The organism is Paenibacillus solanacearum (genome assembly GCF_910593845.1).
Classification (GTDB): Bacteria; Bacillota; Bacilli; order Paenibacillales; family NBRC-103111; genus Paenibacillus_G; species Paenibacillus_G solanacearum.
Window position 1 is genome coordinate 1 of the sequence record NZ_CAJVAS010000051.1, and the last position, 43,167, is coordinate 43,167.

40 protein-coding genes and 1 tRNA gene are annotated in these 43,167 nt (G+C 54.3%); all 41 read right to left on the reverse strand.

All coding sequences use genetic code 11. The features are described from left to right. Positions 1–444: 444 nt before the first annotated feature. Positions 445–1,941, reverse strand: coding sequence for a lysine--tRNA ligase (gene lysS, locus KXG62_RS29735; RefSeq protein ID WP_218095645.1), 1,497 nt, complete (start codon positions 1,939–1,941; stop codon positions 445–447). Between the two features lie 150 nt (positions 1,942–2,091). Further along, positions 2,092–2,568 carry a transcription elongation factor GreA gene (gene greA, locus KXG62_RS29740; RefSeq protein WP_218095646.1) on the reverse strand — a complete coding sequence of 159 codons (477 nt, stop codon included), beginning with the start codon at positions 2,566–2,568 and terminating at the stop codon, positions 2,092–2,094. Between the two features lie 194 nt (positions 2,569–2,762). Next, entirely contained in the window at positions 2,763–3,773 is a 1,011-nt protein-coding gene (gene dusB / locus KXG62_RS29745; protein WP_218095647.1) for a tRNA dihydrouridine synthase DusB, read from the reverse strand. A 30-nt stretch (positions 3,774–3,803) separates the two neighbouring features. Further along, positions 3,804–4,016 carry a helix-turn-helix domain-containing protein gene (locus KXG62_RS29750; protein WP_218095648.1) on the reverse strand — a complete coding sequence of 71 codons (213 nt, stop codon included), beginning with the start codon at positions 4,014–4,016 and terminating at the stop codon, positions 3,804–3,806. Further along, a complete protein-coding gene (gene folK, locus KXG62_RS29755) occupies positions 4,004–4,522 on the reverse strand; it encodes a 2-amino-4-hydroxy-6-hydroxymethyldihydropteridine diphosphokinase (protein WP_218095684.1) in 519 nt (172 codons plus the stop codon). Before folK ends, KXG62_RS29750 begins: the two co-directional genes overlap by 13 nt. Positions 4,523–4,527: 5 nt before the next feature. Further along, complete coding sequence (gene folB, locus KXG62_RS29760; protein WP_218095649.1) at positions 4,528–4,890, reverse strand: dihydroneopterin aldolase; 363 nt, start codon at positions 4,888–4,890, stop codon at positions 4,528–4,530. Between the two features lie 39 nt (positions 4,891–4,929). Next, positions 4,930–5,760, reverse strand: a complete 831-nt coding sequence (gene folP, locus KXG62_RS29765; protein ID WP_218095650.1) for a dihydropteroate synthase — start codon at positions 5,758–5,760, stop codon at positions 4,930–4,932. Further along, on the reverse strand, positions 5,757–6,674 hold the full coding sequence (locus KXG62_RS29770) for an aminotransferase class IV (RefSeq protein WP_218095651.1): 918 nt from the start codon (positions 6,672–6,674) through the stop codon (positions 5,757–5,759). The genes folP and KXG62_RS29770 overlap by 4 nt, the downstream gene beginning before the upstream one ends. Beyond that, the gene (pabA, locus tag KXG62_RS29775; protein WP_218095652.1) at positions 6,671–7,252 is read right to left on the reverse strand and encodes an aminodeoxychorismate/anthranilate synthase component II; all 582 of its coding nucleotides are present in this window, start codon (positions 7,250–7,252) and stop codon (positions 6,671–6,673) included. Before pabA ends, KXG62_RS29770 begins: the two co-directional genes overlap by 4 nt. After that, entirely contained in the window at positions 7,249–8,805 is a 1,557-nt protein-coding gene (locus tag KXG62_RS29780; protein ID WP_218095653.1) for an anthranilate synthase component I family protein, read from the reverse strand. Before KXG62_RS29780 ends, pabA begins: the two co-directional genes overlap by 4 nt. A 139-nt stretch (positions 8,806–8,944) precedes the next feature. Continuing rightward, the gene (gene cysK / locus KXG62_RS29785) at positions 8,945–9,883 is read right to left on the reverse strand and encodes a cysteine synthase A (protein ID WP_218095654.1); all 939 of its coding nucleotides are present in this window, start codon (positions 9,881–9,883) and stop codon (positions 8,945–8,947) included. A 113-nt stretch (positions 9,884–9,996) separates the two neighbouring features. Continuing rightward, on the reverse strand, positions 9,997–10,935 hold the full coding sequence (locus KXG62_RS29790) for a peptidyl-prolyl cis-trans isomerase (protein ID WP_218095655.1): 939 nt from the start codon (positions 10,933–10,935) through the stop codon (positions 9,997–9,999). 32 nt (positions 10,936–10,967) lie between these two features. Next, positions 10,968–11,840: an Hsp33 family molecular chaperone HslO gene (hslO, locus tag KXG62_RS29795; RefSeq protein ID WP_218095656.1), complete on the reverse strand. Its 873-nt coding sequence runs from the start codon at positions 11,838–11,840 to the stop codon at positions 10,968–10,970. A gap of 55 nt (positions 11,841–11,895) precedes the next feature. Next, positions 11,896–12,660 (reverse strand): type III pantothenate kinase, encoded by a 765-nt coding sequence (locus tag KXG62_RS29800; RefSeq protein ID WP_218095657.1) that lies wholly within the window; start codon positions 12,658–12,660, stop codon positions 11,896–11,898. Further along, positions 12,660–13,535 carry a carboxylating nicotinate-nucleotide diphosphorylase gene (gene nadC / locus KXG62_RS29805; RefSeq protein ID WP_218095658.1) on the reverse strand — a complete coding sequence of 292 codons (876 nt, stop codon included), beginning with the start codon at positions 13,533–13,535 and terminating at the stop codon, positions 12,660–12,662. Before nadC ends, KXG62_RS29800 begins: the two co-directional genes overlap by 1 nt. Next, the gene (gene nadB, locus KXG62_RS29810; RefSeq protein ID WP_218095659.1) at positions 13,528–15,141 is read right to left on the reverse strand and encodes an L-aspartate oxidase; all 1,614 of its coding nucleotides are present in this window, start codon (positions 15,139–15,141) and stop codon (positions 13,528–13,530) included. The genes nadC and nadB overlap by 8 nt, the downstream gene beginning before the upstream one ends. Positions 15,142–15,180: 39 nt before the next feature. Beyond that, a complete protein-coding gene (nadA, locus tag KXG62_RS29815) occupies positions 15,181–16,119 on the reverse strand; it encodes a quinolinate synthase NadA (RefSeq protein ID WP_218095660.1) in 939 nt (312 codons plus the stop codon). A 315-nt stretch (positions 16,120–16,434) separates the two neighbouring features. Next, positions 16,435–18,393: an ATP-dependent zinc metalloprotease FtsH gene (gene ftsH / locus KXG62_RS29820; protein WP_218095661.1), complete on the reverse strand. Its 1,959-nt coding sequence runs from the start codon at positions 18,391–18,393 to the stop codon at positions 16,435–16,437. Positions 18,394–18,464: 71 nt separating this feature from the next. Further along, on the reverse strand, positions 18,465–19,004 hold the full coding sequence (gene hpt / locus KXG62_RS29825; protein ID WP_218095662.1) for a hypoxanthine phosphoribosyltransferase: 540 nt from the start codon (positions 19,002–19,004) through the stop codon (positions 18,465–18,467). Between the two features lie 43 nt (positions 19,005–19,047). Continuing rightward, entirely contained in the window at positions 19,048–20,493 is a 1,446-nt protein-coding gene (gene tilS / locus KXG62_RS29830) for a tRNA lysidine(34) synthetase TilS (RefSeq protein WP_218095663.1), read from the reverse strand. 33 nt (positions 20,494–20,526) lie between these two features. Beyond that, a complete protein-coding gene (locus KXG62_RS29835; RefSeq protein ID WP_246627709.1) occupies positions 20,527–21,438 on the reverse strand; it encodes a protein kinase domain-containing protein in 912 nt (303 codons plus the stop codon). Next, entirely contained in the window at positions 21,422–22,198 is a 777-nt protein-coding gene (locus KXG62_RS29840; protein ID WP_218095665.1) for a vWA domain-containing protein, read from the reverse strand. Before KXG62_RS29840 ends, KXG62_RS29835 begins: the two co-directional genes overlap by 17 nt. A 277-nt stretch (positions 22,199–22,475) precedes the next feature. Next, entirely contained in the window at positions 22,476–24,971 is a 2,496-nt protein-coding gene (gene spoIIE, locus KXG62_RS29845) for a stage II sporulation protein E (protein ID WP_218095666.1), read from the reverse strand. A gap of 386 nt (positions 24,972–25,357) precedes the next feature. Next, positions 25,358–26,149, reverse strand: coding sequence for a 2'-5' RNA ligase family protein (locus KXG62_RS29850; RefSeq protein ID WP_218095667.1), 792 nt, complete (start codon positions 26,147–26,149; stop codon positions 25,358–25,360). A 23-nt stretch (positions 26,150–26,172) separates the two neighbouring features. Further along, a complete protein-coding gene (locus KXG62_RS29855; RefSeq protein ID WP_218095668.1) occupies positions 26,173–27,075 on the reverse strand; it encodes an endonuclease/exonuclease/phosphatase family protein in 903 nt (300 codons plus the stop codon). A gap of 61 nt (positions 27,076–27,136) precedes the next feature. Next, positions 27,137–28,468 (reverse strand): ABC transporter substrate-binding protein, encoded by a 1,332-nt coding sequence (locus KXG62_RS29860; protein ID WP_218095669.1) that lies wholly within the window; start codon positions 28,466–28,468, stop codon positions 27,137–27,139. A gap of 142 nt (positions 28,469–28,610) precedes the next feature. Beyond that, positions 28,611–29,597 carry a LacI family DNA-binding transcriptional regulator gene (locus tag KXG62_RS29865; protein ID WP_218095670.1) on the reverse strand — a complete coding sequence of 329 codons (987 nt, stop codon included), beginning with the start codon at positions 29,595–29,597 and terminating at the stop codon, positions 28,611–28,613. 120 nt (positions 29,598–29,717) lie between these two features. Then, positions 29,718–29,791 (reverse strand) — tRNA-Met (locus KXG62_RS29870). Positions 29,792–29,922: 131 nt separating this feature from the next. Further along, entirely contained in the window at positions 29,923–30,396 is a 474-nt protein-coding gene (locus tag KXG62_RS29875; RefSeq protein ID WP_218095671.1) for a S1 domain-containing RNA-binding protein, read from the reverse strand. Between the two features lie 118 nt (positions 30,397–30,514). Continuing rightward, entirely contained in the window at positions 30,515–30,844 is a 330-nt protein-coding gene (locus KXG62_RS29880; protein WP_218095672.1) for an FtsB family cell division protein, read from the reverse strand. 206 nt (positions 30,845–31,050) lie between these two features. Continuing rightward, positions 31,051–31,626, reverse strand: coding sequence for a spore cortex biosynthesis protein YabQ (gene yabQ, locus KXG62_RS29885; RefSeq protein ID WP_218095673.1), 576 nt, complete (start codon positions 31,624–31,626; stop codon positions 31,051–31,053). Continuing rightward, the gene (gene yabP / locus KXG62_RS29890; protein ID WP_218095674.1) at positions 31,623–31,907 is read right to left on the reverse strand and encodes a sporulation protein YabP; all 285 of its coding nucleotides are present in this window, start codon (positions 31,905–31,907) and stop codon (positions 31,623–31,625) included. The genes yabQ and yabP overlap by 4 nt, the downstream gene beginning before the upstream one ends. Before the next feature lie 201 nt (positions 31,908–32,108). Beyond that, positions 32,109–32,384 (reverse strand): RNA-binding S4 domain-containing protein, encoded by a 276-nt coding sequence (locus tag KXG62_RS29895; RefSeq protein ID WP_218095675.1) that lies wholly within the window; start codon positions 32,382–32,384, stop codon positions 32,109–32,111. Beyond that, positions 32,384–32,656, reverse strand: a complete 273-nt coding sequence (locus tag KXG62_RS29900) for an HU family DNA-binding protein (RefSeq protein ID WP_218095676.1) — start codon at positions 32,654–32,656, stop codon at positions 32,384–32,386. Before KXG62_RS29900 ends, KXG62_RS29895 begins: the two co-directional genes overlap by 1 nt. 67 nt (positions 32,657–32,723) lie before the next feature. Next, complete coding sequence (gene yabN, locus KXG62_RS29905) at positions 32,724–34,238, reverse strand: bifunctional methyltransferase/pyrophosphohydrolase YabN (protein WP_218095677.1); 1,515 nt, start codon at positions 34,236–34,238, stop codon at positions 32,724–32,726. 35 nt (positions 34,239–34,273) lie between these two features. After that, on the reverse strand, positions 34,274–35,968 hold the full coding sequence (locus tag KXG62_RS29910; RefSeq protein WP_218095678.1) for a putative polysaccharide biosynthesis protein: 1,695 nt from the start codon (positions 35,966–35,968) through the stop codon (positions 34,274–34,276). A 173-nt stretch (positions 35,969–36,141) separates the two neighbouring features. Beyond that, the gene (gene spoVT, locus KXG62_RS29915) at positions 36,142–36,684 is read right to left on the reverse strand and encodes a stage V sporulation protein T (RefSeq protein ID WP_218095679.1); all 543 of its coding nucleotides are present in this window, start codon (positions 36,682–36,684) and stop codon (positions 36,142–36,144) included. A 237-nt stretch (positions 36,685–36,921) separates the two neighbouring features. Further along, on the reverse strand, positions 36,922–37,989 hold the full coding sequence (locus KXG62_RS29920) for a peptidylprolyl isomerase (RefSeq protein ID WP_218095680.1): 1,068 nt from the start codon (positions 37,987–37,989) through the stop codon (positions 36,922–36,924). Further along, entirely contained in the window at positions 37,976–41,500 is a 3,525-nt protein-coding gene (gene mfd / locus KXG62_RS29925) for a transcription-repair coupling factor (RefSeq protein WP_218095681.1), read from the reverse strand. The genes KXG62_RS29920 and mfd overlap by 14 nt, the downstream gene beginning before the upstream one ends. Positions 41,501–41,937: 437 nt before the next feature. Next, complete coding sequence (gene fin, locus KXG62_RS29930; protein ID WP_218095682.1) at positions 41,938–42,168, reverse strand: anti-sigma-F factor Fin; 231 nt, start codon at positions 42,166–42,168, stop codon at positions 41,938–41,940. A 141-nt stretch (positions 42,169–42,309) separates the two neighbouring features. Further along, the gene (pth, locus tag KXG62_RS29935; protein ID WP_218095683.1) at positions 42,310–42,870 is read right to left on the reverse strand and encodes an aminoacyl-tRNA hydrolase; all 561 of its coding nucleotides are present in this window, start codon (positions 42,868–42,870) and stop codon (positions 42,310–42,312) included. Positions 42,871–43,167: the final 297 nt, after the last annotated feature.

Sequence of the window (43,167 nt, forward strand, 5' to 3'; positions counted from 1 at the left end):
CCGCCAGCGTTCGTCCTGAGCCAGGATCAAACTCTCCATTAAGGTTGCTTGCATAACCCGAAGATTATGTTCGCTATAATGTAAGCTGATTGAGCTCAAAATTTACTGCTAGCGAGAATTTGCATTCTCTATTTCACTCACTCGTTGTTCAGTTTTCAAAGAGCAATTCGTTTCATTTCCCGACATCATTTGCTGTCGGTTGTTGTCGACCGTTTCAGCGGCGACTTAATTAATATATCACATTCGCCCAGTTCAATGCAAGTGTTTTTTTTGAACTTCATTTTCACTTGCTGTTCTGCCGCAAAAGCGACAAGGAGTAATATAGCACAAACGAAGCAGCGAATGCAACTTTAATTTTGGACATATGATCAAACCGTTTTCCATCAAAAGATCGGGCATATAAAAAAGCAAGCTACCCGTAGGCAGCTTGCTTTCGTTGTACACCTATTCGCCCTGGCGCTCCCGCATAAGCGGAAACAGCAGCACATCCCGAATCGAAGGGGCGTCTGTAAGCAGCATGACCAGCCGATCGATCCCGATGCCGAGCCCGCCCGTTGGCGGCATGCCGTATTCAAGCGCGCGGACGAAATCCTCGTCCATCTCATGCGCTTCGTCATTTCCTTGTTCACGCTCGACAAGCTGCGCTTCAAACCGCTCGCGCTGATCGATGGGATCGTTCAGCTCAGTGAACGCATTAGCATGCTCGCGCGCCACGATAAACAGCTCGAAACGATCCGTGAACCGCTCGTCCGCCGCGCTTTTCTTGGCAAGCGGAGAGATGGCTACCGGATGGCCCGTAATAAACGTAGGCTGAATTAACGTTTGTTCAACAAACGTCTCGAAGAACGCGTTCACAATATGACCGAATGTCATCATCGGCTCGACCGGAACTTTATGCTCCTTGGCCAGACGATGCGCTTCTTCGTCGCTCATCTGAACGCTGAAGTCCACGCCTACCACTTCCTTGATCGCATCAACCATGGAGACACGGCGCCACGCCGGGGCAAGATCAATCTGCTGCCCCTGGTACGTAATCGTGGTGGTTCCGAGCACTTCTTGGGCAATATGCGCCACCATTTCTTCGGTGAGCTTCATAATATCTTTGTAATCCGCGTACGCTTCATACAGTTCGATCATCGTGAATTCGGGATTATGGCGCGTGGAAATCCCCTCGTTCCGATAAACGCGGCCGATTTCGTACACCTTCTCCATCCCTCCCACAATCAAACGCTTCAAATGAAGCTCGATCGCGATCCGCATATACAGCTGCATATCCAGCGCGTTATGATGCGTAATGAACGGTCGTGCGGCCGCGCCTCCGGCAATGGCATGCAGGGTTGGCGTCTCCACTTCCAAGTAACCGCGCGCATCGAGATAACGCCGCATCGATTGAATGATTTTGGAACGGGCGATAAAAGTTTGCTGCACGTCCTGATTCATGATCAAATCGACATAACGCTGACGGTAGCGCAGCTCTACGTCTTTTAGCCCATGATATTTTTCCGGCAGCGGGAGCAGCGATTTGGACAGCACTTCAACAGACTTCGCCTTCACGGAAAGCTCGCCTGTCTTCGTCTTGAACACTGTGCCGCGAATGCCGATCAAATCGCCGATATCCAGCAGATCATATGCTTTATAGGGAGTTTCCCCTACAGCGTCCGCGCGAACATAAATTTGGATTTTCCCCGTAATGTCCTGCAGATGAGCGAAACCTGCTTTTCCCATTTCCCGTTTCTGCATGATGCGTCCGGCAATGCTGACTTCGGCTTCCAGCGCCTCCAGCTCTTCCTTGGACTTGTCCTCGTACGCCTTCGCAATTTCTGCCGCGCGATGCGTTCTTTCGAACTTTTGCCCGAAAGGATCGATGCCGAGGCTGCGCAGCTCGTCCAATTTTGCTCTGCGGATTTGCAGCAGTTCATTTAATTCCAGTTCGACTGACATGATTCCAACTCCTTGAATTGTTCGGAATAATCCGTTGCGCACCCTAAGAAAAGCCCCTATCGGAGCTGCTCTGCGTTACAACTATATATCGCGCCGGCAAAGCGGCTGCCTGCTTAGCAAAAAAGCTTCCCAAGGAAGCTTTTACGCGCACTACTTCTTGATATCGATGATCTCATATTGAATGACGCCCGCCGGTACGTTCACGTCAACGGTCGCGCCTTTACGTTTTCCCAAAATGGCTTTGCCGACCGGACTTTCGTTGGAAATTTTATTTTGGAACGGGTCGGATTCCGCCGTACCTACGATGGAATACTCCACGATGTCACCGAATTCCAGGTCCTTCAATGTCACGATCGAACCGACGCTCACCGTATCGGTATCCACTTCGTCATTGCTGATGATGCGGGCATTCCGAAGCATCTTCTCCAGCGTGATGATCCGGCCTTCGTTAAACGCTTGCTCGTTCTTAGCGTCCTCATATTCCGAGTTTTCGCTAATATCGCCGTAGCCGATAGCGACTTTGATCCGCTCCGCCACTTCGCGGCGTTTAACCGATTTCAAATGTTCAAGCTCTTCTTCGAGCTTCTTTAAGCCTTCCTGGGTGAGAATAACTTCTTTTTCGCTCATTGCGACCGATCTCCCATCATGTGAAGGATTTTCATAGTTCGAGCTGAATCGATTATGAATTCACTTGATTACCAATATATGAACGTACCAAGGCGAAATGACCATGCCCGGGACCTCAATTTATATTGACTGATTATATTTCAACCCAATAAAAATGTCAATGTAAGCCAAAGACGGCGCACCGGCCGTCAAGCTTAATGCACTGCAGCGGACGGCTCCGTGCCCGATTCCCGACCGACTGTCGTTGCGATAAAATCGTTCAGCAGCTGCACGAGCGCCTCCCGCTTCGTCTGCTCCATAATCGCATCTTTGATGCGAGCCGCTCCGTGGAGACCTTTCAAATACCACGCCAAATGCTTGCGCATTTCTTTCACGGCGACCGCTTCGCCCTTCAGCGCGGTCAACCGGTCCAGGTGCAGGATGGCGATACGGATTTTCTCCTGCGGCGTCGGATCGTCCGGAAGCTCCCCTTTGGTAAGATATTGAATCGTCCGGTACAGCATCCACGGATTGCCCAACGCGGCGCGGCCGATCATCACCCCGTCTACGCCGGCATGATCAAGCATGCGCTGGGCGTCCTCCGGGGTAAATACGTCGCCGTTGCCGATAACCGGTATCGATACAGACTGTTTGACTTCCTTAATGATGTCCCAATTGGCATGGCCCGTATACATTTGGACGCGAGTGCGGCCATGGACGGATACGGCAGCTCCGCCGCCATTTTCGACCGCTTTGGCGTTTTGTACGGCATAAATATGATCGTCATCCCAGCCGATGCGCATTTTGACTGTCAGCGGTTTGCTGACCGCCTTGCTCACCGTGGATACCATTTGTTCGATTTTCCCCGGGTCGAGCAGCCAGCGGGCGCCGGCGTCGCACTTCGTGATCTTCGGCACGGGACAGCCCATATTGATATCGATGATATCCGCGTTCGTATGCTGGTCGACATATTTGGCGGCTTCCAGCAGCGACTCGGTATCGCCTCCGAAAATTTGCAGGCTGAGCGGCTTCTCCCGCTCGTCCACGAACAACATCTCCATCGTGCGATGGTTACCATGCAGTATCGCTTTGTCGCTAACCATCTCGGCACATACAAGGCCGCAGCCAAACTCCTTGGCGATTAAGCGGAACGCCGGGTTGCAGACACCCGCCATCGGGGCCAATACGACTTTATTGGGGGCCGTTACATTTCCGATTTGCAGCATTATTCATTCCTCCTTTCATTGCAAGCCTGTTTATCTGGATGCGGAGATTAGTTCTTCCGGCGCGATGCCCAGCACTTCCGAAATTTTGCGGATAATTCTCGGATCCGGCTTTCGCGTCCCCCGTTCGATGGAACCAAGCACCGAAATCGAGATGTCGAGCTTCTCCGCCAATTCGTTCTGCGTGTATCCCTTCAGCTTGCGAAATGCCCGGATACGCTGAGCGACAGCACTCAATTTGTCCACAATTTAACGCCTTCCTTTCCTTCCGCCCGTTCAAGATGCCGGTTCAACTCCATTGCCCTCTCCGGCTCATGCGGCTTCATGACTTCAATTAAAGGCACAAGCACGAAGGCACGTTCCAGCATGCGAGGATGAGGTAAAATAAGGTCCGGGCGGTCTTGCACCATATCACCGTACAATAACAGATCGAGGTCGATCGTCCGCGGGCCCCAGCGGATCTCACGCTTGCGTCCCAGCATTTGCTCCGCTTGAAGCATTTGCTCGAAAAGGCGCTCTGCCGTCAACGTCGTTTCAACCCGAATAACCATATTCAAAAATGGATCCTGCTCCACATAGCCTACCGGTTCCGTCTCGTACCTACCTGACGTTCCCGTCACCTGTACTTCCGGGTGCTCCTGCAGCAGCCTAACCGCCTCCTGCAAATAACGCTCCCGGTCGCCGATATTCGAGCCCAGACCAATGTACGCCCGTTCCGTTCGCCGGTCCGGCTGCGATTCCCCAACGTCCATGTCCATCATGCCCGCTTTCTATGAATTTCAACCGTGACCCCGTCGAAGTGGATTGCCACCGGGGGGTGCGACTTCAGCACGCGCACGGTAATTTCATTTATACTAGTATAAGTTCGGAGCACCTCAGATGCAACCTGCTCCGCCAGCGCCTCTATCAGCTTGAACGTCCGCTGTTCGACAATTCGTTTGATGAGCTCATGCACTTCCGCATAATTGACGGTAAGCCCGAGATCATCCGACTTCCCCGCCCGATCGAGCGGCATATGCAGCTCGACATCGACGTAAAAACGCTGTCCGAGTACATTTTCCTCAGGAAATACGCCGTGATTGCCGTAAAAAGCCATGCCTTTCATTATGATTTTATCCAAGACTACCGAGACCTCCTTCACCGCGTATTCAAATAGGCGCTACCGGGCATTCTTCATCGCATCGGTCATGCGCGCCACCCGCTTCATTTCCTTTACATCGTGTACTCTAACGATCTGGCAGCCTTGCGCGATACCGAGCGCGACGGTCGCCGCCGTCCCTTCTACGATATCGCCCGCAGGGAGCCCCAGCGTCCGCTGGATCATGCTTTTTCTTGATGTGCCGAGCAGAACCGGGTAACCGAGCTCCACGATCCGGTCCAAATAATTCATCAGCTGCAAATTCTGTTCATACGATTTGGCAAAGCCGATGCCCGGATCGAGAATAATGTGCTCGTCCCGTATGCCCGCAGCGTGTGCACGCCGTACGGTTTCCCGCAAATCGTCCACGACGTCCTGGATAAAGCTAGCATACACCGCTTCGGTCCGATTATGCATAAGGACAATCGGGCTGCCATATGCAGCGGCCACTTCCGCCATGATCGGGTCCCGCTGCAATCCCCATATATCGTTGAGCCAATCCGCACCAGCCTCAAGTGCCTGCCTGGCCGTCTCGGCCTTATAAGTGTCCACGGAGATCGGGATCGTCAGCCCCGCAGCCCGGATCGCCCGAATCGCCGGGATAACCCGTCGCAATTCTTCCTCCAGCGGCACGGGGGCAAATCCCGGACGCGTCGATTCCCCTCCGATGTCGAGCACATCGGCGCCATCCTCAATCAATTGCTTCGCCCGACCGACCGCAAGCTGTGGATCGATGTACTGCCCTCCGTCCGAGAACGAATCCGGGGTAACGTTCAAGATGCCCATCACCAGCGTACGTCCGCTATAATCAAGCACCCCGTTCCGACTTTGGATCGTTGTCCGCTTGTTCATTTCACTAGCCCTCCTTCGTCGAGATGCCCGTCGCTCGCAGGCTGTGCTAACTTTCGATAATGCGCCAGCAGCAAACCGGTGAGCGGTCCGATCGAGCCGATTCCAACCGAGCGGCTCATCCCAGCTTCGTCGTACAGACATGTAACCGGGACAAGCTCCTGAATTGAGTTTGTCATGAACACTTCTTCCGCCGCAAGCAGCTCCTCCCAGGTGTACAGCCCTTCCATTACCGGCACTTCGAGCTGCAAGGCCAGCTCCATGACAAATTGGCGCGTGATGCCCGGCAGTAATCCCGTCTCAACGGCAGGCGTCATCAGCGAGCCTTCGCGCACAAAAAACAGATTGCTGACGATCCCTTCACATACATACCCGCGCGTGTCCAAAAATAAACCTTCCGCTCCGGCCGCAGCCGCCCAGGAGTAACGGTTCAATTCTTTTTTCGCCAAAATATTGTTCATGTAATGCAGCGATTTATGCCGCATGAGGCCTTCCGGCGTGTTGCGGCGAAGCTTCAACCGCTGCAGTGCTTTTCCTATCGGTTGTTGAACAACACCGTCGTGAGGCAGCGGCTTGACATACAATACCTCCGTCGGCCGCTCGTAGCTCGCGGTCGGCAGCCCCAGCACGTCCGTCCCCGCCGTTACGGTATACCGAAAGTAGCCGTCCGGCAGCCCGTTAGCCTTCAAAAGCATGGACACCTCTGCGGCCAGTTTGAGCGGGTCCGGTGTAAAATCGATGCCCAGCTCACGACAGCCTACCGCCAAGCGAGAGAGGTGTGTCTCCAGCAAAAAGGGCTTCCCGCCGTACGTGCGGAACGTTTCAAACAGTCCCATTCCATAAAGAAAGCCGTGGTCGTATACGGAGACCATGGCCTTTTTCTCGTCGATCATGCTTCCATTCAGCACAATGTTCACGCTTTGCCCACAACCGTTTCGCGCAAAAAATTGCGCAGCATTTGATGACCGTGGTCTGTAATGATCGATTCCGGATGAAACTGTACGCCTTCGATCGGATAATGCTTATGGCGAAGCCCCATAATCTCGCCTTCCGCCGTTTCGGCGCTAATCTCCAGGCAATCGGGCAGCGTCTCCCGTTTCACGATCAAGGAGTGATAGCGCGTGGCCGTAAACGGCGATGGCAGGTCTTTGAATACCGTTTTGCCATCATGGAATATTTGCGACGTCTTGCCATGCATCAACCGCTCGGCACGAATCACGTCGCCGCCGAACACTTGTCCGATCGATTGATGGCCCAGGCATACGCCGAGAATCGGGACTTTTCCTTTGAAGTGCTCGATCAGGGACAGGCTGATGCCAGCTTCGTTCGGTGTGCAAGGTCCCGGCGAAATGAGAATATGATCCGGCTTCAGCGCCTCAATTCCGGCGAGATCGATCTCGTCGTTGCGCCGTACTTCGATCTGTTCCCCAAGCTCCCCTAAATACTGTACGAGATTGTACGTAAACGAATCGTAATTGTCGATGACCAGAATCATACGCTTCTACCTCCTGCGGCCGCACCGCTCTGTTCGCTGTATTGGATTGCTTTCCACATCGCCTTCGCTTTGTTGATCGACTCCGTGTATTCTTTCTCCGGCACAGAATCGATCACGATCCCCGCGCCGGCCTGCACGTAGCCGACGCCATCCGTAACGACCAGCGTTCGGATAATAATATTGAATTCCGTATCACCGTTATAGTCGATCCAGCCGATCGAGCCAGTGTACGGACCGCGCCGGACCGGCTCCAGCTCTTCGATGATCTCCATCGTCCGGATCTTCGGAGCGCCGGTAATCGTGCCGCCCGGGAAGGTGGCCGCGATGACATCGAACGCATCCCGGCCCTCGGCAAGTTTCCCTTCAACTTGAGATACGATGTGCATCACATGGGAGTAATATTCGATCACCATGAAATCTTTGACTTTCACGGTACCGTAGGTCGAGATCCGCCCCAGGTCGTTGCGCTCCAGATCGACCAGCATAATATGCTCAGCCCGTTCCTTCTCGTTCGAGATCAGCTCGCTCGCCAGACGCTGATCTTCTTCCGCATTCGCCCCGCGCGGCCGCGTTCCGGCGATCGGCCGGGTCCGTACTTCGGCGTCCTCTACTTGAACGAGCAGCTCGGGCGAGCCGGATACAAGCTGAAAATCGGCGAACCGCAGCAGCCCCATGTAGGGAGAAGGATTCACCAGCCGCAGCCACTCGTAGATCGTTTCCGGCGTCTCCTTCAGCGATTTATGCTGACGCACGGAAAGATTAACCTGGAACACGTCGCCGGCTCCGATGTAGCTTTGAATTTTCCGGACAGCCTCGATATACTGTTCTCTTTCAAAGTCGGCGGTAATGCCTTCGATTGATTCGATATCGATCTGCAGCTTGTCTTCACGAATCGCTTCCTTCATGCGTTCCAGCCTGCGCTTCGTTAACTCGCCAGCCCCAGTGGAGACTATACGATCCCACACCGACTTCATACGGTTGGCCGCCGCTGCCGCATCCTCATACCGAATCTTCAGCATCGATGGCGGCGTATCCGGCGTTATGACCGAATGAACCGCACAATACAGCATTTTCTCGGCATGATCGATAATCCACAGCTCTTCCATCCGCATAAACGCGTAATCCGGAACGTTCAAGTCCGCTCGGGCTTGAACCGGGATGCGCTCAATGGAACGGATGACGTCGTAGCCCCAGAACCCGACGCAGCCGCCGATCCATTTGGGTGCCCCGTCGACCTTCGGCGAGCGGTATGGCGCCATCCAACGCTTCACGAGTTGGAGCGGCTTCCCGCTCCACTCCTCCCGCTCGGCTTCTCCCCCGGTGACGACCGCTTGTTCTCCCACGCCGCGAATTGTCGATACCGGAGCCAGTCCGATAAACGTATACCGACCGCCTTTGCCGCTTTCCAGCACGAACGATTCCGGTGCCGCCTCGCGCCAAGCTTGTTCCCACATGAGCGGCCGATCTTCTTGAAGTGGCCAGCTTACGACATAAGGGAGTGCGGTGAATTCACCCGCCCAATGCAACCACTGCTCTAATGAGGTGAGAATCACGCTACTACCCCTCCCGTTCTTCCATAGATGGAATTAGTATACTTGAAAATGCATTCGATGAAAAGCAGATCGCTGCATATAACGACATTGATAAAAAAAAGAAATCCCCTTCACATTGCGAAGGGGACGATGACCCGGATTAGTCTTCAAATTGATAGAGCGGCGTGGAGAGATAGCGTTCGCCGTTGCTCGGAATGATCGCGACGACGCGCTTGCCGGCGCCCAGCTCTTTGGCTACTTTCAACGCGGCGAAGATGGCAGCGCCGGAGGAAATACCGCCGAGGATGCCTTCTTCCTTCGCCACGCGGCGGGAAGTTTCGAACGCTTCGTCGTTTTCGACCGGAATGACTTCGTCATATACGCTCGTATTCAATATATCAGGCACAAAGCCTGCGCCAATGCCTTGAATTTTGTGAGGTCCCGGCTGGCCTCCGGACAAGACCGGAGATGCTTTCGGCTCGACCGCATAAATCTTGATGTTCGGGAAGTTTTCCTTAAGCACGCTGCCGGCGCCCGTAATCGTTCCGCCCGTGCCGATCCCTGCAACGAATGCATCCAGCTTACCGTCGTGGCCTTTGATCGCTTCGACGATTTCCGGACCGGTTGTCTCGCGGTGAACTTTGACGTTCGCCTGGTTTTTGAACTGCTGCGGCATGAAATAGCCCGGATTGGCTGCGACAATATCTTCTGCCCGCTTGATCGCGCCTTTCATTCCCTCTGCTCCCGGCGTGAGCACGAGCTCGGCCCCGTAAGCACGAAGCAGGTTGCGGCGTTCGACGGACATCGTCTCCGGCATGACCAGAATGGCTTTATAACCTTTGGCCGCGGCGACCATCGCAAGCCCGATCCCCGTATTACCGCTGGTCGGCTCGACAATCGTATCCCCCGGTTTGATACGTCCTTCCTGCTCAGCGACTTCAACCATGGAGATTGCGATGCGGTCTTTCACGCTGGCGCCGGGGTTTTGGAACTCCAGCTTCACGTATACCTCTGCGCTGCCTTCCGGAACAACGCGGTTTAATTTGACGAGCGGTGTATCCCCAATCAATTGCGTAACGCTTTGCACTAATCTGGCCATATCCGATTCCCTCTCCTTGTTCAGATGATATCCGAGTATTTTGGTAGGTATTATAATATATATATCTTATCAACCCGCACCTAGGTTGTCAATACGTTTTTGCCAATTGCATCCTATAATGCCTGAAGAATGGCGACCTTCCATTTATCTCGCAGCCTCTTCATGATTTCCTTGATCGAAGGCGCTTCGCGAAGCGCTATTTCTTTGCGGACCTGCTCCTTGATCGCATCGCTCCCGAGCTTCATCGCCTCTTTGCGCTCTTTGAGCTTCAGTACGACGTATTGTCCGTTCAGCTCGATCGGGGCCGACGTTTGTCCCGCCTTCAACTGCTTTGCCGACTTCATGACTACAGGGGGAACGAAAGGATCATCCTCCTCGACCCAGCCGAGATCACCGCCATGATCTCGGGTCGCATCATCAAGCGACCGTTCTTTGGCGACCTGTGCAAAATCGGTGCCCTTCGCCAAATCATTCAGCGTCCGGTTCGCCTGGTCCCTGTTCGCCGTGACGATCTGCGCAAGCCTCAACTGTGCCGGCTGCTTGAATTCTTCGGCATGAGCCTTGATGAACGCCTCTACCTGCTCGTCGGTAATCCGTATCCCTTGCATTGCGATTTTCTCCGACAGCAGCTTGAAATAAATATCTTTTCTAAGCGCCTCCGGCGAGAAGCCGAGCTGCTCCTTCATCGCTTTATAAAATTGTTCCTCACTGTCGTATCCTTGCTGCATCCGCTTGATTTCCTGCTGGACCTCGCCATCGTCCACGCTAATCCCCTGCGCTTTGCCTTCCATGCGAATGACTTCTTGATCAATGATTTGATTGAGCAGTTCCCGGCCATACTTGCTCATCAGCTGCTCTTCCAACATACGAACGGTAATGGTTTTGTCTCCTACGGTTGCTATGGGCCGCGCTCTGTCGTCCTGTTTCGTTTGATCCGGGGTCATCCCGACATTGGATGGCTTCAAGGAATTGGCTGCCAGTACGGAGGAAAGGGAGATCACAGCTATCAGCAAAAATCCGATAGTGCCCCATAATACTTTGACGTTTCGCATCTCCTAATCCCCTCGTACGATCACTCTCATCCTTACAATTGCCTAATGATCTCCTCTAACTGTTCCCCATTGAAACGGTACGCTTCATTGCAAAAATGGCACACCACTTCCGCATGCCCGTTTTCTTCCTGTATACGCTCCATTTCGTTTCGTCCCAAGGACAGCAGCGTGCGTTCCACCCGTTCCCTGGAGCATTTGCACTGGAATCGAATGTCCTCCCGCCGCTCGAGCACTTCCACATCGGGCAGGAATGCGGTAAGAATATTTTCCAGCTTCTCTCCGCGGTCTAACAAGGAAGTAATCGGAGGGAGCGCTCCGAGCTCTTTCTCAATTTGCATGATCTCTTCATCGGCCAGTCCGGGCAAGAGCTGAATAATAAAGCCGCCCGCTGTCTTGACCGTCAAGTTGACATCGACCAGTACGCCCAGCGCTACCGCAGAAGGGGTTTGCTCCGATTTGGCGAAATAATATGTAAAATCTTCACCGAGCTCTCCGGAAATAATCGGCACACTGCCGCGATACGGCTCCTTGAGTCCCAAATCTTTAATGACGTACATAAATCCGTCCGTCCCTACGGCCCCCGCCACGTTGAGCTTGCCAACCGCATTGAGCGGCAGATCGACTGCCGGATTGTCCACATAACCGCGTACGTCTCCCTTGGCATCGGCATCGACGACGATTTGTCCGATTGGACCGTCGCCTTTGACTTGAATGGTCAATTTCTCGTCGCCCTTCAGCATGGCCCCCATCATAATACCGGCCGTAGCCGTCCGTCCCAACGCCGCCGTAGCCACGGGCGTCGTCTGATGCCGTCTTCTCATTTCCTCAACGATGGACGTGGTCAGCACTGCAAACGCGCGGACTTTCCCGCCGTAGGCCGTGGCGCGAATCAAATAATCCTGCATGGAACAAAGCTCCTTCTTATAATCTTAAACCTTGGATGGCAAGCGCCGTGCACCGTTACACGTTGCGTTCGTAAATCAGTTGCAGGCCCTGCAGGGTGAGCAGCGGGTTCACCAGCTCGATCGTCTTGGATTCGGCGGCAATCAGCTCTGCGAGCCCCCCGGTCGCGACGACCTTCGGCTCCGAGCGGAACTCTTGCCGGATTCGTCCCACAATGCCGTCGACTTGGCCTGCGAAGCCGTAAATAATGCCAGCCTGCATCGAGGCGATCGTGTTGCGCCCGACGACGCTCTTCGGCTTGACGAGCTCGATGCGAGGCAGCTTCGCGGCGCGCTGGTAGAGCGCCTCAGTGGAGATGCCGATACCCGGAGCGACCGCTCCTCCGATATACTGCGCCTGTTCGTCGATGTAATCGAACGTCGTAGCAGTGCCGAAATCAACCACAATACACGGCGCGCCGTACAGCTCGATCGCCGCCACACTGTTGACGATCCGGTCCGCTCCGACCTCCCTGGGGTTTTCATAGCGGATATTGAGTCCGGTCTTAATGCCCGGACCCACGATCAGCGGATTCTTCTTTAAGTATTTTAAACATAAAGTCTCGAGCACAAACATCAAAGGAGGAACTACGGAAGAGATAATGACGCCCTCCACCTGATGCAGGGTGATGCCCGCATGATGAAACAAATTGTACATTGTCATGCCGTATTCATCTGCCGTCGCCGACCGGTTGGTGCTGAGCCGCCAATGATGCAGCAGCTCCTTGCCCTCATAAATACCAAGTACGATATTCGTGTTCCCCACGTCCACGACCAAAATCATTAACGGGCCTCCCTTTGTCCCTTTTGCTCGTTCAAATCCAGACTAATATCCAGCGATTGCACCGAATAGGTTAACCGTCCGACCGAAATGACGTCGACCCCCGTTTCCGCCATGCCCCTTACCGTATCCAGAGACACGCTGCCGGACGCTTCTACAATGATATGCGGCGCCTCTTGTTTCATGCGCTGCACCGCCTGCCTCATCCGGTCCGGTGTCATGTTGTCCAGCATAATGATGTCAGGCTTGGCGGCAAGTGCTTCTTCCAGCTGCTCGAAGCTCTCCACTTCCACTTCGATCTTCATCGTATGCGGAATGTGCGCGCGGGCTGCCGCAATCGCCTTGGCGATCCCGCCGGCGCCTTTAATATGATTGTCCTTGATCATGACGGCGTCGTACAAGCCGAACCGGTGATTATGACCGCCACCTACGCGAACCGCGTATTTCTCAAGCATCCGGTGTCCTGGCGTCGTCTTCCGCGTATCGACCAGACGGGTGGGGAGCCCGTCCAGCTGATCGACGAATTGCCGCGTGCGCGTCGCGATACCCGACATTCTCTGCAGCAAGTTAAGCGCAAGCCGTTCTCCAAGCAAAATGCTGCGCGTACTGCCGCTCACCTCAGCGATGACCGTCCCGTAGTCGACCCGGTCGCCGTCGGCCGCTTTCGCTTCAAAGCGAAGCTGCGGGTCCACCAAGGAAAATACCGCTTCAGCCACGACAAGGCCGGCCACAATACCCGTATCCTTCATATGGATGATCCCTTTAGACTGCCCGTCTAAAGGGATGGTTGTCATCGTCGTTACATCGCCCATGCCGATATCTTCTTCCAGCCATAAGCGCAAATTCGCCTCCAGCACGGACCGGTTAAGTTCAAACATCGTCGATCCTTCCTTCCGTTGTCCCGTTTACCCGGTTGAAAATAATATGCTTTTGCCATTGCATATCGTCCTTCTCCGGAAAATCTTCCCGATAGTGCCCGCCGCGGCTTTCCTGCCGGGCCAAAGCGGCTTGCGTCGTTAACAAAGCGCAGTTAAGCAGGTTCGCAAATTCATATTCTTCTCTTTTGGACAAGTGACTGTCGTATATCGTGATGTGCCGCTTCAGTTCCTCGCAGCCTTTCTCCAGGCCCTGGGCATTCCGCTTCAAGCCGACATAGCGCAGCATGACCTTTTGAAGCTTCAATCTCTTTTCCACCACCGGCTGGATGGCGTTATCGTTGCGACCCAGCACCTCCCGGATGACCGGCGTCCTTTCCAACGGCGGCAGGCCCTCGATTCGCTGTACGATGCGGCGGCCGAAAACGATCGCTTCCGACAGCGAGTTGCTGGCCAGCCGATTCGCTCCGTGAACGCCGGTAGACGAAACTTCACCGCATGCGAACAGACGTTTGACTGATGTTTCTCCGTACAGATCCGTTTCGACCCCACCCATCATATAATGCGCGGCCGGAGCGACCGGAATCCAGTCCGACGAAAGATCGAGACCGTAGTTCAAGCAATACTCGTAAATCGTCGGGAACCGGTGCTTCACGGTCTCTTCCGATTCGTGGGTAAAATCAATGTAGACGAACGTCGATTTTGTCTGTTCCATTTCATTCAAGATCGCGCGCGCAACGACATCCCGCGGAGCAAGCTCCAACTGCGGGTGATACTTCTCCATGAAGCGTTCCCCGTTCATGTTGCGCAGGACAGCACCCTCTCCGCGCACCGCTTCGGAGATCAGAAACCGCGGCGCTCCCGGATAGCATAGCGATGTCGGATGAAATTGGACGAATTCGACGTCCCGGATATTCGCTCCGGCCCGGTAGGCGATCGAGATGCCGTCCGCGGTAGCGATTTCCGGATTCGTCGTGTAGCGGTACAGCTGTCCTGCGCCGCCGCTGCAAAGGATTGTCGCATTGGCGCGCACGAAGACTTTTTGCCCGTCCGGCTTCTGTACCAGAGCACCGAAACATTCGCCGTTTTCCGTAATGAGGTCGATCACAAAATGATCGTCCCATATTTCGATCTGCTCATTTTGTTTCGTCCGCTCCGACAATGCCCTTACGATCTCCGCGCCGGTCGCATCGCCTTGGGCATGCAGAATGCGCCGCTGGCTGTGAGCGCCTTCTTTGGTCAGAGCGTAATGCCCGTCTTCCATGTCGAATTCGGTACCCATGCGGATCAAATCCTGGACGCCGTCAGGCCCTTCATGGACGAGCACATCGACGGCGGCCGATGAACAAAGCCCCGCGCCGGCAATGAGTGTGTCCTGCCGGTGGTAGTCCGGCGAATCCTCATCCGAAATGACAGCCGCGATCCCGCCTTGCGCGTAACGCGTATTGCTGTCGAGCAGCGACTTCTTGGTGACCATCATCACCTTGTGCTGCTCTGCCGCCTTCAAAGCGGTAAAAAGACCGGCAATTCCGGCGCCGATCACGATGACATCGGTATGTACATGCGGTAAGCTTTGCAGATCGAAATCGACTAAATAACGAGGAATCATAAGTCCCACCTATCCTTACAAGAAGAGAAGTAGCGCATGCTACTTGACCTGCAGCATGCGCTCCAAGGATGCTCTGGCTTTGTCGGCAACATGAGGCGGTACGTAGATCTGAGGGCCGTTCGTCTCCAGGCATTTGACCACTTTTTTCAAATTATTCACTTTCATATTCGGACAAACCAAATATTTGGTAGCAAAATGGAACTTCTTATTCGGGCTGTCCAGACGCAGCTGATATCCTGTTCCGTCTTCCGTCCCGACGATAAACTCCTGACAGTCCGACTCGCGGCAATATTTAATAATCGCCGTCGTGCTTCCGACGAAATCGCCCATCTTGACCACTTCCGGACGGCATTCCGGATGAACAACGAACTGAGCGTTCGGATACTGCGCCTTCATCTCCTCAACATCTTTTACGGTTAACATATCATGGGTGTTGCAGTAACCTTCCCAGATAATCATCTTTTTATCGGTAAACTTGGATACGTAATCGCCCAAGTTTTTATCCGGTACCCAAATAATTTCATCTGAGTCCACTGCCTCGATCACTTTAATCGCGTTGGCGGACGTACAGCAAATGTCCGTCTCGGACTTCACGTCTGCCGATGTATTAATGTAAGCGACGACTTTGGCGTTCGGATGCTTCTTCTTCAGCGCACGCAGTCCGTCGACATTCACCATATCCGCCATGGGACAGCCGGCTCGTTCGTCTGGAATCAGCACGGTCTTGTTCGGAGCCAAAATTTTAGCGCTTTCTCCCATAAAATGAACGCCGCAAAAGACGATGACATCGGCATCGGTGGAAGCGGCCTTTTGTGCGAGCAGAAACGAGTCCCCGCGAAAATCGGCTACCTCTTGAATTTCATCCCTTTGATAATAATGAGCAAGAATAATAGCGTTTCGTTCCTTTTTCAGCTGAGCGATTCGTTCTTTCAGTTCTCTGTTCTGCTCGGCCTTGCGTTCCAACGCTAATGCTTCCATGGTACACCATCCTTTTTTCTGAACACCTGGTAGTTAGTGAATTACTTCACAAACAGCTTAAAGCTTTGCACCTAAACGCTTGCAGATTTACACCTAATTTACACAACGATCTTGGTTGTGTCAATGATTAAATCGCCGGGAAAAGCTTCGATAAACACTGATTTATCTACGATATGGAGCGTCTTGCTCCCCTCCACTATAGTTTCCCGCCAAACCCTGCTTTTTACCCTAGGCAAGGTTATCCGGCTTCTTCTATGGAACGGCCTCTGATCTTATACAACAAAAGCCGGCGCTTGCGCGCCGGCTCGTTTGCTGCTATTTCTCGTCTTTATGGTCATCCGCATCCTCTTTATCAAAATCCAGCTTGTTGACTCCGGATTCTTGATTTTGGCTTTGGATGTTCACTTTCACATCATCGTTCTTTTGCGACGAATCCTGGCTCGGACCCAGCTTCCCGCTTTCGATCAGCTCGCGAATTTCATCCTTCTCGAGCGTCTCTTTCTCGATCAGCGTTTCGGCGATGAGTCGTACCTGATCCGCGTATTTGGTCAGCGTTTCTTTCGCGTGGTCGTAGCAAGCACGAATGATGCTTTGCATTTCCTGATCAATCTCGTACGCGATGGCGTCGCTATAGTTCTGTTCATGCCCGATATCGCGGCCCAGGAATACTTGGCCTTGCGTCGTGCCGAATTGCATCGGACCGAGCTTATCGCTCATCCCGAACTCGGTAATCATCCGGCGGACGATGCCGGTGGCCCGTTGGAAATCGCTATAGGCGCCGGTTCCGATCTCGCCGATGAACAGCTCCTCGGACACGCGGCCTGCGAGCAAGCCCGTCACTTTATCCAGCAGCTCGGACTTCGTCTGCATCATGCGGTCTTCGCCTTCTTTGGGCAGCATCATCACGTATCCGCCTGCGCGTCCGCGCGGGATGATCGTCACTTTGTGCACCATTTCGGCGTTCTCGACATGGACGCCGACGATCGTATGGCCCGCTTCGTGGAAAGCGACCATCCGCTTCTCACGCTCGCTGATCACGCGGCTTTTCTTCTGCGTACCAACGATGACGCGGTCGAACGCTTCGTCGATTTCATCCATCGAGATATCTTTGCGGTTGCGGCGCGCCGCGATCAATGCCGCTTCATTCAGCAAGTTCTCCAGGTCGGCTCCCGTAAAGCCTGTCGTATAACGGGACAACTGATCGAGCTTGACGTCCTTGGAAAGCGGCTTGTTGCGCGCATGTACTTTCAGCACTGCCTCGCGTCCCTTCACATCCGGACGATCGACCGTAATTTGGCGGTCGAAACGGCCCGGGCGGAGAAGCGCCGGGTCCAAGATGTCCGGGCGGTTCGTCGCGGCTACGATAATAATGCCTTCGTTCGCGCCAAAGCCGTCCATCTCGACAAGAAGCTGATTGAGCGTCTGCTCGCGCTCGTCATGCCCGCCGCCGAGTCCGGCGCCGCGCTGACGGCCGACCGCATCAATCTCATCTATAAATATGATACAAGGTGCATTCTTCTTTGCATTTTCGAACAAATCGCGTACGCGCGATGCCCCGACCCCGACGAACATTTCTACGAAATCGGAACCGCTGATACTGAAGAACGGAACACCGGCTTCACCGGCAACCGCGCGGGCCAGCAAAGTTTTACCTGTACCCGGAGGACCTACGAGAAGTACCCCTTTCGGAATTCGGGCGCCAACGGCCGAAAATTTCCGGGGATCTTTCAAGAATTCAACAACCTCGACTAGCTCCTGCTTCTCTTCGTCAGCGCCGGCAACGTCCTCGAACGTAACCCGCTTCTTCTCCTCATTGTAAAGCCGCGCCCGGCTTTTCCCGAAATTCATTACTTTCCCGCCGCCACCCTGGGCTTGGTTCAGTAAAAAGAAGAACAGGATGAAGATGATCACGAACGGAATAATGGAGGTAAGGAAGCTGATCCAAACGTTGTCCCCTTCCATCTTCTCAATATTCACGTTTGGCACTTCGCTCGTCTGAATCATCTTGAATATTTCGTCGCTGTAAGGTGCACGGGTCTCAAAATTTTTCTTGTCCGCGGCAGGCGCGTTCTTGTATTTCCCCCGAACCAAATACGTTTGAGCGTCATATTTCACAATGATGGATTCGACATTTTTCTGCGCTAACGCTTGCTGAAGCTTATCGTAGCTTATGACATCTTTCTGATCATTTTGCGTGCTGATAAAATGTACGATACCGACGGTGACCAAAAAAATGAGCAGATAAAAGCCCGTATTGCGAATAATTCGATTCATCCCCTACCTCCTCTCAAAAAACGGCAACATTGTATATTGTACCACAGCAAGTCTCGGCATCTCAAGAAATGCTAATGGGAGTACACTTCCGGCTTCAAGATGCCTACATAAGGCAAGTTCCGGTACTTCTCCGCATAGTCTAACCCATAGCCGACCACAAATGCATCGGGGATGACAAATCCTTTGTAATCCGCATCCAAATCCACGGTACGGCGTCCCGGTTTATCGAACAGGGCCGCGATCGTGATCGACTGCGCATTGCGCCGCTCCAGCACGTCAATCAAATAGCTCAGCGTCAAGCCGCTATCGATGATATCCTCAACGATCAGTACATGTCTGCCCTCGACGGAAATATCGAGATCCTTGATGATCTTCACGACACCGGACGACTTGGTCGATGCCCCGTAGCTGGATACGGCCATAAAGTCAATTTCCAGCGGGACGTTAATCTGCTTGACGAGGTCGCCCATAAAAATAAAGGCCCCTTTCAATACGCAGATTACGAGCGGATTACGCCCCTCGAAATCCCGACTGATCGCAGCGCCCATCTCCTTTACTTTGTCTTGAATTTGTTGTTCCGAGTAGAGTGTTTCTTGTACGTCGTTTTGCAAGAGTGATCCTCCCACTTTTCAATTAAAATTGGTTGCATTATGATTATCTTGACATGCTGAAAAGCAGACTCTCCGGCATGTGAAGCTTCATATGTAAATAGCGTACCGTCTCGGCGCTGCATCCGGCATGAGCCGACCTTCTGACACCGGGAAGCCAAAGCACCGTTCCCGCGGCGTCCTCCACAATCGGTATGCGTTCCCTAAGCAGGGGAGGGACTTTTGCGTCGATATACATATCTTTTACTTTTTTCGTTCCGTTTAGTCCGTACGGCTTCATCCGGTCTCCCGGCCTGCGGCTGCGGACCGACAACGGAAAAACAAGCTGGTCGGCATCGAACCACGCCTCATAGGCAGCGGCGCCGCGTTCGCGAGATCCTTCCGTGCCAAGCCAGCGCAGTTCCAGGCTGACTCCGGTCTCCGGAATGGCGATCGCTTCTTGCCCTCGCTCTACAGCATACGCATAAGCCACCGGCTGTAAAACCATAGTATGAACGGCAATACGATCATATTCCCTGACGATCGTAATGTTTTGTCCGATCTCTCTCCGGAAATTCGAAGGCGACTTCGCCGTCATCGCCTGACGGGCCCCTTCAACGGTCACAAAATCAATGCCGTCCGGGTCAGAGGCAAGATAATTTAATATTAGTTTAATCAAACGCCTTTGTAAAGCAACATGTACCCCTGCGAACCAATTTGCGGACCAGGCGTACACCCCGTCCTCCCGGCTTATGTGCCGCGAGGCCAATTCCTTGGTTTCCTGCTCCAAGTAATCGTTTTCCGCAGCAGCCATCTCCGTGAGGTGGAGCAGCGCGGTAGGCAGTTGTTCATTATATTGTCTTAAAAACGGCAGCGCCGCATTCCGGATCTGATTGCGAAAATATTTGTTCTCGAGATTGCTGCTGTCAATGCAATAAGACAGATGCTGCGCCTGGCAGTAATCGACGAGGTCTGATTTGTATATACGAAGCAAGGGGCGAATAAGTTCCAACCCATTTTTTACCATTCTCCGCATTGGCATGCCTGCCAGACCGGACGGCGATGTACCGCGGATCAGCCGCATCAGCGCGGTTTCCGCCTGATCGTCCGCATGGTGGGCCAGCGCCATGCGGCTCGCCCCCGCCCGCTGCGCCGTTTCCGTCAAGAATGCGTAGCGCAGCTCCCTTGCCGCGACTTGCGGATTTTTGCCCGTTTCCCTTATATGCCGCGGCACGTCGATCAGTGTGCTTGTGCAGGGCAGCTGCAGCTCTTGCGCCAGCCGCTCGACAAGCTCAGCCTCCCGCTCCGACTCCTCGCCGCGGAAGCTGTGATTGACGTGGGCGACGGTAAGCTTCCACCCATAGCGCCCGGACAGTGCAAATAGGAGATGCAGCAGCCCGACGGAATCAGGCCCTCCCGATACCGCGACAACGACGCCGTCCCCTGGCGAAATCAAATGTTCCGTACGGATAACCCGCTCTACGCGATCCGTCAATTCTCCTGCAGATCCCATCCCCATAAACCTCTTCCCTTGGCTGAGCGCGCCTCACGGCCAAAACATATAAACCGTCGCTCCGAATAACAGCAGCGAAGCGGCGAAGCATACCTTGATCCAGCCGCCGCTCACCGGCTTCTTGCGAACGGGCCGCTTGGCCAGACTGCGCGCGCGCCAATCGGCAAGCGCTTGCCGCGAACCCGCATATTGGCCGAGCAGCGCCTTGCGCAATACCGGCGCGGCCGGAGCGAGCAGCTCATTGTCTCTAAGCATCTCGATCAGCGCCTCGACGTTGCGATTTTGCGGAAGTATCGCCTTGAACCCTTGAAGGCGCCGCTGCCGGTCCGTTACGCTCAGAAGCAGCACAGCGAAGGAGAACAAATCATATGCCTCGTCCGCCGTGCGCGTGCCGGCATTCCAGAACCCCCGGTCATACACTTCCGTAAACTGCTTGATCGACCGCCCTTTGGCGGTCAATCCGCCGAAATCGATCAGCTCCGTATCGCCGTAGCCGCTAATGATCATATTCTCGGCTTTCAAATCGCCGAACACAAAGCCGCCGGCATGGAGCTCCGTCAGCTTGCGCAGCAGATGCAGACCGACCAGATGCACCCAGTCCCGGCCGTTCTCCGTCAGGAAATCCGTCAACGATTTGCCCCGTATGTACCTCATGACATAAAATGGATAGTCTTTGCCTTCATATGCAAAGTCATCGGAATCGACCATGAACTGCTGAAACGAGCTTGATGACCGGGACAGCGCTTTGAGCGCATTAACCTCCGATTGATGATCATGCGGATCAAAACCCGATTTCAGCGCGTAATGCTGCTTCCCCTTGCGAACAAGATACACTCTGCCGTTCGCGCCTTCGCCGAGAAGCCTTTCTACGCGGTATTGGCCGTTATTCCACTTCCCCTGAATCAGGGTTCCTGCCGGAAAAGCAGGCTCAAACGACGTAGTCACTCCATATCCCATCCCTACCTGCGTTTGCACGGTTGTGTGAGTCGCGGCCGTCCCGGTGCAGTGTTCTGTCTTCCACTTCCAACCCAACGGCATCTCCGGCAATGAACTGAACCACTTTCAGCAGAGCCGGGCCGGTAGGCGTCGTTCCCTTCATGTTTAATTTATAAAACAACCGGTTTAAATTTGCAAGGTCTCGCGTCCAATCCAGATCCATCTCCACCTCCTGCTCGCCTGAAACATTTCCGGGGAAATGAAACACCGATAGCAGGCTTTCGCCGATGCGGGACTGCAAGCTGAGCTGTAAATCATAGATAGCGTCTTTGACGGCGTCAAGTTTGGGCTTCATGCTGGCGCTGGCGTCGATCAGGAGGGATACCTTCAGCGCGGTCGTCTCCGTCAGTTCGTCAATGACGTGCACGACGTCGGAGCGTTGCTCCGGGGGGAGCGCTTCCAGCCTCGAATGCCCGAGAATTGTTCTTAATTCTTCACTTACCACCTGCTGTATCGTCTGAATCACCGTCTTGCGCGTCATCATCTGGACCGTCTGGGACAGCTGCGCAGGCTGGACGATCCGGCTCATGCCGCCCCCGGCTCTGGCGATCGCCTGAATTTCTTCCGCTCCCTGTTCACCTATGCCCCCGCTGTCCAATACGCCAACAACGTGCACGACAATTCCTTCCGCCTTGGCATGGGCAGCCGCCACTACCGGGCTAATCCCTACGTTCGAGCAGCCGTCGGTAATGAGAATGATTTGTTTCATGGCTTCCTGCCTCCCTTCTATCTACTTCCCAGTTTTTCCAATTGGAATATTTCTAAACTTGGAAGAAATCGGTTTGTCGCTATTGCGCCTTGCCTCGGGAGAGCTGGATAACCCTATCAGCTGGCTGCGAAGATTTCGAAAAGTTCCGGTACGACCGCCAATAACCGTCAGCATTCGGATCGCCCCTGAGGCAGCACAAAAAAGCGGCATCCGTTCGGAGCACCGCTTTTTATAGTTTATGCTGCATGCTGATCCATAGCGCCGCCGCTGCCGCCGATCAACTGACCGTCTTCGGCCGGTCGATCTTCTGGAGGCCGGGCCAGCGGAACGTCGCCCATTCGGGCTGAAACTTCTCGACGCGCGCGACGACGACCGTCATATCGTCATAAATTTCGCCGTGATGATATCGGACAACCCGCTCCAGCAGCACGTCGGCAAACTCTTGCGGCGTCTCGGCATCGATCTCGCCGATCATCCGTTTCATCCACATTTCTTTGTTGACCGCATGGCCGGGGGCATCATAGATGCCATCGGTAATCATAATGAGCGTATCGCCATGCTGCAGCGGGACGCTGACCAGATCGACATCGATGTCGTGCACGATGCCGACCGGCAAATTATTGGCCGTCACCGGGAACACCTCGCTGCCGCGCTTAATGAAGCTTGGCGTCGAGCCGATCTTCATGAATGTCGTCTGCGCGCTGTACAAATCGATCAACGCCACATCGACCGTCGCGTAAATTTCATCCGAGGAACGCAGCATCAATATCGAATTGACCGACTTGATCGCCAGCTTCTCGTCCATGCCCGACTGCAGCAGCTGCTGCAAAATGGTGAGCGCTGTGCTGCTCTCCGCCCGCGCCCGCTCGCCGTTGCCCATACCGTCGCTGAGCGCCACCGCAAACTTTCCGTTGCTGAGCTCCGTCGTGCTGAAGCTGTCGCCGGACAATAAATCCCCGCCTTTGGCCGCTCCCGCTACGCCCGTTTCCACCTCGTACTCCTTGGCCGAGCCGAACAACACCGTGCTGTATCCTTCCTTCCGTTCGAGCGCCTGCTCGTCCTTGACGGCGATATGCTCGCCCAATATTTCCGAGAGCAGCGGCGCAATAATTTTACGGCATTCGTCAAACCCTTTCGTATATTGATGAATGATTTCGATCTCCACATTGCCTTCATCAAGACTGATCACGTCAATGCTATGGATGGATAGCCCCAGCTCCTCAAGCGCGCTGCGAATCTGCTCCTCCTGCATGAACATCTCCTGTCCTTCGCGTTTGATTTCTTTCGCCAAGTCTTCCATCACCTGCGAAACACCAGACAGCTGTTCCGCCACAAGCTGCCTGCTGTCGATAATCTGCCTCTTCCAATGCTGATCGTTTTTGTACAGATCGTACTGCTGCTTCATAACGCCGAGCACCTGATCCGGCTTGATGCACGCCTTTCTCCATTCCGGCAGCAAATCTTTCTTCGTCATCTGTTCCCGAAGCTCCACCTCGGTCATCATATCGGTCATGAATTTATATGTTTGGTAAAACTTGTCGTCCCAGCACTGCTGCCTCTTCCAGCAGGAAGCGCATGACTTCTCCGCCACCGAGTTCATAAAATGGCCGACCTCTTCTTCACGCTGCATCGGCTGCACTTCGGCCGTAATCTGCTTGAAGCTGCGGGAAAGCTGGCGGAATACCTCCGAAAACTGCTCCACTCGCCCGGCCGTCACATCCCGTACCCGCTTCGCATAGTCATGCTGCGACTTCAAATTCTCCTGCGTCCCGGGAACATATTTGGCCAGCGTTTGAATGACGCCTCTCGGCGTTAGGAGAAACAGCAGAACGGCGGCAACCGATTCCCATGTCGAGTTGATCACTTCCGATTGATTGCCCAAATAGATGGACAGGATCGATGTCCCGAGCAGCATGCCGATCGCTACCGCCATTTTATTGCCTTCCTTAAGCAGCCCGGCAAGCATCCCGGCAAAGGCGAGCAGGCTCATTTGGTAAATGGCGCTCGAATTCGCAAGACTGAGAATGAGCCCGGTAATGACGCCGACCGATGCTCCAAGCGGCGCACCGCCGACAAGCGCGAACAGCAGGATCAAATAGCGGGACAGCACATGCTCCAGCGTGACAGGGCCGATCAGCCAGCCTACGGTCCCTGTCATGACCGAGGCGAGCAATATAATGAGGCAGATCACTTCCTCATTCTTAAGAACATAATTTTTGCGGGATAATGTAAACACTGGGATCGCTTGCAAAAAGATATGTGTCAGAATGAGACTGAGCATCGATTCCACGCCGGTCATCATGAACGTATACCAGCTCATCTGCGCATCAGCCAAATGCGAGAACAGCTGGACTAGAAAAGTAGAAGCAAACACGATCACCGGTGCATACGAAATATCGGACCGCTCGAATCGTTCGACGCCTTTCTGGATAAGAATGAATACCAGCATCTCGACGACTAAATATCCCGTGTGCTTCGGATCTAACGAGAACAAGCTTCCCGCCGCCAGGAACGCACCCGACCAATACAGCAGTTCCCTTCTCAAGAAATACATGACGGCGAAGAACGCGACCGCGAACGGAGCAAGCTGATCGAGGATCATTGCCCGACCGAGCAGAAAGGCCATAAAGAGCAGCAAAATGGACCACTTCTTGGCGACGAGCGTCTGCACGAGCCGGTTTTTCACAAGTGCATTGCCTGCCGCTTGCTTTGCACGATGCATCCATCCAGACCAAACCGTTTCCACTTGATTAAAAGTTTGCCATTTTTGCATATTTTCATTACACCACCCATAAGCTATTAGTGGTACTTAGTATAATAGGTGTCTTTCGGAAAGTTTGTCATAATGAGTTGGTAGATTCAAAGTTTTTTCCGACAAAAAGGGTGCCGTTCGCGAAATGTGAGGAAGAGCACGCATTGAACACATTGTAATCGATTACATGAATGAGCTTCGACCGTCGTTTCGAACAGGCGTTCGAAGCATCGCCGGATGAAGCTGCGGCTGATTACGTTACAACGTGTCGATTCACGGGGACGCACCCGTCCATCCGACAAAACCAGTGGCCGCCCCGAGCGCGTTGACGTGTACAAACATGCAAAAAAATAAGCTTCGTCGGGGAAATCAGCACCCGGCTAAGCTTATTTTTTGTGTATCGCGTATTATTGCGGCCTTGCGTTGTCCGGCCGCTTACGAATGAACGTTTGCATATCGGTCATGCCATACAAGGAGATGCTGCGGAACGTAACCGTACGGCCTTCGGACGCCTGGCGCAGCCTATCGTCGAGCCGCTCCAGGGCGCTTGCGGACTGTGAGCCCAGCTCCTTGTTGGCGAAGTAACCGAGCGATACGTGCGGACGATAATCCGCCGAAGCGGTTGTTACCCCGAACCGCTCCTGAAACTCGGCGTTCAGTTCGCTGCGCAGCCGCTCGACCTCCTTCAGCCTTTCGGCCGATTCCGGGTCGGCGGCTTTGACGTTCACCACGAGCGCGCTGTTCCCGCGGTTCTCCAAGGCGTCGTACGCGAAGCGGATGCCGCCGTCTACATTAATTCGAATCGCTTCGCCTCCCGTGCGCCGCAAGAACGGGCTGTCCGTCAGAAGACTTCCCGGCAGCTCCGAAACGAAACGTTCCGCCTCCTGGCTGTATGCCGTCATCTTATTCACGTTCGAGACGTTCAATCCGTCCCACACGGTGACATGGTACGAATGAAACGGCAGCGGGCACAGCAAGTAATCCGCATGCAGTTGTTCCAGCTCTGCGGACTGCTCATGAAATGTGCGGTAAAACGATAACGCCGGTTCATCCGGGTGACATGCCATCGCTTCGAGCTCCCCTTCTGCGTCGCCCGCCGCTACACTGTGCCCCGGATTGTCGAACAGCAGGGAAAAGCCGTAAAAAGGGGCCCAGGCGGGCGTTAGCCCAGCCACTTTCCGATTGGTAATAGTCATCATGATGAAATAGATCCTCCTTCGATTTACAACAACAGCTCTGCGATGAGGGGGTAGTGGTCGCTCGGATATATGCCATCCTTGACAAAGTCATCGATCTTCGCGTAATTCACTGTGACCTGGCCACGGTACAATATCCAATCGATCCGATTAAGCACGCCGCCGCCTTTCGGATCGCGGTATCCATGATACGTTCCGAGCTTTTCGCCTATCATCGTTTTCGCCGTTTTCGTCACATCCTGAAACTGGCCTTCGTTGCTCAAATACCGATAGGGGGCGTGCAGCGCGGTGCTGTTGAAGTCGCCAGTCAAAATGACCGGCAGCTTCGAGTCATATGCCTTGCTCTTCTCATGAATGAGCTGTACCCCTCTTATCCGCGCCTGCTCCGACTCATGATCCAGATGCGTGTTGACCAAATAAAACGAACGCTTCGTGATCACGTCTTCAAATTTGGCCCAAGTCGCCATACGGGGAAGCCGGTTGCCCCAAGATTTGGACCCGGCCTTCTCCGGCTGATCGGACAGCCAATAGTTGCCCGATTCCAGCAGCGCTAACCTAGTTTTATTATAAAATATGGCGGCGTATTCGCCCTTGTCTTTCCCTTCCCGGCCTTCTCCGATTCGTCCATAGGAAGAAAGCTCCCGATCCAGGCCGCTCAGCTGCGCAAGAACGCCTTCCTGCGTCCCGATCACATCCGGCATTTCGCGGCGCAGCAGCTCCGCTATTACCGGCAGCCGCTTGGACCACGTTTGCTCATCCTTTGTGTTCAAATACCTCAAGTTAAAGGTCATCACTTTGACCGGGACATGCGGAGGCGCGTCCACAGGGAGGCTGGCTTCCCCGCTTCGCCAGAACCCTATGCCGGCACAAAGGAGCATAACGACCGCCGCAACGCCGCCTATCCGCCAGATGTTCCTTTTGCCCATCATGCCATCTCCTTATGCGAGCCTGCTCGGAAGCAGACGCGGGCCTGCGTTTCGGCTCGTACCGTTATTTTTTCTGCTGCGTTTGAATATTTTTATTGATGGTTTCTTCGGCATCTCGAAGCGCCGAATTGAGATCCTTCCCTTTCGTTACAACGTTTTTCAATTCATTCTGCAGCGTTGTCATCGCCGCGGAGTCGTAAACCGAAGGGACGTACGGATTCGCAAGCTTCGTTTTGAAGATGGCTCCGATGTTGCGCCCTTTCATGAAAGCCATCCCTTCTCCGTATGCCTTCTGAACCTTGCTGTCTTTCAATACGCTGATTCGCCCTTGTCTGGCCATATCGAGTTGAACCTCGTCCGAGAGCACCGTCGTCATGATACGAAACGCATCCTCTTTATGCTTGCTTACTTTGCTGAGCACCATCAAATGCTCGTCAGGGCCCGGACCGATGCCCGGCGTTTCCTTCCACACCGGGAAGGAGACCATATCCCAATGCAGATCGGGAAGCTCGTTTAATTTGGCATCAAACAAGATGTTGATTTCCGCCAGCATCGCCAGCGTCCGGTCCTTTGCAAACTGATCGTCCGCCTTGCTTTTATACCTGATGTCCTTGTTGCCCGGAATTTCATAGATGGCCGTCAGCTGGCCCAGCACCTTTTTCCACGCGTCCGTATTGACTACGGCACGATTGTTCTTGTCGACAAAAGAAAGCGACAGCTGGGAGCCCAATCGTTCCGGCACGTTCGGCTCCAGCCCCCGATACTGCACGCCGCCTTCATTGCGAGTGACCTTCTTCGCCAGCTCCGTTACTTGCTCCCATGTCATATCGTCCTTCGGATACGGAACCGCGAAACGGTCAAAAATGTCCTTGTTATAATAGAGTACCGCAAAATTGCGGGTGTACGGCAGCGCAACGAGATCCTCGCGGCCCGTCGCCGCCTTGACCGCTGCAAGCGCTTCCGGTTCGATGCGCGAAAGATCGAGTCCTTGCTTTTGGACCAAGCCTTGGATGGAATCGAGCAAATCGAGATCGTTCAGCTGCGGCATCCCGTTCACGTTATTCGTAATGATAATGTCCGGCGTTTGCCCGGCAACGACGAGCTCGTTAATGGAGTTATTCGTATACACGACGCGCTCTGCCGTAATCCAAGGGTATTTCGCCTTTACCGGCTTCGTAATGTATTTGTCGAATTCCTCCTCGCTTAAATAGCCGGTCGATTTGATACCCACCTTAACCGTTACCGGATCATGCTTTTCTTCCGCTGGCGGAACAGCAGCGCTGTCATTGCCTTTGCTGCAGCCGCCCAGCAGCGCAATCAGTGCAAGGGCCGCCGCCCCGGTCTTCAGCATGCTGCTATCCCCGCTGTGATTGTTTTTTTGCAGGTTCCCCTTCATGCATACCACCCTTTCATGGAATCGATTACATTTTACGTTCAATTTTTTATTATATATTATTTACCAAATAAATCAACTATAAATTTAAATTCCCTGCAAAACAAAAAAACATCCGTCACGAAGCACGGATGTTGGTTGTCTCTTAAGTTTCCCGAACGATAAGCCGGTGCGGCAAAAAATGCCGCTTGTCCGCCGTCTCCGGTCGGTTTCGCAGTTTTTGAAGCAGCAATCCGACCGAGGCATAACCGAGGTCATACATGGGCTGCGCCACCGTGGTCAATGCCGGATTCATAACCTCGGACAAAAACGTACCGTCAAAGCTGATCAAGCCGGGCCGTCCGGGAAGTCGAATATCGCCTTCCTTGATCCCTTTCAGTATATAGGAGGCCAGCATATCCGAATTGGCGATCAAGCCTTCCAAGGACTTCTCTTTCTCTGCAATGCTATTGACCGCTTCAACCACCTGTTCATAGTTGCTCTTCGCTTTAACGACCAGATGCTCATTGAACGCCATGCCCGCTTCCTGCAGTGCTTGCCGATATCCGCTCATCCGGCCGAGCAGCGAGCTTGATTCTCTCGTCCCCGTCACAAAGCCTATGTTCCGGTATCCTCTTGCGAGCAATTCGCGCGCGGCGTCATATGCGGCTTGACGGTTGTCGATGCTCACACTCTGTATGTCCAGATCGTCGTAATATTCGTTACACAGCACGACCGGATGCTGCTTCGATAATTTCAACAGCGCTTCCTTCGACATGTTCGAAGAAACAAGGATGAGGCCGTCGGCCAAATTCGTATTGAGCAGGTTAATGTACGTGCCCAGTTGAAGCTTGTCGAACTCCGTCGTTCCGATGATGACGTTATAGCCGCTTTCGGAAATCGCGGCCTGCGCTCCCCGGGCAATGCCGGCAAAAAACGGGTTCGCCATCGTAGGCAGCACCATAACGATCGTCTTGCTGGACTGCTTCCGCAAATTTTTGGCCATCAGGTTGGGCTTGTAATTCAGCTCGCGAATAATGTGCAGCACTTTGTTCCTTGTTTCCGGCTTGACCGCGGGATCGTTGTTCAACACTCTCGATACGGTAGCGGAGGATACCCCTGCCCGCTTCGCCACTTCTTTCACTGAACTCATGGATCGCTCTTCCTTTTGCTTATAGGATGACAGGCTTTCCGTCCCGCCAACTGCTGTCGCCAATAATAAAACGACCCTGACAGCTTAAACGTAAGCCGCAGGGTCGAAGAGGTATGCTTATAGCGGCAGAGGGGATCGAACCCCCGACCTTACGGGTATGAACCGTACGCTCTAGCCAGCTGAGCTACGCCGCCACAACACAAATGAGTATATATCAACTGTCGGGAGCTTGTCAACCGACAGCCGTTCGCATGGCACATCGCATTCCCGGCGGCAAAATTAAAACCGTATGAGCCGCTGGTCCATACGGTTGTCGATGAATATATTAGTCACGACGAGCGCCGCGTCCGCCTCTCTTGCCTTCCGTGTTTTTCTTCAGGGAAGAAATGCGGTCCTCGCTGTCCTTCAAGAAACGTGCCATCTTGTCTTCGAACGAAAGTCGATTTGGTTGGGGAGGTCTTCCACCGCCACGGCCACCACGGTCGCCTCGGCCAAATCCGCCGCGGTCTCCGCCGCCTTGGCGTTCAAAACGAGCGGGCCTTGTTGGGGGCGCGTCCACCGGTTTATCTACCGCTTGTTTGATCGATAACCCGATTTTGCCGTCTTTGTCGACATTAATTACTTTCACGGTGACGGTATCGTTCAGCTTCAGATGATCGTTTACATCCTTGACATAGTTGTCTGCAATCTCCGAGATATGAACCAAACCGGTCACGCCCTCGGAAAGCTCAACGAACGCGCCAAAGTGAGTAATCCCTGTCACTTTTCCTTGCAGCTTGCTGCCCACTTCGATTGACATAAAGTAAAATGTTCCTCCCTTAAATAGTTAAAAAAGACATGGAAAAATCGGAGCTATGCCGATTATATCGTACCATCCATATACGGTCAACACAACTTTAAAGCGCACGCTTCTCTTTTTATTGCTTCTGCGGCTTTGGGGTGAAAAAGAGCGTTTCCCCCGGTCTCACGTAATGAAGGTCCTTGCGAATTTTTTGCTCCACATACTCGGGGTCATTCAAACGTTCAATCTCCCGCTGGACATTGCTGTTGATTTGCTCGGATTCCAGCTGCTTCTGCTGCAGCGCGCTTACCTTCTCCTGGCGTTCGGACAATTTGCCCTCTTGGTTCCATAAGGTAATCCCCGCCCAGCTCATGAAACCGGCAAGCATGAGAAACACCAATCGACGTCTGCGGAAAGAACCCTTGTTAATCGGTTGCGTCCGGTTTGCTTTAGACACTGCCTGCATGAACTGGTTATCCTCCTACGTCCGATAGGAAAAAACTCCGCCCCGAGTTCTTCCAGTAGCCAGACCGTTTTTTTGATGCCGCTTGCTTGCAAGACCGGAAGGACGAATCCTTGCGTCACGCGATACGCCTTGTCATTGTCAAGAAGCGCTTCGGCTCAAAGCCCCTTTCGGTACTCATAGCAAATGATCCCATTGCTCGCAAAGGCTCAAAAGAGCTTGCGAACCCACGCCGCGATGCTTTGACCTGACTTCTTTACCCAAGCGGGAACCGGGATACGGAGATAGCGCCCTAGAGGCCGCACCATCCATAATAACAATTTCCACACAGGATAGCATAATTGTAACATAATTTTGTACAGGAATATAGCGGTGGCGGCTAAAAATCCTAAAATGATCACGATCAAACGGTACAACAGGACGATCGGCTTTATAATGAACAGCTCAATCATCCGCTTCCCGATGCGAATAGCCGTCAGCACCGCACGGATCATAAATTGAATTACCCGAATGACCGGCCGGCTAAACAGCCAAAAATAAAAAAGAATGCCGGCGATCAGCCCTACGAAAATATAGAAGCGCACTTCGCCCCAGTTGCTCTCGTAGAGCAGCTTAAATACGATAATCGTGCCGATAAACCAGTACAGCAGGTCGAGAACCGCCTTTAACCACAAGGGTACTCTAAGCTGGCCTGAGAGCACCCGGTACACATCGAACAGTCCTCCTAACGCAAGCCCTCCTGCATACATCATGCCCATCGTCACGAATTGGATTTGCAGCGTCACTTAAACAGCTTGCCGAGAAATCCCTTGGCCTTGCCCTGGGAGTTTGTATCGACGTATGCCAGCTCGTTCACGTAGCCTTCGATCGCCACCAAGCCTTGATCCAGGCTGAGGTTTTTGATATGAAGGTTTTGCCCTTTGATCATTAGAAAGCCGCACTCGGTTTCCAGCAAAAACTCCTCGCTGTCGAAGCTTTCGACATTCATCACGCCCGATACTTCGAGCAGCTTGCGATTGAGCATTCGAATTTCCTGGCGCTTGACTTTCCCCGGTTGTTCGACCATAGGTATCGATCCCCTCCTTGACGTTTTGCATGCAAACTTGCAACCGCGACTCTGCGCGAGTCCGTTGTACAGGCTACTTGTTTACTATTAACGTATGGAGGTCGTCCCAGGTTTAGAACAACCGATTTCGGCAGTTACGGCCGCGAGGCGCTGCGCGAAAAAGAAAAGACCGGGCATTGCCCGGTCTTTCCACGGTTCCGCTCACAGGAACCCGTTGTCGCTCTTGTTCATTTCTTCCTTCAGCAGCGTGTACATTTGAGCCGCGTCTTCCTTGCGGGTCGACTCGGACAAAAGCTCCACGCGAACGGTAACCAGCTTCTGTCCGAATTGAACCGTCAACTCGTCGCCCACCTTCACCGCGCTGCTCGGTTTCGCTTCCCGGCCGTTAATCCAGACGCGCCCCTGTTCGGACACATCCTTGGCGACGGTGCGCCGCTTGATTAGCCGGGACAGCTTGAGAAACTTATCAAGCCGCATTACTTCACCGCTTCTTTAAGCTTGTTGCCTGCTTTGAAGGCAGGAACTTTCGATTCCGGAATCGTGATTTCTTTGCCGGTTTGCGGGTTACGGCCTGTACGGCCGGAGCGTTTGCGAGTTTCGAATGTACCAAAGCCAATCAGCTGCACTTTGTCGCCGGACGACAGCGCATCTGTTACTTCGCCAAGGAAGCTGTTCAATACGGACTCGACGTCTTTTTTCGTCAGGCCGCTTTTTTCTGCGATGTTGTTGATCAAGTCAGTTTTGTTCATGAGACAATAATCCTCCTCTTTAGATAAAGCTAAGCTTATGTATTCTTTGCTGATCAGGAAATTCCTGCTAGCTTCGTTTGTTTTTTAGAACTTTTTTTGCTTCCTGCCACAAAGATTCCATCTCTAGCAAATCAGTCTGGTCAAATTGTTTGCCCTTTAAACGCAGCTGCGATTCGATATAACCGAACCGTTCAAAAAATTTGCGGTTGGCGTCCGCCATCGCTTCTTCGGGGTCCACCTTGAGAAAACGCGCCAGGTTGACGACGGCGAACAGCAAATCGCCCAGTTCCTCCTGCCGCTCCGCCTGGCCGAACCGCTCGATCGCTTCTTTCAGTTCCGCCAGCTCCGACTCGACAACCGGCATCACCTGCTCCAGCGTGCTCCAGTCGAAGCCGACGCTCGCCGCCTTCTTCTGCAGCTTGTATGCCTTCATCAGTCCCGGAAGCTCCCGCGGGATGCCGGAGAGCAGCGGCAGCGCCTCCGGATCGATGCCCTTGCTGCGCTTCTCCTCTGCTTTGATCTGCTGCCAGTTGCCAAGCGCCTCTTCGGCATCATCCGCCTTCATCGTGCCAAACACATGCGGATGACGGCGGATCAGCTTCTCGTTCAGCCCCTGAATCACGTCGTAGACGGTGAACGTTCCCGCTTCTGCCTCGATTTGCGAGTGCAGCATGATCTGCAGCATCAAGTCGCCAAGCTCTTCGCACATATGATCCGGATCGTCCTCATCGATCGTCTCCAATACTTCGTACGCTTCCTCGATCAAATTTTTACGCAGCGAGGCATGCGTCTGCTCGCGGTCCCATGGACAGCCTTCCGGGCTGCGAAGAATTTCGACGATTTCGTGCAGCCGCGTGAAGGTGCGGTTGCGAAGCTCGTCCACGGTCCCCCTCGGTACCCAGACGAGCGACAAATTGCCGAAGCCTTCGACGCGGTCCAGCTCGTAGAGCGGTACTTCCCGCACGCGCTCTTCCCCGGCCACGCCGAGTGCATGGCCCACGACGACGCGGTAATCGTCGGGATACAGCTCCATCAGCGTCAGCTTCACATCGGAAGCGGTATACGCGTCGTATACTTGCCCGATCAGCGTATGCATGAGCGGGTTTAACGAACTCGCAGCAAGCGATGTGCCGTCCAGCAGCTGGAAGCCTTCGATCGGGTCGAAGCCGAGGCGAAGGAACGCCTGGTCGAGGAAGCTCTCGCCACCCAGCAGCGCCAGCACGATATGCTCTGCGGAGCAGCGCTCCCGCAGCAGCTGCACCGTCCGCTCCGCGACCATCGGATGCCCCGGCACAGCGTACAATATTTCCGACGGCGTCGACTTCGCCAGCCGGATCAGTTCTTCGGCAATCTGCTCGTATACACTCTCGAAGGCGTCGTTCGCCTCATACACGGCATCGAACGTCTGGTAGCGCAGCCCGTGATGGTCGAGCATCGAGACCATCGGATGCTCTTTGGTGCGCAGGTACAGCGCACCGTCGCCTTTGCCGGCGGCCTGCAGCTTCCTCCAGACGCCGAGTGTCAATTGACTTTCGTCGCCGGTTCCGAGGCCGACGACGGTAATTTGCGGTTGCGTAGCCATGGCCCGCCACTCTCCTTGTCATTGGGCGCATCCGCTTACGAGCGGAGCAGCCGTAGTTTGCGAAGCAGCGCCAGCGGCTTGCCCGCGAGCTGCGGGACGTGCGCCAGCTCGGCCGCGGTCACGACGCCGAAGCGCAGCAGCGCGAGCGCATACACGAGCGCGCCCGCGGCGACGCCGCCGAGCGCGACAGCCGTGGCAATGCCCCGCGGGGGCATCGCTGCGGCCCACCGCGCGAGCGGCGCAGCGCCGTGCGTCACGGCCAGCAGGCCGAGCGCCATGAAGCCGATCGCAGCGATCGGCTTCAAGAGCGCGCGGCCGCTCGGGGCCGTGACGCCGCAGGCGCGCAGCGCGTGCGCCAGCGCGAGCCCGCCCACGAGGGCGTAGGCGGCGACGGCGGCCCAGGCCGCGCCGTCGATGCCGAGGCGCGGCACGAGCACCGCGTTGGCGGCCGCCTTCACGCCCGCCGCCAGCAGCAGGTACAGCGCGGGCGCCCGGACGGCGCCGAAGCCTTGCAGCACGCTGCTCGCGACGATGTTCACCGCCGAGAACAACGCGGTGAACGCGAGAACTGACATCGCCGCCGTGCCTTCGGCGGTGTTGAACAGCATCCCGTTGATCGGCGCCGCCAGCAGCGCCAGTCCAACCGCGGCCGGGAAAGCAAGAAGCCACGTCACCCGCAGCGACATCCCGGCGCGCCGACGCACCGCTGCCCGGTCACCGCGCTGACGCGCTTCGGCGATGGCGGGTACGATCGCCGCCGACATGGACGAAGCGATCATCGCCACGAGCTGCACAAGCGGCAGCCCGTGATTGTACAGCCCGAACTGATACAGCGCCTCCGTTTCTCCGAGTCCAGTCCCCCGGAGCAGCCGGGGGACCGTAAACGAATCGACCAACGTCAGCACCGGCGTAGCGATCGAGCCCAGGCATAGCGGAATGGCGTAGGCGGCCATCCGCTTCAGCAGCGCTCCGTCTTCGCGGAGCGACTTCGCAGGGCGCTCCTTGCCCTTGCCGTCCGGCAGCATGACCGCCTGATTCCCCCGCCGTTCACGCTGCCAATAGTACAGCATGACGGCAAGGCCAGCGGCCGCGCCGGTGACCGACCCGAAGGTCGCGCCCGCAGCGATCGCGTCCGGCCCGAACCCGGCGCGCATCCATACGATGAGCAGCGTGAACATCGTCACGACCCGCACCGCTTGCTCGACCACCTGCGACCATGCGGTCGGCGCCATAAGCTGAAAGCCTTGAAAGTACCCGCGCAAAGCGGACATCATCGGCACGAGCAGCAGCGCAAACGACACGCTGCGAATCGCCGTGGCGGTCTGGGCCGCGCCCATCCATGCGGCGAGCCGTTCGCTGCCGAAGTACAGCAGCCCGCAGCACAGCGCGCCGGTGACCGTTAACGCGGCAGCGGCAACCCGCAGCACCCGGCGCGCTTCCTCCAGACGTCCCTGCGCCGCATATTCGGATACAAATTTCGATACGACCAACGGGAAGCCCGCGGTGGCCAGAAACAAAATTAAAATGTATAGCGGATAGACCGCATTATAAATGCCGAATACCGCATCTCCGGCGATGTTTTGCAGCGGTATTTTTTGCAAGGTGCCGATAAGCTTCGAGACGACGGCAGCCAGCCCGAGTACTGCGGCTCCTTTCAGCAGCGCGGAACCAGCGTCTTGCTTGTCTGACGTTCCGTGCCCCGTTCGGTTCCGCTCGTTACCATTGTCCATCCCGGTCCCTCTTTTCCTCTGCCACCGCCAACATTATATCGTATTTACCGCCCATTTCCAAAGCACCGCGCGCGAAAAAAGCCCCCTGCCCCTCCGCACAGGGAGGAAGCAAGAAGCCTTATCCGTCATTAACGCGATTCCATTGCCATGTAATACCGGATGCCAACGACCGATTATTGTTCCATTTGCTTCGCAAGGAAGCCGGCCGCCGTTTCCGCCATTTTCAGCTCCATCTGACCCATCTTGACGCTCTCGTCTTTGTTGACCAAAATCACAGAGCCAATCGGGTCTCCTCCCGCTACGATCGGAGCGACAACGTAGGAGCTATACGTTTCGGGCATATCTTTGCACACCTCATAGGTGCCTGAGTTGCTTTCGAGCGTTGCCTTGCGATTATCCATACACTGCTCAACCATTGCGCCGATTTGCTTCTCCAGGTAGTCTTTCTTTGAACCGCCAGCTACAGCGATCAGTGTATCGCGGTCGGAAATCATCGTAATATGATTGGTACTTTCAAAAAGCGATTCGGCATATTCCTTGGCGAAGTCGCCAAGCTCGCCGATCGGAGAATATTTCTTCAAGATCACTTCTCCGTCCCGATCGACGAATATTTCCAGCGGATCCCCTTCCCGGATGCGTAAGGTGCGGCGTATTTCTTTCGGGATTACGACCCTTCCAAGGTCGTCAATGCGGCGAACGATTCCAGTTGCTTTCATAAGTCTAGATGCCTCGCTTTCCTTGAAGAAATTGGATACAGACTGGACTAATGCTTGTATACGTATGGAGGGAATTCGACTATCCATAGTATTCTTCGATTCCCAGATGCTTATGCATGCACTGCCTTGTTCCGCGGTCGCCTCTCCACTATGTACCAAGCTTGCCGCCGCTGTTTTCATTATGTCCAAAAAAAAGAAAACAAACCAAGGCCCCCATGCGGAGGCCTTGGTAAAATATTACTTCGTTTCGGTCTTCGGCGCTTCCGTTTTCGGAGCGTCCGCCGGCGCCTGTTCCGGCGCTTTCGGCTGCGGTAAATTGTTTTTCTCGATCAACGTCGGCAGCTCTTTATCGACGAATTCATACAGCTTCGACTCGGCCGCCTCCGATTTTAACTCTTCCTTCATTTCATCGAACGTTTTCGTTTTGCGCGACTCAACCTTCATCACATGATAGCCGTAGCTCGTCTCCACCGGATCGCTGATTTTGCCGATCGGCAGTTCAATTGCCGCTTTCTTGAATTCCGGCACCCATTGCGAAATATTGACGTTCTCGTATTTGCCGCCGTTGTCCTTGGAGCCCGGATCTTCCGAGTATTCCTTGGCCAGCGCCACAAAGTCGCCGCCTTTATTCAGCTTGTCCTGCACTTCCTTCGCGCGCTTCAAGGCATCTTCCTTCGTGCGCGATTCTTTGCCCGTCGCCGGGTCGGTCGTGCCGATCAAAATATGGCTGACCGTCGCGAAGTCGAACGCGTTTTTATCTTGCGTCAGCTTCCCGTCGTATACGTCTTTGATTTCCTTATCGGACACTTTGCTTTCCTCGGACACGATGGCCAGCACGCTGCGATGAACGAAATCCTCTACGTCCTTCGCGGACAGGTTCGCGTCTTTCAGCATCTTGTCCATTCCGCCTTCTTGAGCGCCCAGGAACGTCTTGATCTGATCCAGTTGCTCCTTCGACTGCTTGTCCGCTTCCGTCTTCGCTTTATCGTCCGCGCGGGACGATAAAATCTTGAACGTGACGAGCTGCTTCATCATGTCCTGTTGAAACGCAGGATCGTCCTTGAACTGGGCATACTGCTTGTAGAAAAACATATTGACGTTCAAAAATTTATCGAACTCTTCCCGGGTCACATTTCCCCCGTCCTTGTACGTCACAAGCACGTCGCCCGGCTTGCCTGCCGGCGCTCCGTCAGGAGCCGCCGCATTCTTTTTGTTGCCACAGCCTGTCGCTACTGTAAATACGAGTATAATAGCCAAAAGAGCGGTCAGCCCTTTTCGTATCGATCCTTTGTTATTTCGCCACATGTTGCAGCTCTCCCTTCGATTTGAGCACACGCTTATATTGTACCAGAAACCTTTCGAGCAAATCGATGGATTCTTCTGGCTTGAGTCCCTTGCCTTTCAGTTCGATATGAATTTGCGGGCCGCTGATCAGCTTCACGCGATTATCGAACTCGGCTGCGAGTTGAAAGAGCTTTTGTCCATCCAGGTTGCCGTTTTGCCCTGCATCGATTTTCAGCTCGTAGTCCGTGCCTTTTTGCGAGACCGTCTCGATCGCATACATGGCGCCGAATACTTTCAGCTTGGCGGCCAGCAGCAAATTGTGCACGGCCTGCGGGAGGTCGCCGAAGCGGTCCACCAGCTCGTCATGCAGCTCCGCGACTTCTTCGAGCGTCTGGGCTCCTGCCACTTTTTTGTAGATTTCGATTTTTTGCATGCTGTCGTAAATGTAATCGCCTGGAATATAAGCATCGAGGGAAATGTCGAGCTGCGTCGACCAAACCTTCTTTTCCGGTACGGCTTCGCCGCCGATTTCTTTTTTCCGCTTCTGGATTTCTTCCGCGAGCATTTGCGAATACAAGTCGAACCCGACCGACGCAATGAATCCATGCTGCTCCGCGCCAAGCAGATTGCCGGCGCCGCGTATGGACAAATCTCTCATAGCAATTTTAAACCCTGACCCCAGCTCTGTAAACTCCTTGATGGCTTGCAGGCGTTTCTCCGCCACTTCGGTCAATACTTTGTCGCGCTGGTAAGTGAAGTAAGCGTAGGCGATCCGGTTCGACCGCCCGACCCGTCCTCTCAGCTGATACAGCTGGGACAAGCCCATCTTGTCGGCATCATGCACGATCAGCGTGTTGACGTTCGGAATGTCGACCCCGGTTTCGATAATGCTCGTACTGACCAGCACGTCGTACTCCCCGTCGAGGAAGTCAAGGATCGCCTTCTCCAGCTCCTGTTCGGACATTTGCCCGTGCGCTACGGTCACGCGCGCATCCGGCACGAGCATGGAAATTTGCTCCGCAATCTGCGTAATGCCCTGTACCCGGTTGAACAAGTAATACACTTGCCCTTCGCGCGCCAGCTCCCGTTCGATCGCTTCGCGTACAAGCGACGCGTTATGCTCGACGACATACGTTTGCACCGGGAACCGGTTTTCCGGCGGCGTTTCGATAACGGACAAATCCCGTACGCCGAGCATGGACATATGCAGCGTGCGCGGAATCGGCGTCGCCGTCAGCGTCAGCACGTCCACATTCGTTTTCAACCGCTTCAGCTTCTCTTTATGCGATACGCCGAAGCGCTGCTCCTCGTCCACAATGAGCAGCCCGAGATCCTTGAACACCACATCTTTGGACAACAGTCGATGCGTCCCGATAACGACGTCGATCGTTCCGTTTTTGACGCCTTTCATCGTTTCGGTCTGTTCCTTCTTGGAACGGAACCGGCTCAGTACCTGTATGTTGAACGGGAATCCGGAGAAACGCTCGCGGAACGTTTCATAATGCTGCTGGGCCAAAATGGTCGTCGGCACCAGCACCGCCACCTGCTTGCCGTCGATCGCCGATTTGAACGCCGCCCGAATGGCCACTTCCGTCTTGCCGTAGCCCACGTCGCCGCACAGCAGCCGGTCCATCGGCCGGGGCTTCTCCATGTCTTTCTTAATCTCGGTGATGGCGCGCAGCTGATCCGTCGTTTCGTCATAAGGGAACATGCCTTCGAATTCCTGCTGATAGGCGCTGTCCGAGTTGAACGCATAGCCTTTGGTCGCCTGACGCTCCGCATACAGCTTGATCAGATCGTCGGCAATATCTTGCACGGAAGCGCGCGCCTTGCTTTTGACGCGGTTCCAGTCCGTGCCGCCAAGCTTGTAAATTTTCGGTTCTTTGCCTTCTTCGGCCCCGACATATTTCTGAATATGGTCGATTTGCTCGATCGGTACCGACAGCTTGTCGCCGCCGGCGTACATAATGTGAAGATAGTCTTTATGAATGCCGCCTACTTCGAGCGTGCCGATGCCGACAAATTTCCCGATGCCATGGTTGACGTGCACGACATAATCGCCGATCTTAAGCTCCTGATAGCTTTTGATACGCTCGGCGTTCTCCATCTTCGAGTCCACCTTGCGCGCCTTGCGCTGCTTGCGCGTGAACATCTCGCCTTCGGTGATAACAACCAGATGAATTCCGGGCAGCTCAAAACCGGTTTGCAGGTTGCCGTCGAGAATTTGCGGTTCTTCGATATGGTAGTCGGCCAGCACCCGCTTCATCCGTTCGACCCGTTCGGTCCCGCTCGCGAGCATGATGACCTTCGCGCCGGCTTTTTTCCAGCGCTCCATCTCGCTCTTGAGCAAATTCATCTGCCCGTGAAAAGTTTGCATGACGCGGCACATGAAGTTGACGATATTTTGCGGCGTCGTTTGCGGCACCTGACGAAGAAATAACGACATGTACAACGTAGGATACGGCCTGCGGTGCAGCAGCGTTTCATAAGGTTTGGACAGCGCGAACGCGGGAAGGCTCTTGCCCTCCTGCAGCGACATCGTCGTCCATTCCGCTTCGTCCTTCTCCAGCTGCTTCGCCGTTTCTAGCAAACGGGAAGGCTCATCGACGAGCAGGATCGTGTCATTCGGCAAATAATCCAGCAGGGTTTGCTTCTCGGGAAACAATAGCGATACATATTTGAACAAGCCCGCGAAATGCTGCCCTTCCCGGAGCATTTCAATTTCGCGGCCGATGCCTTCCAGCAGCCGGTCTTTCGCTTGGCGGTCGGTCATTTTGCCAAGCTGCTCCTGCAGCAGCTCGAAAGCATGCTGCGCAGCCGATTGTAAACGGTTACGGTCCGCAACGATCTCACGACACGGCGTAACCCGCAGCTCCTCAACCTTCTCGATGGAGCGCTGATCGCTTGTATCGAAGGAGCGAATGGAATCTACTTCTACATCGAACAGTTCCACGCGATACGGGTGCGCGGACGCCAGCGGGAAAAAATCGACAATGCCGCCGCGAACGCTAAGCTCGCCCTTGTTTTCGACCCGCTCCACGCGTTCGTAGCCAAGCTCAACCATCCTTGCGACCAGATCGTCCATCGCGATGGTTTGCCCTACTTTGATCGAGAACTGCGCAGCCGCAATCGACTCCTGGCTCGGAAGCACGCGCCGCATGCCCGCATACGGAACGACGACGATGCCGCGGAATCCGGCGTTCAGCCTCGACAGCGCATCGATGCGCTGCGCCAGCATTTCCGGACTTGCGATGGCCGCCTCCGCCGCAAGCAGCTCCTGCGCTGGGAACAGCACCACTTGATCCGCAGGCACAAGCTCGGCCAAATCCTCGAACATTTTTTGGGCGGAAAACATATTGTGCGTTACGATAAAGAGCGGCTGCTTTAACTCTTCGTACAGCGCAGCCAGCATAACTTGTCTTGATGAACCGGTCAAGCCGGCGATGAGCTGCTCTCTCATCCCGGAACGAATGCCGGTTACGATGCTTTGAAAATCCGAATCCGTAGAAAACGTCTGGATTAAAGCCTGCAAAGCTGGACACTCCTCTCAAGCCACGTAAACGAAGGACAAACGGCTAATGCCGCCCAAGCGGCGGCAAACGTTTATCCAGAATAATGAACAGTCAGCGAAGGAATGCTTCCGCGCCGCAAAGAAAAGCTTCCGGTGTCGAAGCCCTTTCGAGAGGAAATACGCCGCAGGCGTAACGGAAGCCTCCCTGGAACCATCAGAATGATCCAGCTTCGCTGGAAACTTAAGCATTCTGATGTTATAAGAAAAGCTCGCATCGACGTCTATTCGAAGAAGATACATTCGTGTTGTAGCGGAAGCTTTTCTTGAAACATCAGAATGATCCAGCTTCGCTGGAAACTTAAGCATTCTGATGTTATAAAAAAGCCTAGAGCGGTTCACGCTTTAGGCCGGTCCACCAATGAAAAGATGCTCGGATAGCCGAAATACGAAAAAAACCCTTATTGCAGAGGACTCCCCAAAAGCGAAAGCTCCGGATGGGCTTCAAGCGCTTCACGGCAGTAATCGCATACTACCTTCACGGTGACGTCCCCACTTGGGTCATATGATATTATATCTCTACGTTCCTCGGGGGTCAAGAAATGGAAGCCCAGCTGGTATTCGCTGACTCCGTGCTGATGAATTTCCCCGATCGTGGTTTGACAATGGCGGCAAGTATATTTTATAGCCATACGTAAACTCCTCCCGTCTTGGACCGAATGCTTCGGCTCGTCAGTGCAGCGTTCGGCCGTACAGCCGCCGTTTCGCTGCCAATGATCTGCGCATTGTTAAACATTATGTCCAGAACGGGTGAATTTTAGCCTAAAATACGCCTATGCGTTGTACTTGCCCATCGTTTTCTCGAACGGATTCGTCAGCAGATGCTCCATCGCCTCGGCCGTCTTGTCGAGAACGTCCGGCAGCGTTTGCGTTTCCTCCTTCGTGAACGAACCGAGAACGTAATCCACGACTTCCCGCCCCGGAACCGGGCGTGAAATCCCCATGCGAATCCGGTTAAACGACTGCGAGCCAAGGTGCTGAATCGTCGATTTGATCCCGTTATGTCCTCCTGCGCTTCCTTGATAGCGAAGCCGAATATGGCCGAACACCGTATCCAAATCGTCGTAAATGACGATTAAATCCTCGACCGAAGCTTTGTAAAAATCCATAAAAGCCCGAATGGATTCGCCGGATAAATTCATATACGTCTGCGGCTTCAGCAAATATACCTTTTGCCCTGCCACATGCCCTTCGCCGAGCAGCCCTTTGCATTTGCTTTGCGTAATTTTGATCCCGTGCCGATCGGCAAACCGGTCAAGCGCCATGAAACCGATGTTGTGACGCGTCGATTCATATTGCCGTCCCGGGTTGCCGAGACCAACAAACCATTTCAACCTCATCTTGCCCCTTTCACAATCCATGCTGGCAACCGCCATTTTAGAACCGTTTTATACCATCATATCGTAAAAAGGCGGCCTGCGCCAATTCGACATCGTTCAGTTGCTCCGGCCTATCTCTTTGACCCGAATACCGGGGCATCACCACCCGTATCAGCAGTCCGATCGCCGGTCTGCTAGAGTGAAGGGCTGAAACTTTCAGCCCCTCCTCATCAAACCGTACGTGAGGTTTTCCCTCATACGGCTTTCCGATGTTCGTCTTTCATGTGCATGCAGATTACAAGAGCGTCTTTA

Excerpts from the sequence above, each read along its gene's own strand:
- KXG62_RS29895 (WP_218095675.1), bottom strand. The coding sequence starts at position 32,384 with ATGCGGCTTGATAAGTTTCTCAAGCTGTCCCGGCTAATCAAGCGGCGC.
- KXG62_RS29855 (WP_218095668.1), bottom strand. The coding sequence starts at position 27,075 with ATGATGGGCAAAAGGAACATCTGGCGGATAGGCGGCGTTGCGGCGGTC.
- tilS (WP_218095663.1), bottom strand. The coding sequence starts at position 20,493 with ATGGGATCTGCAGGAGAATTGACGGATCGCGTAGAGCGGGTTATCCGT.
- nadC (WP_218095658.1), bottom strand. The coding sequence starts at position 13,535 with ATGTTTGAACTTAACCGGTCCGTGCTGGAGGCGAATTTGCGCTTATGG.
- KXG62_RS29875 (WP_218095671.1), bottom strand. The coding sequence starts at position 30,396 with ATGTCAATCGAAGTGGGCAGCAAGCTGCAAGGAAAAGTGACAGGGATT.
- KXG62_RS29910 (WP_218095678.1), bottom strand. The coding sequence starts at position 35,968 with ATGGACAATGGTAACGAGCGGAACCGAACGGGGCACGGAACGTCAGAC.
- greA (WP_218095646.1), bottom strand. The coding sequence starts at position 2,568 with ATGAGCGAAAAAGAAGTTATTCTCACCCAGGAAGGCTTAAAGAAGCTC.
- hslO (WP_218095656.1), bottom strand. The coding sequence starts at position 11,840 with ATGCAGGATTATTTGATTCGCGCCACGGCCTACGGCGGGAAAGTCCGC.
- ftsH (WP_218095661.1), bottom strand. The coding sequence starts at position 18,393 with ATGAATCGAATTATTCGCAATACGGGCTTTTATCTGCTCATTTTTTTG.
- dusB (WP_218095647.1), bottom strand. The coding sequence starts at position 3,773 with ATGCTGCAAATCGGAAATGTAACGGCCCCCAATAAAGTCGTATTGGCC.
- KXG62_RS29850 (WP_218095667.1), bottom strand. The coding sequence starts at position 26,149 with ATGATGACTATTACCAATCGGAAAGTGGCTGGGCTAACGCCCGCCTGG.
- spoIIE (WP_218095666.1), bottom strand. The coding sequence starts at position 24,971 with ATGCAAAAATGGCAAACTTTTAATCAAGTGGAAACGGTTTGGTCTGGA.
- cysK (WP_218095654.1), bottom strand. The coding sequence starts at position 9,883 with ATGGCCAGATTAGTGCAAAGCGTTACGCAATTGATTGGGGATACACCG.
- folP (WP_218095650.1), bottom strand. The coding sequence starts at position 5,760 with ATGAACAAGCGGACAACGATCCAAAGTCGGAACGGGGTGCTTGATTAT.
- fin (WP_218095682.1), bottom strand. The coding sequence starts at position 42,168 with ATGGCTATAAAATATACTTGCCGCCATTGTCAAACCACGATCGGGGAA.
- KXG62_RS29840 (WP_218095665.1), bottom strand. The coding sequence starts at position 22,198 with ATGAAACAAATCATTCTCATTACCGACGGCTGCTCGAACGTAGGGATT.
- nadB (WP_218095659.1), bottom strand. The coding sequence starts at position 15,141 with ATGATTCCTCGTTATTTAGTCGATTTCGATCTGCAAAGCTTACCGCAT.
- lysS (WP_218095645.1), bottom strand. The coding sequence starts at position 1,941 with ATGTCAGTCGAACTGGAATTAAATGAACTGCTGCAAATCCGCAGAGCA.
- spoVT (WP_218095679.1), bottom strand. The coding sequence starts at position 36,684 with ATGAAAGCAACTGGAATCGTTCGCCGCATTGACGACCTTGGAAGGGTC.
- KXG62_RS29790 (WP_218095655.1), bottom strand. The coding sequence starts at position 10,935 with ATGCGAAACGTCAAAGTATTATGGGGCACTATCGGATTTTTGCTGATA.
- yabP (WP_218095674.1), bottom strand. The coding sequence starts at position 31,907 with ATGGTCGAACAACCGGGGAAAGTCAAGCGCCAGGAAATTCGAATGCTC.
- folK (WP_218095684.1), bottom strand. The coding sequence starts at position 4,522 with ATGGACGTTGGGGAATCGCAGCCGGACCGGCGAACGGAACGGGCGTAC.
- KXG62_RS29880 (WP_218095672.1), bottom strand. The coding sequence starts at position 30,844 with ATGCAGGCAGTGTCTAAAGCAAACCGGACGCAACCGATTAACAAGGGT.
- pabA (WP_218095652.1), bottom strand. The coding sequence starts at position 7,252 with ATGATTCTGGTCATCGACAATTACGATTCGTTTACGTACAATCTCGTA.
- KXG62_RS29800 (WP_218095657.1), bottom strand. The coding sequence starts at position 12,660 with ATGATTTTGGTCGTGGACGTGGGGAACACGAATATCGTACTTGGTATT.
- KXG62_RS29920 (WP_218095680.1), bottom strand. The coding sequence starts at position 37,989 with ATGTGGCGAAATAACAAAGGATCGATACGAAAAGGGCTGACCGCTCTT.
- nadA (WP_218095660.1), bottom strand. The coding sequence starts at position 16,119 with ATGGAAGCATTAGCGTTGGAACGCAAGGCCGAGCAGAACAGAGAACTG.
- KXG62_RS29860 (WP_218095669.1), bottom strand. The coding sequence starts at position 28,468 with ATGAAGGGGAACCTGCAAAAAAACAATCACAGCGGGGATAGCAGCATG.
- KXG62_RS29865 (WP_218095670.1), bottom strand. The coding sequence starts at position 29,597 with ATGAGTTCAGTGAAAGAAGTGGCGAAGCGGGCAGGGGTATCCTCCGCT.
- yabN (WP_218095677.1), bottom strand. The coding sequence starts at position 34,238 with ATGGCTACGCAACCGCAAATTACCGTCGTCGGCCTCGGAACCGGCGAC.
- KXG62_RS29900 (WP_218095676.1), bottom strand. The coding sequence starts at position 32,656 with ATGAACAAAACTGACTTGATCAACAACATCGCAGAAAAAAGCGGCCTG.